This is a genomic window from Streptomyces sp. NPDC048255, assembly GCF_040652415.1.
Taxonomy (GTDB): Bacteria; Actinomycetota; Actinomycetes; order Streptomycetales; family Streptomycetaceae; genus Streptomyces.
On record NZ_JBEZMA010000056.1, the window covers coordinates 1 to 47840 of the forward strand.

Annotated in this window: 35 protein-coding genes and 1 riboswitch; of the genes, 13 read left to right on the top strand and 22 right to left on the bottom strand. The window is 69.6% G+C overall.

Annotated elements, in window-relative coordinates; all coding sequences use genetic code 11:
- Positions 1-88: 88 nt before the first annotated feature.
- A complete protein-coding gene (locus tag AB0D94_RS30565; RefSeq protein ID WP_362058347.1) occupies positions 89-709 on the bottom strand; it encodes a DJ-1/PfpI family protein in 621 nt (206 codons plus the stop codon).
- A gap of 129 nt (positions 710-838) precedes the next feature.
- On the bottom strand, positions 839-1567 hold the full coding sequence (locus AB0D94_RS30570; protein ID WP_362058350.1) for a DUF4232 domain-containing protein: 729 nt from the start codon (positions 1565-1567) through the stop codon (positions 839-841).
- A 1133-nt stretch (positions 1568-2700) separates the two neighbouring features.
- Between AB0D94_RS30570 and AB0D94_RS30575 the strand changes: the two genes are divergently transcribed.
- From AB0D94_RS30575 to AB0D94_RS30585, 3 genes are all read left to right on the top strand, one after another.
- The gene (locus AB0D94_RS30575; protein ID WP_362058353.1) at positions 2701-3174 is read left to right on the top strand and encodes a diadenosine tetraphosphate hydrolase; all 474 of its coding nucleotides are present in this window, start codon (positions 2701-2703) and stop codon (positions 3172-3174) included.
- A 340-nt stretch (positions 3175-3514) separates the two neighbouring features.
- Positions 3515-4522 (top strand): hypothetical protein, encoded by a 1008-nt coding sequence (locus AB0D94_RS30580; protein ID WP_362058356.1) that lies wholly within the window; start codon positions 3515-3517, stop codon positions 4520-4522.
- Between the two features lie 195 nt (positions 4523-4717).
- Positions 4718-5083, top strand: a complete 366-nt coding sequence (locus AB0D94_RS30585; RefSeq protein ID WP_362058359.1) for a hypothetical protein — start codon at positions 4718-4720, stop codon at positions 5081-5083.
- A gap of 103 nt (positions 5084-5186) precedes the next feature.
- Here the strand turns inward: AB0D94_RS30585 and AB0D94_RS30590 are convergent, their stop codons facing one another.
- The 7 genes from AB0D94_RS30590 to AB0D94_RS30620 form a co-directional block, all read right to left on the bottom strand.
- Positions 5187-6062 carry an ABC transporter ATP-binding protein gene (locus tag AB0D94_RS30590; protein ID WP_362058446.1) on the bottom strand — a complete coding sequence of 292 codons (876 nt, stop codon included), beginning with the start codon at positions 6060-6062 and terminating at the stop codon, positions 5187-5189.
- Positions 6032-7120 carry an iron ABC transporter permease gene (locus AB0D94_RS30595; protein ID WP_362058449.1) on the bottom strand — a complete coding sequence of 363 codons (1089 nt, stop codon included), beginning with the start codon at positions 7118-7120 and terminating at the stop codon, positions 6032-6034. The genes AB0D94_RS30590 and AB0D94_RS30595 overlap by 31 nt, the downstream gene beginning before the upstream one ends.
- A gap of 5 nt (positions 7121-7125) precedes the next feature.
- Entirely contained in the window at positions 7126-8115 is a 990-nt protein-coding gene (locus tag AB0D94_RS30600) for an ABC transporter substrate-binding protein (RefSeq protein WP_362058362.1), read from the bottom strand.
- 310 nt (positions 8116-8425) lie between these two features.
- Positions 8426-8869: an acyl-CoA thioesterase gene (locus AB0D94_RS30605; RefSeq protein WP_362058365.1), complete on the bottom strand. Its 444-nt coding sequence runs from the start codon at positions 8867-8869 to the stop codon at positions 8426-8428.
- A gap of 67 nt (positions 8870-8936) precedes the next feature.
- A riboswitch (cobalamin riboswitch) is annotated at positions 8937-9158 on the bottom strand.
- Positions 9159-9295: 137 nt separating this feature from the next.
- On the bottom strand, positions 9296-10273 hold the full coding sequence (locus AB0D94_RS30610) for a teichoic acid biosynthesis protein C (RefSeq protein ID WP_362058368.1): 978 nt from the start codon (positions 10271-10273) through the stop codon (positions 9296-9298).
- Positions 10274-10605: 332 nt separating this feature from the next.
- A complete protein-coding gene (locus AB0D94_RS30615) occupies positions 10606-11793 on the bottom strand; it encodes an ATP-binding protein (RefSeq protein ID WP_362058371.1) in 1188 nt (395 codons plus the stop codon).
- Between the two features lie 511 nt (positions 11794-12304).
- A complete protein-coding gene (locus tag AB0D94_RS30620) occupies positions 12305-13810 on the bottom strand; it encodes a hypothetical protein (protein WP_362058374.1) in 1506 nt (501 codons plus the stop codon).
- A 26-nt stretch (positions 13811-13836) separates the two neighbouring features.
- Here AB0D94_RS30620 and AB0D94_RS30625 point away from each other — a divergent pair, with 26 nt between their 5' ends.
- Positions 13837-16233: a tetratricopeptide repeat protein gene (locus AB0D94_RS30625; protein WP_362058377.1), complete on the top strand. Its 2397-nt coding sequence runs from the start codon at positions 13837-13839 to the stop codon at positions 16231-16233.
- A gap of 17 nt (positions 16234-16250) precedes the next feature.
- On the opposite strand, the gene AB0D94_RS30630 is transcribed toward AB0D94_RS30625, so the two are convergent.
- Together AB0D94_RS30630 and AB0D94_RS30635 are read right to left on the bottom strand one after the other, a co-directional pair.
- The gene (locus AB0D94_RS30630; RefSeq protein ID WP_362058380.1) at positions 16251-16898 is read right to left on the bottom strand and encodes a response regulator transcription factor; all 648 of its coding nucleotides are present in this window, start codon (positions 16896-16898) and stop codon (positions 16251-16253) included.
- Positions 16883-18103, bottom strand: a complete 1221-nt coding sequence (locus AB0D94_RS30635; protein WP_362058383.1) for a sensor domain-containing protein — start codon at positions 18101-18103, stop codon at positions 16883-16885. The genes AB0D94_RS30630 and AB0D94_RS30635 overlap by 16 nt, the downstream gene beginning before the upstream one ends.
- Positions 18104-18213: 110 nt before the next feature.
- Between AB0D94_RS30635 and AB0D94_RS30640 the strand changes: the two genes are divergently transcribed.
- From AB0D94_RS30640 to AB0D94_RS30650, 3 genes are all read left to right on the top strand, one after another.
- Positions 18214-18981, top strand: coding sequence for an ABC transporter ATP-binding protein (locus tag AB0D94_RS30640; protein WP_362058385.1), 768 nt, complete (start codon positions 18214-18216; stop codon positions 18979-18981).
- Positions 18981-21362 carry an ABC transporter permease gene (locus tag AB0D94_RS30645; RefSeq protein ID WP_362058388.1) on the top strand — a complete coding sequence of 794 codons (2382 nt, stop codon included), beginning with the start codon at positions 18981-18983 and terminating at the stop codon, positions 21360-21362. Before AB0D94_RS30640 ends, AB0D94_RS30645 begins: the two co-directional genes overlap by 1 nt.
- A 139-nt stretch (positions 21363-21501) precedes the next feature.
- A complete protein-coding gene (locus AB0D94_RS30650; RefSeq protein WP_362058391.1) occupies positions 21502-21966 on the top strand; it encodes a nuclear transport factor 2 family protein in 465 nt (154 codons plus the stop codon).
- Positions 21967-22037: 71 nt separating this feature from the next.
- Here AB0D94_RS30650 and thpD read toward each other — a convergent pair whose 3' ends face one another.
- The gene (thpD, locus tag AB0D94_RS30655; RefSeq protein WP_362058394.1) at positions 22038-22931 is read right to left on the bottom strand and encodes an ectoine hydroxylase; all 894 of its coding nucleotides are present in this window, start codon (positions 22929-22931) and stop codon (positions 22038-22040) included.
- A gap of 149 nt (positions 22932-23080) precedes the next feature.
- Positions 23081-23455 (bottom strand): ectoine synthase, encoded by a 375-nt coding sequence (locus AB0D94_RS30660; RefSeq protein ID WP_362058397.1) that lies wholly within the window; start codon positions 23453-23455, stop codon positions 23081-23083.
- Between the two features lie 386 nt (positions 23456-23841).
- On the opposite strand from AB0D94_RS30660, the gene AB0D94_RS30665 reads away from it, so the two are divergent.
- Positions 23842-25569: a BCCT family transporter gene (locus AB0D94_RS30665; protein WP_362058452.1), complete on the top strand. Its 1728-nt coding sequence runs from the start codon at positions 23842-23844 to the stop codon at positions 25567-25569.
- A 56-nt stretch (positions 25570-25625) separates the two neighbouring features.
- Here the strand turns inward: AB0D94_RS30665 and AB0D94_RS30670 are convergent, their stop codons facing one another.
- From AB0D94_RS30670 to AB0D94_RS30685, 4 genes are all read right to left on the bottom strand, one after another.
- A complete protein-coding gene (locus tag AB0D94_RS30670) occupies positions 25626-26924 on the bottom strand; it encodes an MFS transporter (protein WP_362058405.1) in 1299 nt (432 codons plus the stop codon).
- Complete coding sequence (locus tag AB0D94_RS30675; protein WP_362058456.1) at positions 26924-28072, bottom strand: PLP-dependent cysteine synthase family protein; 1149 nt, start codon at positions 28070-28072, stop codon at positions 26924-26926. The genes AB0D94_RS30670 and AB0D94_RS30675 overlap by 1 nt, the downstream gene beginning before the upstream one ends.
- 790 nt (positions 28073-28862) lie before the next feature.
- On the bottom strand, positions 28863-29285 hold the full coding sequence (locus AB0D94_RS30680) for a hypothetical protein (protein ID WP_362058408.1): 423 nt from the start codon (positions 29283-29285) through the stop codon (positions 28863-28865).
- Between the two features lie 438 nt (positions 29286-29723).
- Entirely contained in the window at positions 29724-30863 is a 1140-nt protein-coding gene (locus tag AB0D94_RS30685; protein WP_362058411.1) for a hypothetical protein, read from the bottom strand.
- 210 nt (positions 30864-31073) lie between these two features.
- Here AB0D94_RS30685 and AB0D94_RS30690 point away from each other — a divergent pair, with 210 nt between their 5' ends.
- Positions 31074-31280, top strand: coding sequence for a hypothetical protein (locus AB0D94_RS30690; protein WP_362058414.1), 207 nt, complete (start codon positions 31074-31076; stop codon positions 31278-31280).
- Positions 31281-31371: 91 nt separating this feature from the next.
- On the opposite strand, the gene AB0D94_RS30695 is transcribed toward AB0D94_RS30690, so the two are convergent.
- On the bottom strand, positions 31372-34233 hold the full coding sequence (locus tag AB0D94_RS30695) for a peroxidase family protein (protein WP_362058417.1): 2862 nt from the start codon (positions 34231-34233) through the stop codon (positions 31372-31374).
- 504 nt (positions 34234-34737) lie between these two features.
- Here AB0D94_RS30695 and AB0D94_RS30700 point away from each other — a divergent pair.
- Positions 34738-36444 (top strand): thiamine pyrophosphate-binding protein, encoded by a 1707-nt coding sequence (locus AB0D94_RS30700; protein WP_362058420.1) that lies wholly within the window; start codon positions 34738-34740, stop codon positions 36442-36444.
- Positions 36445-36560: 116 nt separating this feature from the next.
- Positions 36561-37952, top strand: a complete 1392-nt coding sequence (locus tag AB0D94_RS30705; protein WP_362058423.1) for a hypothetical protein — start codon at positions 36561-36563, stop codon at positions 37950-37952.
- A gap of 125 nt (positions 37953-38077) precedes the next feature.
- Here the strand turns inward: AB0D94_RS30705 and AB0D94_RS30710 are convergent, their stop codons facing one another.
- The 4 genes from AB0D94_RS30710 to AB0D94_RS30725 all read right to left on the bottom strand — a co-directional run bounded on the left by AB0D94_RS30710 (position 38078) and on the right by AB0D94_RS30725 (position 43485).
- A complete protein-coding gene (locus AB0D94_RS30710; RefSeq protein WP_362058426.1) occupies positions 38078-38566 on the bottom strand; it encodes a hypothetical protein in 489 nt (162 codons plus the stop codon).
- A 430-nt stretch (positions 38567-38996) separates the two neighbouring features.
- Positions 38997-39875 (bottom strand): DUF5995 family protein, encoded by an 879-nt coding sequence (locus tag AB0D94_RS30715; RefSeq protein ID WP_362058429.1) that lies wholly within the window; start codon positions 39873-39875, stop codon positions 38997-38999.
- Positions 39872-40447 carry a hypothetical protein gene (locus tag AB0D94_RS30720; RefSeq protein ID WP_362058432.1) on the bottom strand — a complete coding sequence of 192 codons (576 nt, stop codon included), beginning with the start codon at positions 40445-40447 and terminating at the stop codon, positions 39872-39874. The genes AB0D94_RS30715 and AB0D94_RS30720 overlap by 4 nt, the downstream gene beginning before the upstream one ends.
- Positions 40448-40503: 56 nt before the next feature.
- Positions 40504-43485 (bottom strand): hypothetical protein, encoded by a 2982-nt coding sequence (locus AB0D94_RS30725; protein ID WP_362058435.1) that lies wholly within the window; start codon positions 43483-43485, stop codon positions 40504-40506.
- 277 nt (positions 43486-43762) lie between these two features.
- Here AB0D94_RS30725 and AB0D94_RS30730 point away from each other — a divergent pair, with 277 nt between their 5' ends.
- Complete coding sequence (locus AB0D94_RS30730) at positions 43763-45688, top strand: M20/M25/M40 family metallo-hydrolase (protein WP_362058438.1); 1926 nt, start codon at positions 43763-43765, stop codon at positions 45686-45688.
- A 30-nt stretch (positions 45689-45718) separates the two neighbouring features.
- Positions 45719-47755, top strand: a complete 2037-nt coding sequence (locus AB0D94_RS30735) for a M36 family metallopeptidase (protein ID WP_362058443.1) — start codon at positions 45719-45721, stop codon at positions 47753-47755.
- Positions 47756-47840: the final 85 nt, after the last annotated feature.

Genomic DNA, 47840 nt, shown 5'->3' on the forward strand with positions numbered 1-47840 from the left:
AACGCGACTACATCTTCAACGGCACCCTGGCCACAGCAGCCATCGTGATCTGGCTCCGCGACCTCATCAAAGAGCCATCAGACACGGCCTAGCCCAGAGTGCGGGCCCGTTCGAGCACCTCGGCCGGGGCCTTGGCCAACGAGCCGGTGTCGAAGGGGGGTTGCGGGTCGTACTCGGTGTAGAGCTGGATCGCCTGGGCGGTCACCTCGTCGGTGAGCAGGGCGGCCAGCCGGATGGCCATGTCGATGCCGGAGGAGACCCCGGCCGAGGTGATCACCCGATCATGTCGGACCACCCGCTCGGGGGTGTAGACGGCGCCGTACGACTCCAGTTCGGCGGCCGCGTCCCAGTGGGTGGTGGCGGTCAGCCCGTCCAGCAGGCCGGCCGCGCCGAGCACCAGGGAACCGGTGCAGACCGAGGTGGTGAAGCGGGTGCCGGCGTGGATCCGGCGCACCCAGCCGAGGAAACCGGGGTCTTCCACCATGGTTCGGAAGCTGCCCCCGCCCGGGATCAGCAGGACGTCGCAGCGTTCGACCTCGGAGTAGCTGGTCGGGACGTGCACCGGCAGGGAGCCCAACACGTCCTGCACCAGGCCAGGTTCGGCTGCCACGAACCGCACGGTGGCGCCGGGCACATACGCGAGGATCTCGTACGGCCCGATCGCGTCGAGCGGCTCGAAGTGGTTGAAGAGCGGGATCACGATGTCCATGCGCCGCAGCATAGCCACCACCCGGTCAGGCCTTGCCGGGGCCGGCGAACTCCGACTCCGACCCCTGGCCGCCCCTCATGTGACGGCCCCTGTACCGAAGGCGGGTGCGGCCCCAGTCAGGCGGCCCCGTCAGTGGGCGAACAGCGGCGACACGGCAGCCTCCGAGCTGCTGTTCCAGTACGTCACACGCGCCTTGTCGTCCACGTGGACGCCGCCCTTCGGCATCTGCAGGAGCACACCCTCGCCCGTGTTGTGGTCGGGGCGCTGACCGTGCGGCGCGAGCGCCATGTTCTTCACGAGGGTGCTGACGTCCTTGTTGCTCTGACGCAGGAGCAGACCCGCGTACGCCTCCTTGCCGGGGGCGAGGGTCACCTCCGTCTGCGGCTTGGAGTTCTTGAACACACCCACGAGCCGGCCGTTGCCGTCCTCCAGCCGGAGTACCGGATGGGTCCGCAGCTTGCACGGCTTGGTGCTGGTGTTGGTGACGGTCAGCAGGAGCTTCGAGTCGTCCTTGGTGGGCGGCACTGCCCACTCCACCTTGACGTCGGTGTAATCGTCGGGGCAGTTGCCGTCGATGCCCTGGGGGTCGCCCTCGGCCTCGCCCGGACGGCCCGGCGCGGGGGAGGACGCGGAGGGCTTGGCGGGGGACGGCGCGGAGGTCGAGGGGACGGTCGGCGCGGATGCGGATGCGGAGACGGACGGCGATGCGGAAGGGGAGCCGGAGGACTTCGGCGGCGGGGTGGCGCCGGCCTTGTCGTCGCTCGGCTCGCAGGCCGTGGCGGCCAGGAGCGCGGCGGCGGCGAGGCCGAGGGCGCCGAGCGTCCGGGCGTGGGTGGTCTTGCGGAAGGTGCGCATCATGGGCCCCCGTGGCTGCTGACGTGCTGGGATCGGTCTGGACAGGATGCCCGCTCTGACTTCGGATTCACGCCCCCGCAAGGACCGTTACAGCTCTCGTATGCGGCGGTGACGGTTCCGTCGTGAGGCGACGTCAGACCCGGGTCCGGTAGGTGGCGCTCCAAGGACTGGGGATCGTCGCCAAGCAAGCGCGCGGTCTGCCCGTGACGCGGGGTCAGCGAACGGAGGGTACGACTCGAGCGCGACTCGTGGATCCTGATGCGGGCACTGGACCCGCATGTCATACCGCAGCGGATACGGGACAAGAACGCCGGCTTAGACGACCCCGAGACGACGCGCCTGTATCTCGCGTGTGATCGATCGGTCGACTGGGATCCGCACGATCCACGCCTGGACCAGCTCATCGACGACCTTGACGCATGGAAGATCAAACACGAAGGAGACAGCAAGCCGGCCGGGTACCTGAAGCTGGTCTCCTCCCGGATCTCCGAGGCGTCACCGGCATGGCAACGCATCCTCGATGCGCTCGCCCACCGGGCAAAGCTGCGTCGACCGGCCGCGCACGGCACGCGACGGCGCAGGCGTCGAGCGCCTGCACGACACCGTCGCAGAGTGGCTGGGCACAAACGAGCGATGGCACGCCACTCCAGAACGGGACCTCGACACCATCCAGTCTTCACCGCCACACCACTCCTGATCGGCCTCGCTGTGGGGGAGAATGCTGCGTATGACGACTTGAAGAGCGCCGGTCGGGAGATACCGTTGGGTCAAGGTCGCGACCTGGGAGACGGTCCAGGAAGGCGGCAGACGTTTCTGCGCCGCTTGCGGGGCGGACGTCCGCTCCTACCAGTTCCGTTTCCATCCGCCCGAGTCCTCGATGTTCCAGCGCTGCATCGGCCTGACTTGGTGTTCTGGATGCCGGATCTATTCCACAGCTCTGGTTCATGTGCCTCGAGCGCGAGTCCTTGTCGACGCCCTGGCCGCGCTTCCCGGGGACCAACGGGAGCGGCTGCTTCGTAAAGAGGCGGCGCTGATCGAATACCTCAACGCTTCATCTGTGGGCGGGGAGGTTGGGGATCGGAGAGCGAATGTGGAGAGCTGAGAGCCCGATGTGGGTCGCCGTGTAGGTTCCCGGCATGACTGATGACTGGCGGATGGACCGGATCGGGAGTGCGCTCAGGGGCGAAAACCCTTCCGTGCTACGGCGTTTGGACGCGGGGTTCGCGGTGGTCGGGGACGTGCAGTTCCTGCCGGGATACTCGGTCCTCTTGGTGGATGAACCGGATGTGCAGCGACTGTCCGACCTTCCGAGGGCCAAGCGGCACCGCTTCCTGTCGGACATGGACAAGCTGGGAGAGGCGGTCGAGCGAGCTTGCCGTCGTTTGGACCCGGCTTTCCGGCGGGTGAATCTGGAGATCCTCGGCAACACCGACGGGTTCCTGCACGCGCATGTGTGGCCGCGGTTCGAGTGGGAGCCGGCCGATCTGGTCGGTATGCCGGTCTGGCTCTACCCGCGCGAGCGTTGGAGCGAGGAACAGTTCAAACTCGGCCCGCAGCATGACCCTGTGCGGGAGGCGATCAGCTGCGAACTGGACAGCTTGCAGTCCTGAGTCGATGGGGTGGCCCGGTGACCGCCGGGTCGGCGCCCAGCGATCAGTGACAGGGGGAGCGAGCTTCGGCGCCGGCGGCGGCAGTTCGGGCAGCGTGGGCGGGGCGACCGGTGCTGCGGCGAACCGTGACATGAAGCTCAGCGTGGCCGGCGGATCCCGATTGTGCCTCCTCCGCCCGCATGACGACGGCCTTGCCGCCCACCGTCAGGCTCCCTCGGCCGTGAGCCGGCCGATGGCCCGGATGAGGCGAACCCGGCGTTGTCGATCACGCTGTGCAGGCGGTGTCAGTTCCGGGTGGTAGACAAAGGCTTGCCGGCCAGCACCGATATGGGGGAGAGGCGTGACGTCCGAGGAGCTTGTGTTCGATGTCGAGCAGGTACGCATACACGGACTCGAGGTGTACGAGGGAACCCCGCTCGACGTGCGTGCTGTGGTCGCGGGGATGCCACAGGACGTCAAAGGCGGGTTCCGGACCGAAGAGGTGCCCTTCAGCCGCTTCAGGTACGCCCACGGCGGCCCGGCGCACGACGTACCTGAGTTGCTGACCCGATTGGGTCGCGCGGACGCCGACGTGTCCGGGCGGGCGCTGGCGGAACTCTGGAACAGCCTGGTTCACCAGGGAACGGTCGGCTCCGTCGGCCCGCTGACCGTGCCGTTCCTTCTGCGCATCGCAGCCGACCCGTCAGCCCATCACCGGTCGAGCATCATCCGTCTTGCCACTGCTGTGGCAAGAGAACAGCACTGGGGGTACGGCACTCGCGACACCTTCCTCCAAGTGGCCACGCAGCGCTGGACATGCGACTGCAACGGCTACGCGATGAACTGGTCCATCGAGGCAGCACGCAACGCCCTTACCTCCGATGCCGACCTGCTCCTCCCACATCTTCACGACGCGGACCCCGACGTCCGCACCTCCACCTGCTATGCCCTGGCCACCGTCTCGGGCAAGGCCCACCGCATCACAGAAGCCCTCCGGGCCCGCCTGGCCACCGAGCAGATCCCCGCAGTCCGCGCGAGTCTCGTCCTGGCCATCGCGGAAGTCGCCTTCCAGAACGCCGACCCCCGCGCCGCCGCATGGGCTCACGCCCTCTGGCCTGATCCCGCACAGCCCGCGGACGTCCGCGTGCCCGCCGCGCTCGCCTGGCTCTGCCTGGTGAACGACCCTGTCCCGGACGAACTGCGCTCGACGTTCGACGCCCTTGTCACCGGTGATCTGACCGACGTCCTGGATGGTGTTCCCTGGATCGCGCACGTCGACGAGAAGGGCCTCGCCCGCACCATCGACCAGATGCTGAACAACGCGAAACCGGGTGTCATCGACCCCTGGGACGACGACCCCTGGGCCTGATACCCGATGCAGTTCGTGACCTTCTGTGCACACGACATCGTGATCAAGGGCATGAACACCTTCAACTGCCTCGGTCCACCAGTAGCCCTGGCCCCAAGTACGGCGGGGGTTCGGTGCCCGTCTTGTGGTGGGAGGGTCGGCGACAGGGCTGACCAGTGAGCCGTGACCCGGCCCCGCGAGAGAAGGGACGTGCCCGTGGGCATTTACGTGTCGGTCAGAGGATGGCTGGAGTGCGACGAGAGGCAACTCGTCGCCGTCCAGGAGATCATCTCGTCGCACGAAGACGATCATTACTCCAACGGCTGGGGCACACCTCGCCAGCACGTCAACTGGACGCACTACATCTTCTACGGCGCCGACATCCGCCAATCGGCTGTGGACTGGCTCGTCGACCAGATCAGAGCGATCGCACGGATCCCGGCTTCCGACGAGGACGGGGACCGCATCAGGGGGTTGTTCCTCGCGAGCCACGAGGCCGACGGCACAGTTGAATGGCAGGTCCGCGATGGCCAACTCTTCATCTCGTCAGGCGACATCAGACACCGCTACCTCGACGGCTAGCCCGACCGACCCACGATGAGGGTTCGGCAGCCCCAGCACTGCGTACGTGCCTCACCCGGCCATAGGGACACCCGATGACCCCTGATTGCCGACTTACGCTGCCTCAGTTCTTGCGAACGGCTCGTTCTCCCTCCTGCAGCGCCTCGCCGGCCGGCCGTTCGCAGCCGGGTAGGACGCTGACGAAGGGCACCCCGGTACGGGGATGCTCGATGACCTCGGCCTCGACCTCGTACACGTCGGACAGGAGCGGGGCGGTGAGGACCTCCTCGGGCTTGCCGGTGGCGACGACGCGGCCGCCGGCCATGACGCAGATCCGGTCGCAGAAGGCCGCGGCGAGATTCAGGTCGTGCAGCGCGACCACGGCGGTGACGCCGAGTCTTCGCACGAGCCGGAGGGCGTCGAGCTGGTGCCGTAGGTCCAGGTGGTTGGTCGGCTCGTCCAGGACCATGGTTCCGGTGCGCTGCGCGAGGGCGCGGGCGATCAGGACCCGCTGTTTCTCCCCGCCCGACAAGCGGTCGAAGGGCGCGTGCGCGAGGGCGTCGACGTGGAGCTCCGCCAGTGAGCGCGTGATGATGTCGCGGTCGTCCGTACTGTCGCCCGCGAAGGCCCGCTTGTGAGGGGTGCGGCCCATGGCGACCACGTCGTACACGGTCAGCTCGAAGTCCCCGGACGTCTCCTGAAGGACGGCCGCGAGCCGCTGGGCGAGCCGCTTGCCGGGCATCCGCCAGACGTCCTCGCCGTCGAGCAGGACCCGGCCCGAGGTGGGGCGCAGCGCCCGGTAGAAGGTGCGCAACAGGGTGGACTTGCCGGCGCCGTTGGGGCCGACCAGGCCCATCACCTCGCCGGGTGCCACGTGCAGCGATACCTGGTGGACCAGCGCCTTGCCGTTCATGACGACGCTGACGCCCTCGGCGTCAAGACAACCGGGCCCGCCGGTCGGTGGGTTCGTCACCGCGCCGCCTTTCGTCGCATCAGCCAGAGGAAGAAGGGACCGCCGACCAGGGCGGTGAGAATGCCGACGGGTATCTCTTCGGGGCTCATGAACGTACGCGCGGCCAGGTCGGCGGAGATCAGGAAGGCCGCCCCGAGGAGCGCTGCGGCGGGCAGCGCGCGACGGTGGTCGGCCCCGACGAGCAGCCGCACCACGTGCGGCATGATCAGCCCGACGAACCCGATCTGCCCGCTGACCGCGACGATCGTGCCGATCATCAGGGCCACCAGCGTGAACAGGGCGCCGCGGAACCGGTGGACGTCCAGACCGAGGGCCGAGGCGGCCTCCTCCCCGGCGAGCAGGAGGTTGAGCGGACGGCAGACGCCCAGGAGGACGGCCGTACCGAGCAGGACCGCACCGACGGGGACCCACACCGTCGTCCAGGTGGTCCCGGCCAGTCCGCCGAGCATCCAGCGCAGCGCGGACTGCGTCTTGTGCGGATCGTTCGAGGTGACGATCAGGAAGCTGGCCAGCGCCGACAGCACTTCGGCCATGGCCACCCCGGCCAGGACCAGCCGTACCGTCGTCATCCTCCCGCCGGAGCGGGCCAGGAAGTAGACGGCGACCAAGGCCGCCAAGGCGCCGCAGAACGCCGCCACCGGCAGCGTGAACAGCCCGAACATTGTCAGGTTCAGGACCAGGACGAGCACCGCGCCGACCGACGCACCGGACGAGACACCCAGCAGCATCGGGTCAGCCAGCGGATTGCGGACCAGCGCCTGCAACGCCATCCCGGCCACCGACAGACCTGCGCCCACCACACCGGCCAGCAGCACCCGTGGCAGCCGGACGTCCACGACGATCGTCTCGCGCACCGGGGTCCACGTCGGCTCCGCGAGGGCCGGGTGCACGCGGTGCAGCAGGATGTTCCACACCTGGTCGGCCGGCACGCTGATCGATCCCGCCGCGATCCCGGCCGTGGCCGCGCAGGCCACCAGCAGGCCCAGAAAGGTCAGCACCAGGCCGTACGGGAGCCCGGGGCGCCGCGCGGGGACGGGCCGGCCCTCCTCGCGGAGGCCGGCCCCCTCGGCCGCCGGGGCCTTCACAACCGTCACTGGACGCGGCCCGGGTGGAGCTGCTTCGCCAGCGACTCGACGGCAGACGGCATCCGGACGCCGAGCACCGTGGAGGACAGCGGCAGGACCGCGAACCTCTGGTTCTTGATCGCGGGCACGTCCTGCAGCGCCGGGTGGGCGAGCAGGAACTTCTTCTTGTCCTCGACGGACTGGTCGCCGTAGTCGTAGATGACGACGGCCTCGGGGGCACGCTGCGCCACCTGCTCGAACGAGACGTCGCCGAAGGCCTTGTCCAGGTCGGAGAAGAGGTTCACCCCGCCGGCCCGCCGGATCATCTCATTGCCGATGCCCTTGCCGCCCGCGGTGAAGGCCGTCTTGTCCCCGCTGTCGTACACGAAGAGCTTGACCGGGGTGACACCGGCGAGCCCGGTCTCCACCTTGTCGAGGGTGGCGTGCAGTGTCGTCAGCCGTTCCTCGGCCCGCTCGGGCACACCGAAGATCTTGCCGAGGGTGCGGATCTCCTCGTCCATGGAGGCCACGTTCACCGGACCCGTCGGGCACTCCTCGCTGTTGAGGTGGGTATTGATCCCGGCCTTGGTGAAGGCGGCCCGGCTGCGTCCCTCCTTCTCGTCGAACGTGGAGGTCCACCCGCCGTAGACGAAGTCGGGCTCGGCCTCCAGGAGCGCCTCGAAGGAGGGGTACTCCTTGGAGAGGACCTTTACGCCGTCGTAGGCGGCCTGGTACTCGGGGAGGATCTTGTCGTCGAGATAGCCCGTGCCCACCATCGACTTCTCCAGGCCGAGCGAGAGCATGACCTCGGTCGCGTGCTGGTTCAGCGAGACGGCGCGCTGCGGCGGACGCTGATAGGTCGTGGTGATGCCGCAGTTGTTCACTGTGATCGGAAACCCCTTGGCGGGAGCACCCGCAGAGGGGCCGGCCGTGGATGTAGTGCCTCCTCCGCAGCCGGATATCAACAGGGCCACAGCGAGTGCGGACAGGACGGACTTCGGGTGGTTGCGGAGCATGGGAGTTCCTCTCAACGCAGGTGGATCGGAAGGTCCTCGCGCCTCGTCGGCAGACGGACCGAGTGAGGGCGTGCGGCCAGGGCCCGTAGGAATCCGTCCAGTCCCGCCCGCCATCCCGCGACCGCTGATGCACGCTAGGGGCAACTGCGGAACTCTCGCAATAAGGCGACTGGAACGGGAAGGGCTCACAGGGGCGCGCAGCGTCGCGCGCCGCGGATCGCGCTACGGCCGACGGGACAGCACGGCGAACTCCGGCCACAGCACTAGGGGCGGGCCGGAAGACTGCTGGCTGGCGTCGGAGCCAACTCGCCTACGCGGTGGCCGGGTCCAAGGCGTCGAGAGCCGGGACGGGGCGCGGCCTGCCGTCGGCGTCTATCGCGACGAAGGTGAGCTGGGCGGTGGCCACCTCGGTCGTGGGTCCCGAGGCGTTCCATCGCTCGGCCCGCACACTGACGGTGACGGTCATCGAGGTTCGGCCGGCCCGTTCCAGTTCGGCGTCGACGCTGAGCAGGTCACCGGCGCGCACCGGCGCCAGGAAGGACATCCGGTCCACGGCCACGGTGACGGCGGGACCGCCGGCGTGCCGCCCCGCAGCTGCGGCGGCCGCGTCGTCGATGAGCTTCATCACCACGCCGCCGTGGATGGTGCCGTAGAGGTTGGTGTCGTGCTCGCTCATGATGTGGGCGAGCGTGACCCGGGACTCGCCCGGGCCCTTGGAAACGCACCTCACCGTGATGGCGGTCTGGTCGGCCACGTCAACTCTCCTTCGCGAGTCGCGCCAGAGGGTCCCGGAGGGTGTTCTTCGGGACCACCGCATGACGAGTCGGCATGCGGACAGCGGCAGGTCTTCGGACTCGCGGGCACGTCGCCCGACCGGGCTGACACCTACTGGCCGTCGCTTCCCGGACCCGTTCGGGTCCAGTGCTCTATGACGGCGGTCGTTCCCACTCACCGCTGCGGGGCAGTCCCGGAATCTCACCGGGTTCCCTCTTACGACGCGTCCTGCCTGGTGGCAGGGGCGAACCAGCTGTACCCACAGCCTACCCGTGACGGCACGATGCCAAGTCCCTCCCCGGCCCGGCCTGCTGACCGGACGGAACACCCCTGCTGCCTACGCGGCCGGGACCCGACCCGGTCGAGGTTCAGCCGGTCCGCCGCCCGGCCGCCGGGAGGACATGGCTCAGATCAGCGCGTTCTTGTAGAAGATGCTGGAGCGCCGGTCGCCCTCCACGCCGGTGGCGAAGCCGATGAAGAGGCGGGCCTCGCCGGCGTCGGTGCGGTAGATCGCCAGGCCCTCGGGCTCGCGGTGGTGGAGGGTGGAGCCGGCCTTGGTAAGGACGGGGCCCTGCGCCACGGTGCCCGTGTTGATGTCGATACTGGTGACGTAGGAGTTGCCGTCGCCGGTGGGGGTGCCGTCGCCGGGGTACGCGTCACCCGTCAGGTAGTACATATACGAGCCGTAGAGCGTGTAGCCCTGCGGAGTGCCGGAGATCGTCGGCTGCTTGAAGTCGACCAGAGGCGAGCCGAAGCTGCGCGTCTCGAAGGCGGAGAGGGGATACACGGCGATGCGCTTGCCGGCGCTGGTGTGGTAGCGCACGATCATGCGCTGGTAGACCGGGTCGACGGAGCAGGTGTACTCGGTGGCCCCGGAGATCGGCTGGTAGGCGGCCGAGGCAGCCGGCGAGCTCAGGGTGGTGTCGGCGGTGAAACGGATGGGGGCGAGCGCGGTGCCGTACCCCTTGCTGTTCGCGTCGCACTCGATCCACAGCTCGGTGTCGGAACCGCTCGGCAGCGCGGCGAAGGCGACGCCGTGGCCGAAGCCGTTGAGGTGCATGTACGAGATGTAGTTCCCGTCGAAGTCCATCTTGTTGATGCACAGGTCACCATCGGACTCGGCGCTTCCACTCCGCTTGGTTGCCACGAACAGGAACTTGTTCACCCAGTCGAAGGCGAAGCTCTGCTGGACCCGCGCACCGTGCGTGTCCTTGGACCGGAACAGGTCGTGCGACGGCTGCGCGAGGTCGAACCGCTTGGTCGCGGTCACATCAGCCGAAGCGGTCTGCGCGCCGGCGGCGAGCCCGAGAGCGGCGAGCGAGGCGCCAACACCGGTGCGTATGAGGCCGCGGCGGGAGAGGGGGAGGCCAGGGATGTGGTTCATGGGGGGACTCCGAGGCATGGGTGGAGGGCAGGGACACGTGATGCTATCCATCACAGGGGTGGTGTGACATGTCGGGTCCGGTGGGCAGTTGGGTGTCCGGTTGATCTCGATGGGAGGCAGCAGGGTGGCCCCTGGGACGGCGGGGGCCGGCGGTGCGAGAGCCGCCGATGTGGAACGCCAGGCAGGGCGCCCCGGTCTCGGCCGACCTGTCTCGAAACGGAATGGATCACCGCCGCCTCTGTCGCGTTTCCGTCGCTGGTGCTCCTCACAGCCGCCGGGGTGCACCGCTCAGCCGGGAGGACGTGAGTCCCTGTGAACCGGCATCTTCGTCACTACCTCGCGCGTCCGGTAGAGGCATTGAAGATGTGGCGGATGATGGACGCGGCCTCGTTCGGGTTGTGGTCCAGCCAGTCGGTGAGGTGTTCGCGGACGACCTCCTGGACGTAGGCGCCCGCTTCGGGATTCCTGAGCTTGGTCTTGGTGGCGCCCTCGAAGACTGGATGGGCGAGTTTTACGGAGACGACCGCGGTCAGGCCCTCGTGGACGGCTCCGGCCGTGATGTCCTCGTCGTCTGCGGACAGCTGCCCCTGCCGGCGCGCGTAGTCGTTCACGAGGTCCGTGAGCGCGGTACGGAAGCCCACTTCGTGGGCCCCGCCCTCGAGGGTGCGGGTGCTGTTCGCGAAGGAGTGGAGCTCTCCCGGGGACCAGGTGTTCCACTGCATGGCGACCTGCACGAAGACCGTCTGGTCCTCGTTCTCAGACTCGAAGCTGATGGCGGGGGAGTGGACGAGACTCACGGGGTGGGGGTTGAGGCGGGTGACGAAGGCCCGGAGGCCGTCCGCGTGGTGGTGGCGAACAGGCCGCTCCGGCCGCTCATCGGTGAGCGAGATGGCCAGGCCCCCGTTGAGGAAGGCCAGTTCCTGGAAGCGCTCCGACAGCGTGGCGAACGAGTACCGGGTGATCTCGAAGATGTCGGCGTCGGGCAGGAATGTGATCGTGGTGCCGTGCTCGCTCGTCTCCTCGTTCCTCGTCAACGGGGTGACCGGGGCGCCCTTCTCGTACTCCTGGGTCCAACGGCGGCCGTCTCGGTGGACCTCGACCATGAGACGGCTCGACAGCGCGTTGACCACGGACAGGCCCAGGCCGCTGAGGCCGCCGGAGACCCCGTAGCGGGTGTGGGGCCTGGAGCCGAAGGACAGCTCCGTCAGTTCGAGTTCGACGGCCGACTTGCCGGTGGGCTCCTCCACCTCGACGGGCAGGCCCCGCCCGTTGTCGGCGACGCGAATGCCGCCGTCCGCGGTGATCGTGACGTCAATGGCGTCGGCGTGGCCGGCCTGGTGCTCGTCGACGGCGTACGAGACGACCTCGTACACCAGGTGGTGCAGGCCGCGTTCGCCGGTCGAGCCGACGTACATGCCGGGGCGCCTGCGTATCGCCTCGTGGCCTTCGAGTACCTGGATGTGGCTGCCGGTGTACTCGTTCACGTTCGCGGGCTGACTGGGGTTGCCGAACTCGGTCATGAAGCACCCTCCCTGGGCCGTCCTGAGCAGGTTTGCGGGCGGAGCCAGCCGAAGCAGCCGACGCTGCGTCCATGTCGTCGCCCGTGCGTGCCCATCTTAGGTATCTGGAGGTAAAAGTGCAGGTCAGGCTATGGATGGCGAGGTCCCAGGTGGCCGCGTCCACGGCATTGCCGAAGCCGCCGTTCCGTGGGGTGGCCGCAGGGAGCGGAGCAGCGTGAAGGCCCCGCCGAAGGCGCCCGAGGGGGCGTTCTCGACGCAGCCCGAGGGCGTTTTCCCCGCGCATCGAGGATGCCTCCTCCGGCGGACAGCCTGCACAGGCCCAGTACGCGGATCGGGCCGAACGCGTGACGGCGGGCCGCCGCGGCGGCGGGGCACGCACCCGTCCGAGCCGCCGCCGAGCTCCGCCGCGTGAACGCCGACTTCTCCAGCCGCGCTGGGGACCAGCGCCCAAGAGGAGAGGCCTCCAGGGAGGACATCCCTGGAGGCCCCTTCACATGCCGCGGGTGGTTGCTCAGGCCGTCGTACGGCGACGGCGGCCGGTGCCGGCCACCAGGGCCGCGCCCATGGCCAGTGCCACGCCGGCGCCCCCGAGCGCCCAGCTGGTGGCCGCGTCGGCGCCGGTGGCGGCGAGCTCGCCGCCGGTCTGGGTGGTGGTGCCGGTGGTGTTGGTGTTGCCGGTGTTGCTGATCGGCGTGGTGGTGCTGCCGCCGTTCGGGTTGGGCTGGTTGCCGGTGTTCGGGTCGGCGGCCAGGATCTTCACCAGGACCGGGCGGCTTTCGCTCCGGATGTTCGAGCCGATCTCAAGGACCGTGCCGGAGGCGCGGAACTGCGCGTAGCCGAGCTGGGCATCGGCGGTGAACCGGATGCGCAGCTTGACGTCGAAGGTCTTGCCCGCGGGGATGGCGCCGCCGGCGAGGTGGTTGACGACGTAGTAGCCGTCGCTGTAGCCGAGTTCCGCGCGCTCCCAGCCGTTCTTGCCGTAGACCTCGACCTCCAGCTGCTCGCCGTCCATCGGGACCCAGTCGGGTCGGGCGAGGCTGAAGTACAGGTGGAAGTCGTCCAGGGCCGGCTTGCCGGAGTTGTCGACGTGGATGGTGAGGTCCTGCCAGGCCCCGCCCGCCGCCAGGCCGTTCGGCAGGCCGTCGATGGTGAGCTTGGGGCCTTCGGTCACGACGGGCTGGTCGTTGTCGGGGGTCGCGCCCGTGATGCTGGTGTTGTACCAGGTCGTGGGGGAGGCGCTGATCTTGTCACCGGTGCGGCTCGTGCCGTCGGAGGTGAGGTCGAAGGGGACGACCGGGGTGTCCGCGGCGAAGCTGATCCGCACGTCGATGCTGTGGACGGCGTCGACGGCCACGGAGGCGGTCGTGCCGAGCTTGTAGACGAGCCCGGGGCCGTACTGCGGGCCGTGGACCAGCTTCGCGGGCTGCCAGGAGACGGATCCGTTCCCGGCGGTGACCCGCTGCTCGACCTTGACCTGCGAGGCCTTGATCTTCCCGTCCCACTGCATGACGGTGATCTCGGGGGTGTAGTTCGGAACCGCGACGTGACCCGAGTTGTCGACCTGTACGGTCAGCTGGGTCCAGCTGCCGTCGGCCTTGAAACCGGTCTTCGGGATCCCCTGCACGGTGACGTCGGGCCCTATGAGGATCCCGGTGGGCGGCTCTTCGTCGGGGTCCTCGGCCGGAGTGTCCGCGACGTCCTTCGCCGGCGTCCCGGCGGCCGGAGGTACGGGCGTATTGGCGGCCGGGGGTGCGGGCGTCCCGGCGGCCGGCGGCTGCGGGACGGCCGGCGGTGTCACCGCGGGCTCGCCGGCCGGCAGCCCGGCCGGAGTGCCGGTGGCGGCGGGCTTCTGCGCCTCCGCCGTTCCCCCGGCGGCCGGTGCCTTGTCGTCCTGCGGCTCGGCGTCCGGCACGGTCACGGCCGGCTGCTTCTGCTCCTCGGCCATCGCGGGCGTGGTCAGCAGGACCGGACCGACGACGGCGGCGGCCGCGACGGCGGCGATACGCTTGATCTTCACTTCTGGATTCCCCTCCATTTTTGAACATGCTCAGATTAGAGGGGTCGGTGGGGCTCGGGTCCGAAAAACGGATCACGGGTCGGACAAGATTCCGGACGCCCCTGCTCCGTGCCGGGGCGGGGGTCGGCAAGACCCGGCTGGCACTGGAGGTCGCCGCGCGTCGGGCCGGGGACCTCCCGGACGGCGCCTGGCTGGTGGAGCTCGCCGCAGCACGCACCGGCGCCGACATACGAGAGGCGGTCGCGGCGGTGCTCGAACTGCGGGACGACGTCCACGCCGCGGCCCGGTCCCTGGCAGCCCGGCTCACCGACGCCGTCGCGGGTCGGCACATGCTGCTCCTGCTCGACAACTGCGAACACGTCGTGGAGCCGGTCGCCGAGCTGGCCGCGCTGCTGCTCCGCGCCGCGCCTGGACTGCGCATCTTGGCCACCAGCCAGGAACCGCTGGCGGTCACCGGTGAACACTCCTGGCCCGTCCCTCCACTGGACCTGCCCGAACCGGGCGCCGACCGGCCGGAAGAGTCGAACGCCGTGCGGCTGTTCGTGGCCCGTGCAGTAGCCGCCGTACCCGGCTTCGCCCTGGAGCCCGACAACGCGGAAGCCGTCGCCGCGATCTGCCGCTGCCTGGACGGAATCCCGCTCGCGCTGGAGATGGCCGCCGCCCGGGTACGCGTCATGCACGTGGGAGAACTCGCCGACCGCCTCGACGACCGCTTCCGGGTTCTCGCGGCGGACCTGCGCGGGGTACCGGCGCGGCAGCGCACACTGCGCGCGATGATCGACTGGAGCTGGGGGCTGCTCACCGAGAACGAGCAGGTGGTGTTGCGCCGCCTGGCCGTGCCCGCGGACGGCTGCGATCTGCCGGCCGCCGAGGCGGTGTGTGCGGGCGAGGGCGTGCGGACCGAGGAGGTCCTCGGTCTGCTCGGGCGGCTGGTCGACCGTTCCCTGGTCGTCCACCGGAGCGGCCGGTACCGGCTGCTGGAGTCCGTCGCGGCCTACTGCCTGGAGCGGCTCGTCGAGTCCGGGGACGAACAGCGCGTGCGCGACCGCCACCTCACCTGCTACGTCGACTTCGTCGAACACGCCGATCCCCGGCTGCGGGGCCACCAGCAGCGGCTCTGGCTGGATCGCATGGACGCCGAGGCCGCCAATCTGCGCGCCGCCCTCGGACACGCCGTCCGCAGGGACGGGGCGGACACGGCACTTCGGCTGGCGAACGCGACTGCCTGGTTCTGGTTCCTGCGCGGCCGCTTCGCCGAAGCCAGACGCTCGCTCGACCTCGCGCTGTCGGCCGGGGGCGACCCCGGGCTGAGGACATCGGCTCGCGCGTGGCGGGCGGGAATGGCGCTGTTGCTCCTCGACGCTCCCGACACCGAGAGCCAACCCGTGCTCAGGCTCTACGAGATGGGTGATGATCCCGCCGGACGGGCCCGGGCCCGGTGGTTCGTCGCGTTGGGCAAGGCCGGGTTCGGCGACGCGGAGGCGACGTTCGACCTCGCCGACCAGGCCCATGCCGAGTTCCGGACCCTGGACGACCGTTGGGGAACCGCCGCCGCGCTTTCCGTCCGGGCCGAGGTCGCCCTGTACCAGGGGAAGCCGGACAGAGCGCGCGCCGACGCGGAGCACGCGGCCACGCTGTTTCGGGAACTCGGCGACAGCTGGGGCGAGTTGCAGGCGAATGTCACTCTAGGTGACCTGTCCGAATTCGCCGGAGACTACGACGCGGCAGGACACCTGCGCCGGGAAGGGCTCCGGCTGGCCGAGCAGCTGAAGCTGTGGAACGAGGCGTCCAAGATGCTGGCGCGGCTGGGACGTACCGCGCTGCTCACCGGCGACCTCGACCGCGCCGAAATCCTCCACAGACGTGCCAAGGACCTCGCGGCCGCGCATGCCTACCAGCGCGGCGAGGAATTCGCCGAAGTCGGCCTGGCCCTGGTGGCGCGGCGCCAAGGCAGGCTGGACGACGCCGAAACCCACCTGCGCGCGTGGCTCGACTGGTGCCGCCGGTGGGACGGCGATCTCGGAGTCGCGTTCATCCTGGCCGAACTGGGCTTCATCGCCGAACAGCGGGGCGACGCCGACGCCGCGCTGACGTTGCACGAGGAAGGGCTGGACTACGCCCGGCGCACCGGCAACCGGCGGGCGCTCGCACGGGCCTTCGAAGGCCTCGCCGGCGCCCACGCCCTCGCAGGTGACCACCGAGCAGCCGCCCGGCTGCTCGCTACGGCGGCCGCGACGCGCGAGGCCGTCGGCATACCGCTTCCCGCCGCGGAGCGCGGCGACGTCGATCGCATCACCACGGCCGTCCGCCAGGCCCTGAATCCGGCTGCCTTGGACGATGCATTCGGGCAAGACGTCGACCCCACACGGACGTCAGAGGAGGACGGCCCGATCCCCTGCCCGATACCCGCCAAGGCCCCCTGAACGGGGAGGGCACGGCATCAGGCTCTGAGGAACGCCAGTACCGCCAGGACCCGGCGGTGTCCGTCCGTGTACACCGGCAGATCGAGTTTGTTGAAGATGCTGCCGATGTGTTTGTTGATGGCGGCTTCGCTGAGGAACAAGTGCGCCGCCAGGTTCGCGTTGGACCGTCCTTCCGCCATCAGGCTCAGCACCTCCTTCTCGCGGGCGCTGAGCCGCCCCAGCGGATCGGGGTGGAGCTTGACGAGCTGGTGGATCACCTCAGGGTCCACCACGGTCCCGCCGGCGGCGACGCGGTCGAGCGCCGCCATGAAGTCGGCGACCGCACCGACTCGTTCCTTCAGCAGGTAGCCCACCGCGGCGCCGTTGCACGAATCGAGCAGCTGCAGGGCGTACGACCGCTCGACGTACTGACTCAGGACGAGCACCGGCAGCCCTGCGTACGTCTCCCGCAGGGCGACGGCCGCACGCAGCCCGTCGTCCCCGTTCGAGGGCGGCATCCGTACGTCCGTGATCACCAGGTCCGGCCTGTCCCGGTGGACGGCCTCGACGAGTGCGTCCGCGTCGCCGACCACGGCGAGCGTCTCGTGGCCGAACCGCTGCAACAGGCCGACCAGCCCTTCGCGCAACAGGACCGCGTCTTCTGCGAGGATCACGCGAAGTGGCACGGGATCTCCACGTGGAGAAGAGTCGGACCGCCGGTCGGACTCGATACGCGCATGCGGCCGTCCAAGGCGGTGAGCCGGTCGGCGAGCCCGGTCAGACCGGTTCCGGCGGCCGGATCGGCGCCGCCGTGTCCGTCGTCCGTGATCTCGAGGACCAACAGGTCGGAGTGGTGGCGGCCGTGCACTTTTGCGCTCCGGGCGCCGCTGTGTCGCGCGATGTTCGTCATTGCCTCGTTGATCAGGTAGTACACGCTGGTCTCCAGCTGCCGGGGGAGCCTTCCCGGCAGCTGGAGATCGACGGTGACCGGGACGGGGAAACGGCTCGCATGGTCCTGGACCGCGGCGACCAGGCCGTGGTCCGCGAGCACCGGGGGATTGAGCCCTCGGATCAGACTCCGTAGTTCCTGGTGAGCGGTCGCGAGCTGGGTCTCGGCCTCGGTGAGCCGGTCGGCGAGCGGGGACCCTTCGGGGATGTCCAGACGCATCAGGCCGAGCGCCATCCCGAGCGAGACCAACCGCTGTTGCGCGCCGTCGTGCAGGTCGCGCTCGATGCGTACGCGCTCTGCGTCGAAGGAGTCGATGAGCCGTACCCGCGACGCGTGCACCTCGTGCAGCGACTCCCCGAGCTCCTCGTCACGTGGGGCGAGCAAGGTCCGGGCGAGCGCGGCGCGCGCACCGGCCCACGAGGTCACGGTGTACGGCGAGGCCAGCAGGACGATGGCGCCGAAGACCGCCCAAGGCCAGGTGGTGCTGTCGACCGCCTCGAAGGTCAGCGCGGGCAAACCGAAGGAGAAGGCGAGCACCAGCAGGTCCAGCCACCACAACGCCGCCGCGGAGATGAGCGTGAAGAGCAGTTCCCGCCAAGTGACCTGTTCGGTCAGGCGGGTCGACACCCAAGCCCGGAAACCGGGCTCCTCCGGCCGCCGGTGCGGGTCCGGCATCTCGTCGAGGTCTACGAGACGCAGTCGGCGCCGCTCGACTGTCGCCACGGTGATCGAGGACAGGACGACGCCGACGAGGGGTGCCACGCCGAGCAGGACCACCAGCAGGATCAGCCCGGCCACGAGCCCGGTCACGAACACCGCCACGGCGGCCGCGCCGACCACGACACCGGTGGCCAGGTACGCCAGTGACCGCCATGGCCACGTGGAGGTCAAGAAGCTCAGCGGACGCTGAGCCATCGCCTGCCAAGCCGTTCTGGGAAGCATGGGGCAACGGTATGTCAGGCGACTGCTTCACCGCAGTAGAGCTAGCTCTACCAGCGAAGTAGAGCGCAGATCAATGTGGGACACCGGGTCACTCAGCTGAGATCGACCCCATGACCACTACAAGGCAGTCACCCGCATCGGATGCGGTTCAGTTGCAGACGGTCCGGAAGACCTACGGGGCCGGCGACCGCTCGGTCGCCGCGCTGGACGGCGTTTCCATCGGCTTTCCCCGCGGGACGTTCACCGCCATCATGGGGCCGTCCGGCTCCGGGAAATCCACGCTGCTGCAGTGTGCGGCCGGCCTGGACCGGCCCACCGAGGGGCGGGTGGTGCTGGCCGGCGTCGACATCGGCCGGCAGAACGAGAGGGAGCGCACCAAACTGCGGCGCGACCGGATCGGCTTCGTGTTCCAGGCCTTCAACCTCGTCGAATCGCTGACCGCGGCGCAGAACGTGGAGCTCCCGTCGCGTTTCGCCGGGCGCCGGGTCAGCCGGGAGCAGGTCGACGCCGCGCTCGCCGCCGTCGGGCTGGCGGAGCGGGCCGGGCATCGGCCCAGCGAGCTGTCCGGTGGCCAGCAGCAGCGCGTCGCGCTCGCCCGCGCCCTGGTGACCCGGCCCGACGTGCTGTTCGCGGACGAGCCCACCGGTGCCCTGGACACGACCACCTCGCGTGAGGTGCTGCAGATGATGCGCCTGCTGGTCGAGAAGGAGGGGCAGACCACCCTCATGGTCACTCACGACCCGGTGGCCGCCGCGGTCGCCGATGTGGTCGTGTTCCTCAAGGACGGCCGCATCGCGGACCGGATCGGTCTCAGCCGCGACTCCGACGGCCGCAACGCGGCCTCGATCGCGGCGCACATGGCGAGCCTGGAGGCGTGATGCTGGTCTTCGCGAACGTCCGTGAACGCTGGACCAGCTTTCTTGCGGCCTTCGTCGCGGTACTGGTCGGCGTGGCGCTCATCACCACCACCTTGATCATTTACGACTCCTCCCGCCCCGAGGTCCAGTCCCGGCTGTCGGCCGCGTCCGCGATCGCCCTCCCCGACCAGGCGGCCGACCAGGACAAGACCCCGGAAGACAGGGTGCCGTGGAGCCGCGACGAGGCCCAGCCGCTCATCGACAAGCTGGGCGCGGTACCGGGCGTGGCCTCCGTGGTGCTGGACCGCTCGTTCTACGCGCAGGCGTTCCTCGACGGCAAGCCGGTCGAGGACGAAGGAGCCCTGGTGGCGGGGCACGGCTGGTCGAGCGCACGGCTCGCGCCGTACGAGCTCGTCACCGGACGGGCACCGGCCGCGGCCGACGAGGTCGTGGTGGACCGGGCGCTCGGAGTGCCTGCGGGCACGACCCTCACGGTGAACATCACTGCCGGACGTACCGAGTTCCGCGTGGTCGGCACCGTGGACGGACCGGGCTACTACTTCACTGACGACTTCGCCACGCGGCAGCAGCCGGGCATCGGTGCCATCGCGATCCTCGCCGACAAGGGCGCGTCCCCCGGCGACATCAAGAAAGCGGCCGAGAGAGTCGTCGGCGACGAAGGCACCGTGGTCTCCGGCGACGGCCGGTCCACGCTCCAGCCGGCGTACGTGGAACACAAGCGGTTCCTCGGTACGCAGCTCATCGGAGCCATGGCGACGCTCGGCCTGTTCACGACCGTCTTCGTGGTCGCGTCCATGCTGGTCCTGGCGACCGGGCTGCGACGGCGGGAGATCGGCCTGCTGAGGATGATCGGTGCGTCTCCGCGTCAGGTGCGCCGGATCGTTCTGGGCGAGGCGGGCCTCATCGGCCTGCTGGGCTCGCTGGCAGGCTGCCTGGTGGGCATCGGGGCCGCGCCGCTGCTGCGCGACATCCTGCAAGGGCTCGAGGTGACGCCGCCGGAACTCGACGTGCGGGTGGCGATGTGGCCGCTGTTCACGGCCGCCGCGATCGGTGTCGGCGTCAGCGTCCTGGGGGCGTGGTCGGCCGGCCGGATGGCCGCCCGGGTGGCGCCGGTCGAGGCACTGCTGGACAGCAGGGCGAACAGCCGGGTGATGAGCCGCGCCCGTTGGGCCGGCGGCCTGACCGTGCTCGGCCTCGGTGTGGTGCTCGCGATCGCCACCGCCACTGTCGGTGCCGACACGCGGATCAACATGGCGATCTTCGCGACGATGGTGCTCATCGTGGCGGCGGCGCTACTCGCCCCGGTGTGCGTCGGCCCCGTCGGACGGGCGCTCACCTCGCCCTTCAAGCGTCTCGGTTCGGCCGCCCCGCTCCTCGTACGGGCGGAGCTGCGCGCCGACTCGCGCCGGGCAGCGTCACTCGCGGCCCCGGTGATCGCGGCTGTCGGATTCGCCGTCCTGCTCAGCGGCATGGTGGAGACGATGCGTGTGGCGTACCCGGCGGGCGACGCGCTCGAGCTCACGGGACAGGTGATCGTGACGCCGGACAAGACCCCGGGGAACACCGACGAGGTGGTCGCCGCCAACCCGGTGGGCAAGGCCTCGCTGCCGACGCGGGCCTTCGTCCGCGACAAGGACGGCACGCTCACCGTCATCGACGCGCTCGGTTCGCGCGATGAGCGCTGGAACAAGCCGGGCCAGGCGGTGCTCGGCGAGAACATGGCGGACCTCCTCGGCGTGAAGGCCGGTGACGAGTACGCGGTGAGGTTCGCCGACGGTGCCACGGTGAAGCTGCGCATCGCCCAGGTCCTGCCGAACGACCCGGCCCGGGGCGACTTCGTGATGTCCCGTGGGCTGGTGCGCGAACACGACCCGGCCGCGCTCACCGACGACATCTTCGTCCCGGCGGAGTCGCAACCCACCTCGGTCGTTCCCGGCACGGCCGTGCACGACGCAGTGCAGTACGCGCTCGACGACTACGCCACCGACTCGAAGCTGACGGACAGCCTCGCGGTCATGCTGATCGTCATCGCCGTCGGCTACAGCGGGATCGCCGTGGCCAACAGCATGGCCATGACCGCGCACGGCCGGCGCCGCGACTTCGCCGTGATGAAGTCGGCCGGCGGCACGACACGGCAGCTACTTCTGTTCTCCGCTGCCGAGACCACCCTCGTCGTGGCCGTCGGCGCGGCACTCGGCCTCCTGGTGACCTTGGGCCCGCTGGCCGGCATGGCGTCCGGACTGTCCCAGGCGACCTCCACGGACATCGGCCTGCACCTGAACCTGTCCACCATCGCCGCGGTGATCCTCGGCTCCCTCGTGCTGGCAGTTGCGGAGAGCGTGGTCGTCACCTGGCGGACCATGCAGCGGGAGGCAGCGTAGGAGGGCAGCCTGCGCCACACAGCCAGGGGTCGGGGACATTACTCCTGGGGTAATCGACCGTTCTGCCCTTCTCCGGCAGCATCAAGCACATCGACGAACACCACGCCGGGATCCGACCGCAACCACGAGGAGAGCGAACATGTCCGCCAAGTCACCTGTCATCACGGCAAGTTCAGCCACCACCGCGAGTTCCGTCGCCGAGGCCGAGGCCACCCGGAACGTCGTGCAGGAGTTCCTTGCCGCCCGGATGGCCGGGGACACCGGGCGGCTCGTCGCGCTCTTCGCGGACGAGGTCGACTGGCTGCTCGCCGAGAACCCCGCCGTCCCGTGGATCCGCCCGCGGTCCACCGCCGCCGAATGCGCGGCCCAGTTCACGGAGCTGATGGAGTACACCGTGCCCGAGGACGCGCACGCCTCCGTCGACACCTTTCTCGTCGACGGCACCGACGCCGTCCTGATGGGGCACGTGTCGGGGACCGTACGCGCGACGGGAAAGACCTTCGCGGGCCCATTCGCCCTGCGCCTCACCGTCGAGAACGGCCGGATCACCCGGCACCACCTCTACGAGAACAGCCTGTCGATCGCCGAGGCCTGCGCTCCGTGAGGGGTGAGGGCGGCGCGGCCGGCGGACCTCGAAGGGAGCCTCCTGTCGCGGAGGGGCGGACGCGGGCCCAGTCAGGGGTACGGCAGGGGGGTGAAGTCGTGTGCGGCGAGGAAGGTGGGGCGACGGGCGGGGGCGGCGAAGGGTTCGGTGAGGGTGTTGTCGATGCTGTTGTAGACGATGAAGACGTTGCTTCTGGGGGAGGGGGTGATGTTGTCGCCGCTGCCATGCATGGTGTTGCAGTCGAAGAGGATCGCGGAGCCGGCTCTGCCGGTGCACAGGTGGATGGCGCGGCTGTCGCAGAGGCGGGTCAGGGCTCCTTCGGAGGGTGTTCCGGCTTCCTGCATCTGCAGTGAGGTGCGGTAGTTGTCGTTCGGGGTGGCTCCCGCGCAGCCCACGAACGTCTGGTGCGATCCGGGGACGAGCATCAGCGAGCCGTTGGTCGCGTCGTTGTCGGTGAGCGCGATCGAGAAGGAAACGGTGCGCATGGCGGGCAGGCCGTCCTCTGCGTGCCAGGTCTCGAAATCGGAGTGCCAGTAGAAGCCGCTGGCGCCGAAGCCGCGTTTGACGTTGATGCGCGACTGGTGGATGTAGACGTCCGTACCGAGGATCTGGCATGCCCGTCCGACCAGGCGGGGGTCGGCGGCCAGACGGGCGAACACCTCGCTGATCTTGTGGACCTCGAACACGCTCTTGACGTCCTGCGACCCCGGTTCGGTGATCCACCGCTCGTCGGCACCGGGGCGGTGTGAGGTGAGCCGGTGCAGTTCGCTGCGGTAGTGGCCGACCTCGCCGGCGGTCAGGAGGTCGTCGTACGCCAGGAAGCCGTCGCGCTCGAACGCGGTGATCTCCGTGGCGTCCAGCGGACCGGCCGCTGCGGTCTCGGCCCACACCACGGGATCGGCCCGCGGAATGACTGTCTCCGCTCGACCGCGGGTCGGATACCTGTCAATGCCCGTGGCTGTCATCGTGCCGTCCACCTGTCGACCTCTCCACCTGTCCACCTGTCCACCTCTCCACCTGTCCACCTTTCCTCCTGCTCCTTCGATTCGGTGCCGTCACAACGCTCCGACCCAGCCCGGTATCAAAGCGCGATGGCACTTGTACCCCGGCCCGTTCAGTAGGAAGAGGCGGCGTCCGGGTCCAGGCGGTGTGCCTCATCGCCGTGCAGCGCCGGCACGAAGACACACACGAGCCTGAGGTCCTCGTGGGGCGAGGCCACCAGGTAGTGCGCCTCGTGCTGGTCCAGGCAGTACAGGCGGCCGGGCGTGAGGGGGTGGGCGGTTCCGTCCGCCTCGATCACCTCGCCGGAGCCCGCGATGCAGTAGCAGGTCTCCACATGGTTGCGGTACTCCAGACGTGACTTCGTGCCCGCCCGGACGATGGTGTCGGTGACGCTGTAGCCCAGACCGTCCATGGCGACCAAGAACCGCCGGCTCATGCCGTTGCCCCAGTCCACGGCCGGCACGCCATCCAGGTCACGAATGATCACTTCGACCTCCTGCGGTGACTTGCGCCCGGTCCCGCGTCGCCCTGGGCGCACCTGTTGACCATCAGATGTACGCGCCGCGCGGGCCGGCGCCAACCGACCCCGATGAGCTCCGCCCGTACGGCCTCACGGAAGAACCTGTTCGCCCCGCGCCCCACCGGGGGTCCGGGCCTTCGTAGCGCGGCGGCAGTTGCAGCGAGCTCTCGTGCCGCTGCTCCTCGACACCCGTGCGGCCTATCACGTCACAGGGGGGCGCCCGATCGATGCCTGTTGATACCGGGAGAGGCGTGCGCGCCGTGGTACGGCATATCAGGAGCCAAATCGGGCCATGATCGCGAAAGGTGCCGCCTGTGTCTCAGGAGCAACGTAAACGGGGGCAAAGGCTGCGGCTGCCCGTGAAGGCGGCCCTGCCCGGCCGCCACCCGCACGAGGACAAGGCGCCCGTCACCGACCGGGTCGTCTTCGGCGTGACGGCCGTGCTGACCCTGGGCTTCGTGATCTGGGGCGCCACGGCCACCAGCGCGCTGGAGAGCGTCTCCGACACGATGCTGAACGGCCTGATGCACAACGGCGGCTGGGCGTTCGTCCTGGTCGCCTCGGGTTTCGTCGTCTTCGCGCTCTGGCTCGCCATCAGCCGGTACGGACGGATCGAGCTGGGTCAGGAGCACGAGAAGCCGGAGTTCAGCACCGTCTCCTGGGTCGCCATGATGTTCAGCGCCGGCATGGGCATCGGCCTGATGTTCTACGGCGTCAGCGAACCCCTCGCGCACTACACCACTCCGCCGCCGGGCACCGACCCCGCCGACTCGGCGGACGCCATGCAGACGGCGCTCGCCACCACGCTCTTCCACTGGACGCTGCACCCGTGGGCCATCTACGCGGTGGTCGGCCTGGCCATCGCGTACAGCACCTTCCGGCGCCGCAGGCGGCAGACGATCAGCGCCGTCTTCGTCCCGCTCCTTGGGAAGAAGCGCGCCGAGGGCGCACCCGGCCGGGTGATCGACATCCTGGCGATCTTCGCGACGCTGTTCGGCTCCGCCACGTCCCTGGGACTCGGCGCGCTCCAGATCGGCAGCGGCATGCACGAGGTGGGCTGGCTGAGCAAGGCCGGGACGGGGCTGCTCGTCGCCATCATCGGCGTGCTGACCGTCTGCTTCGTCTTCTCCGCCGTCTCCGGCGTGGAGAAGGGCATCCAGTGGCTCTCCAACATCAACATGGTGCTGGCCATCATCCTCGCGGCCTTCGTGTTCGTCGTCGGCCCCACCATCCTGGTCCTCGACCTGATCCCCACCTCTCTCGCCGCGTACTTCGACGAGCTGCCCCAGCTGATCGGTCGCACCGAGGCGTCCACCGGCGGCAGCGGTGACGTCGCCGACTGGCTGAGCAGCTGGACGGTCTTCTACTGGGCCTGGTGGATCTCCTGGACGCCGTTCGTCGGCATGTTCATCGCCCGCATCAGCCGGGGCCGCACGATCCGTCAGTTCGTCGGCGGCGTCATCCTGGTGCCCAGCACCGTGAGCCTGGTCTGGTTCGCCGTCTTCGGCGGTACGGCCATGCGCCTGAAGGAGCAGGGAAGACTCGGCGACGCGACCACCCCCGAGGCGCAGCTCTTCGGCGTGCTCCAGGAGTTCCCGATCGCCGGCGTGATGAGCCTGCTCGTGATGGTCCTGGTCGGCATCTTCTTCGTATCCGGCGCCGACGCGGCGTCGATCGTGATGGGCACCCTCTCCCAGAGGGGCACCTTCGAACCCGCCCGGTTCATCGTCGTCTTCTGGGGCGTGGTGACCGGTGGCGTGGCGGCCGTGATGCTGCTCGTCGGCGAGGGCAAGGGCGACGCCCTCGCGGGCCTGCAACACTTGACGATCCTCGTCGCGGCCCCGTTCGTCCTGGTGATGATCGGCATGTGCTGGGCCCTCTTGCGGGACCTCCGCCAGGACCCGCTGATCGTCCGCGGCGAACTCGCCGAGGAGGCGATGGAGGAAGCCGTGATCGCGGGCCACGAGAAGTACGCGGGCGAGTTCGAGATCCGCATCGGCCCGGCGAAGGGCGAGGCACCCGGGGAAACGAAGGACGACCGCGACCGCAAAGACCCGGGAGCCCCGCCCCCGGCCTCCTGACGGGCACAGGGTGCGGGGGCGGACGCCGGCCGCCCCCGCACCTGTCGGTTCGTGTGTCAGGTAGTGGCGGGCACGGGCTGTGTCGGGGTGGTGAGGCGGCCGGTGCGGTCAAGCCGGTGGAGGGCTGCGGCGCAGGCCAGGCCCAGGAGTGTCAGGGCGATCCACGGCAGGGCGGACACCCCGGCCGCGCGGGCGGCGTCCAGTGCGGCGCCGGTGAGGAGGTTGCCCAGCGTGATGCCGATGCCGCAGATGGTGTTGTACAGGCCGTAGTGCGTGGCGACGAGCCGGTCGCCGGAGAGGCGGACGATGGTGTCCATCTCGAAGGGGTAGGCGATCATCGTGCCCAGGGCCAGGAGCAGCGCGGACAGCGCAGGCGGTACGGCCGCGAGCAGCCACAGCCCGATCCCGCCCCCAGGTACGGGTACCGCGGTGGCGAGCAGTAGGGGCAGGAACGCGGCTCCCATGATCAGCAGGCCCCAGGTCAGCGCGCGGCCGGGCCGCATGCGGCGGCCCTTGCACCAGGTGGTGATCTTGGTCTGGCCGAGGATGGTACTCAGTCCGGACACGACGAACAGCAGTGCCACCGCCGTGGTGGCGAAGTCGCCTTCGCCGCCCATGCGCCGTACTTCCAGCGGCAGGGCGAGGTACACCTGGAACGACATGACGTACGAGCCGATCATGGCGAACGAGAACAGCAGGAACGGCCGATTGGCCAGGATGCCGCGCCATTGGCTGAGCACCCGCTCCGGCCTGCCGCTCTCCTGGCCCTTCGCGTCGTCGCCCCGGCGGGAGGGCAGGGCCCGGATCTGCACGATGCTCAGGAGGGCGAAGATCCCGGCTGCCGCCAGGCAGGTCACGCGGAAGCCGATGCCGGTCAGCACCATGCCCACCAGCGGGCCGAGCAGGATGCCGGCCTGGTAGAAGACGTTGAACAGGGCGAAGGCCTCCACCCGGCGTTCACCGGCGTCCGCGGCCAGGTAGGCACGGGTGGCCGGGTTGAACAGGGCCCCGGCCAGCCCTGTCGCGGCGGAGGCGGCGATCAGTGCGGGCACGGAGTCGACCAGCCCGAGGGTCGCGAAGCCTGCGATGCGCAGCACCAGCCCGGCGGTGATCATGGGCTTGTAGCCGAACCGGTCGGCAAGCGCCCCGCCGATCAGGAACATGCCCTGCTGGCTGAAGTTGCGTACGCCGAGGATGAGCCCGACCGTCCATCCGGCCAGGCCGAGGGGTCCGGCCAGGTGCGTGGCCAGGTACGGCATCAGCATGTAGAAGCCGAGGTTGATGGTGAACTGGTTCACCATCAACAGCTGGACGCTGACCGGGTACGAACGGACCTGCGCGAGAGTGTCCTTCATCAGACCCGCCCCTTGGAGTCTGCCTCCACAGGCGGCTCGGCTGCTTTCGTGTGCTGGGCATCGGCGCCCAGGGTGAGCGGGTCGGTCACGGCAGTACAGCGTGTCCAGTGGGTGACTTCCTTCTCGTCCAGGCGGCCGATCACCTCGGGTTCGGGAGCGGGCGGGGAGCCGAGCAGCCCGTGGGCGGCGCAGTAGTCGTCGTCGTAGACCGTGCCGAGGTAGCGTTGGGGCCCGTCGGGGAAGACCGCCGCGATCCGGGTGTCTGCGGGCAGGGTACGGGCGACCCATCCGGCGACCAGGGCGACCGCGCCGACGCTCCACCCGCCGGTGGCGTAGTGGGAGGTGGCCAGCTGCCGGCAGGCCCACACCGCCTCTGCGGGGGCGACCCAGTGCACCTCGGCGAAGTTGTCGTAGGCGACGTTGCGCGGGTAGATGCTGGAGCCGAGCCCGCGCATCAGGCGGGGCCGGGCGGGCTGGCCGAAGATGGTGGAGCCGATGGTGTCCACGCCCACGAGCCTGAGTTCGGGGTAGAGCTGTTGGAGGACTCGGGAGATCCCGGCCGAGTGCCCGCCGGTGCCGACGCTGCACACCAGGACGTCGATGTGGCCGAGGTCGGCGGCCAGTTCCAGGGCGAGCGGGGTGTACGCCGAGGTGTTGTCGGGGTTGTTGTACTGGTCGGGGCACCACGCATCGGGGTGCTGGTCCATCAGCCGGGTGACGCGGTCACGGCGGGCCTGCTGCCAGCCACCCGTGGGGTGGGGCTCGGACACGACGTTGACCTGCGCGCCGTAGGCGGTCAACAGGCGGGTCATGGACGTCTCCAGGCCCGGGTCGGTGACCAAGGTGACGGGATGGCCGTGGACCATGCCGGCGAGAGCCAGGCCGAGGCCCAGGGTGCCGCTGGTGGATTCGATGATCCGCGCGCCAGGCTTCAGGTCGCCCCGTGCGCGGGCGCGTTCGACCATGTGCAGGCCGGGCCGGTCCTTGATGCCGCCAGGGTTGAAGCCTTCCAGCTTCGCCCAGAAGCCCCGCCCTGCCGGGGCGAACGGCTCACTCACGTGCAGGAGGGGGGTGTTGCCGACCAGTTGGGACAAGGCGGCGTGGCCGGGCTTGGTCCCTCGGGTGGTGTGCGTACGGGGAGAGTGCATCAGATCGGCTCTCATCTTTTCGGTGGATGGCGCGTCGGGTGCTGATCTCTCGCACGCCGCCCATCCCCTCCAGCCTGATTGCTGGGTGAGGTAGGAGCGGCGGCCGCGGCATGCTGCGGCTCGGGGGCACGGCCTACGTCCGCCACCGGCACGTGATGCACAACGTGAAACGGCTCGGGCCGGATCTTCGGGCCCTGGAGGCAGCGGGCCGGAGGACCACATCAGTCGCGGTAGGGCGCGTCGCCGTCTCAGTGGCACGCGGCGCGCCTGACGGCGCAGCGCTACGCGACTGCTGCCGCTGGGCGGCGAGTTCGGTGGTGTCCCCGGCCGGCGAGCAGGAGTGGCCGACGGGCGGGAAGGCAGCCCGCTCGGCCGCAGCTGCTGTGGGAACGCCGCTGCCCGAGCGGGCCTGGGCAGTGGCCGCGTGGGCGCCCTCGTGCAGCCACAGGGTGCATCCGAGTGCGCCGACCAGCAACAGTGCGCCCAGGACCACAGCGAGCAGGCGGCGCTGCGCCGGCGCGCCGGCGAGGGCCGGGCGAATAAGGGAAGGCGAGGGCAAGAGTTCCTCCGCAGGCGGCCGTCGTGTCACCACGAGGCACACGAACGACGAGCAGGGCAGCCGGGCTCAGGGGGGTGTGGCCGCGGGCATCGCTCGGCGCGCCTGAGGGGCGACTGCGCGAGGGGGACGACGGCGGCGACGCGACGGCCTTCGAACCCTCACAGCCGCATGCGACTGCCCCGCAAGTGTCAGGCGGGAGGGGCGAGATGGCCGACGACGAGTCGCCGGGTCCTAGATCTGCAGAACTGTCGCTCTCGCCGAAGCAGCCGGCAGCGACGCAACGGGCGCGGCATCCCAGAAGCCGACCGCGGTCAGCGCAACGGTGGAAGTGCGCTCGTGGACGATCACGCACACTGCGGGTGCGTCCACGGTGGGGCTTTGCTGCGGCTGGCCCGGCACGCACTGCTCAGCGGGGTGCGAGGTGCCGTGACCGCCGTGGTGCTGGAGATCCAGCGGCGCGTCGTCCGCCACATGAGCATGTGCCACGGCTACCGGGGAGGCGGCGGTGGCGTTGATGTGGCCGGTCACACCTTCGGTGCTGGCGCCGTGCGTGTACAGGAAGGTGAACACCAGCATGGCCACCCACAGCACGCGCAGCGAACCCGCCGACGAGCGGGTTCGCAGCATGCCGGAAGACGACCAGGCCGTGACCATGCCGTGATCCTAACGGCACCCCGTGCCCGCGCCATGCAGCACCCGCCGCCAACACCACGCCCATGGGCATTCCCTACGGCGAGGGAACCACCACCGACCAGCCAGCCGAAACGGCAGGTCCTGCACCGATGCACCAGGAGCGAAGGATCCAGGCTGAAACCAGACCTCGACAGAAGTGACGCACCTCACGCCGATCCGGGACTCGCACGGCCGCATGGCTCGTCACCTGTGCGCCCGCCGGTCGTGAGGCGTCACTGGTCGAGCAGGTCGAACTGCAAGCCTCGGCCTCAGGACCCGGTTCCATCGGCACCGGCCTCGTAGGGTGTGTGTACGGGGAACTCGCTGCGCCGCCGTCGATGCCGGTCCCCGCGGAGTACCACGATCCGTTGAGCACGCACCCGCAGCGGAACCGCCGCGGCCCGGCCAGCCGAGCCCAGCTCAGATCGCTGTGCCGGCCAGGGCGAGAAAGGTACGGGCGGGTGGCGGCAGAAACCCGGGCGTCTGTGTGAGGTCCCATTGGCAGCCGGGCTGGCGCCGGTCGATCTCGGCGAATTGCTCGCGCTGGAACAGCAGTCCCAGGGCCGACCGAGCCGTACCGGCCGGGCTTTCCCGCCGGGTGCGCAGTTCCTCAAGGAGCGACATGCCGGCCGGCAGCTGCCTGCTGACCCACCATTCCATGGTGGCGTCGCCGGGCGCCTGGGCGGCGAGCTCCTCCTCCGCCCGGGTGCACAGGTCCAACGCCCAGGACCGCACGTCCTGGGCGGCTCGCCAGGCGGCGGCGAGATCGACCGGCGAAGCGGTCGCCGCCAGCTCGTGCAGGGTGCGGCGGACATCGCCGGTCAACGTGGCCAAGCTCTCGTCGGGGCCGAGGACGGGGGAGTCCGGGACGTCGCGCACGGTGGTCTCCACGAGGGACGCGATCGGGTTCACGTCCAGGCCTGGCGTCATCCCCCGCAACAGGGCGGCGATCCGCGGCAGGGGCGCGCTGCCCGTGAGCAGGGCGTCGGCGGCGAACAGCGTGGCGCCCTGCGGCGTCATGCGCTCAGGGCCGGGATTCTCGTCCCACTGGGCGAGTTCCGCAGGAGGCCAGGGAACGCCGGCGGACTGGAAGAACGCGGCGATCTGCTCGTCCACCCGACGCGCCCGCGTGGGCACCATGACCGCAGCCTGGCCGCCGGACGCGATGTAGGTGTCGACGGCGTCCAGCTGCTCCTCGAGGTCCTGGCCCGACTCCGCACCGCCGGGGAGGACGATGGCGTCGACGGCGGCGTGGAAGGCGGCGCGGACCGTCGGCACCGGCACCGGCAGGCCCTCGCCGAACAGGAGCAGGGCCAGGTCCGCCGGCCGCTTCCCACGACCCGACAGCCGGGCGAGAGCGAGCACCAGGGCGAAGCTGGCAGCCACCGGCTGTGAGGTGCTCCCCAGACCACGGCCGAGACCCCCGCCGTGCGCGTTCGCAAGGAGCAGTCCGTGATGCCGCCACCCGGACAACTGCTGTCCTGTCACCTCGAAACCGTGTTCGCGGGCATGGTCGATGAGCTGCTGGTCCGCCCGGCTGGGCACATTCGCGCTGTTCACCCCGGCACCGTATCGGCGCACACCGACACTGCCCGGCCTCTTTTGGAGACCCCCGACCTTTGTCCGGTCGCTGTGCTATCGGTCCGCTGCAATGGGCGAAGAACCGGATCGCACACGGCAGATGACGCCGGACCGGTCATCGCACCGACGGCCCGTCCCCACCCGGGGCCCGGGCCGTGCGTGCCCGAACCGAAGGAAAAGGACTCTCTCATGACCAGGAACGACGACCACCGCGAGCTGCGCACACTCCTGCTCCTGCTGGCCTTGGCAGTGGGCCTGCTGATCACCGGCGCGGCCGTCTGCCTCGCAGTCGTCCACCCGTGGCTGGCCGGCCCCCTTGCCGTGGGCGCCGCGGTGCTGACCTGTCTGGCGGGCCTCGCACGGACGGTGGCCAAAGCGGCCCGGGAACATAGCTGATCCGGGGGCGGGCGGACCCGGTTCGGATCGACCGGGCGGCGGGCCGGAGCCCGGGACAAGGCCCTCGGCCCTCCTTGGCATCTCCGTCCTCTCAGCCGCGACCGCCTTCGGCTCCTTTTGCCGTAGCCAGGCGCCAAGGCGCGAAAGCGCTGGCTGTGCGTGGCAGGAGGCTCGCCAGCTCGGGGCAGTGCCGCACCACGACGCTGGTCATGCCATTGCGTTCGATCCAGTCGATGCCCAAGGGGGTGTACACCTCGGGCCGGTAGTCGACCGTGAGGAAGCGATCGCTCTGCAGACGGCGCGTCGCCATCAGGATGAAGATGCGGAAGGCGGTGTCGCTGAAGCCGAAACCGTGGGGTGGGTTCTCGGCGAAGAGACCGACCATGGTGTCGATCTCGTCGACATCGCGGTAGACCTCCTTCAAGCGGGCGACCGTCTCCGCATCGGAAGACACATCCTCGAACCGCCGCACGCGCGGCTTGTGCAGACCCGCCCGGAAGTCGTTGTAGCGCGGTACACCGCGGCGCCGGGTGCGCGCCAGGTCGACCACGGACAGGTCGATGATCTCGCCGTCCCGCTCGAACGCCTGAAGGGCGCGGGGGTAGTTGTGCAGGGTGATCGCGCCGGGATGGGCGATGCCGAGTGAGTACAGCGAATTGGCCAGACCGGTCTTGCGGATGAGGGTTTCCGCAGCAGGGCCCTGGACGTCGTTGAAGCCGAGGGTGTCCAGACTCCGGCCGAGCCGGTGGTCCACGATCTCGAAGTCGTCGGGGAGCAGCGGGTGCATGCGGTAGACGGTGACGAAGTCCTCGGTGAGCGAGTACGGAGCGGCATGGTGATCCGGCAGAGTCTTGGGGATGCCGGTCAGTGAATGCGCCTCGAAGAGCCACAGTCCCAGCTGTTCGAGCCACTTCTTCGGTGGCCCCTGCCAGTTGGTCTTCAGCCCGATGTCGATCACTTCGGTGGCGAGGATCGCGGGAGTCCACTCCACGGTGTGGATCTTCGCGATGAGAGCCGAGACCACCAGTCGCGCCGTGTGGTAGACACGGTCCTCGCTCAACCTCGGGTACTCCTGCCGCAGCGCTGCGCACACGGCGTTGTGCTCGCGGGCGAAGAGCGTCTGCATGGCGCTCAGGCCGTACCACCAGCTCTCCGCGAAGCCGGTGAGCGGGAGGCCGTCCGGCCCGGCCGGCAGGTGGCCGTCCTCCAGCCGCAGCGCGGCACCGCCGCCCGGCTCGCGGAGCGACTTTCCGGTGTCCTCGTTGCCGCCGTAGATCTCGGAGCCGTCCCACCAGTGGGACGCCGCATTGGCGAAGAGCGTCGGCGGACCCTTGCCGTCGGCCGGTTGCAGACCCTCGTTCTCGGCGAAGCGCATGACCTTTTCGGGACGTCCGCCCGGAGTGTTCGTCCACGTGACACCGGGAGGGAGCGGCACCTCGACGGACTTCGTACCGGTGGGGTAGCGCTTGTGGTTGACCCAGTCGTGCACCTGGAACTGGATCCAGGCGGCGGCCAGGATGTTGAGGGAGCGTGCCGGGATGAAGGCGTCGCGCTGCAGCAGCTCCCGACTGACGGTGACCGGGTTGGGTACGTCGAACAGCTCTGGTTGGTAGACGGGTGCGAGGTTGCGGCCGAAGGCGGACCCGACCGCGCCCATCTTCGGCGCCGACAGGTCGTTGTAGCTGCCGTCGTAGCTCCGCGCGAGCCGCATGTCCTCGTCGATGGGCTCGGGTACGGGCTGGACTCTGGGCGGAGCCTCGCGGACCTCGGTGTCGATCAGGTTGTCCTGGCGCAGCTTCTGCCGAAAGGCCACGAGGTTCAGCAGACCGAGGCGTGTGGGCAGCCGGTGCCAGGGGACGAAACGGTTGAGGCCGCGGAAGGCGGCGCGCAACGGCACGCCCAGTACGGCGTTGCGCCGGGGCTCGACGCCGGCGAACCGGTGGCCCAGGCGGTGGGCGCTGCTGGCCTCGTAGGCGACCTTGCGCGCACGGTTGAGGTTTCCGAGGGGCCGGAACTCCTCCGTCGTGTTCCACGGGTTGAAGGCGAGCTGATCAACCCGTGCCGCTGCGGCGCGAGCCTCGGCGGAGCCGATGTCTTGGCGCGGGATCGTCAGCGTCGCCACCCGCACGAGAGGACTGTCCCCCTCCTTCCACTCGGCTGCGCCGTCCTCGATGGGTGTTCTGCGGGCATCGAGGTAGCGCTGGACGTACAGGTCGAAGACGACATCTGCCTTCTCCAGCCGCTGTGCGAGCTCGTGGTGCAGGTAATCGGGATCAGTGCCGGAGGGGTCCGGGGCCGGCGGAGCGCCGTCCGTGGGGCCCAGCTGATAGCGCACCGGCCCCGCGTCACCCCACAGGATGGCGCCGCGGCTCCAGTAGGTCTCCAGCGCCAGGCTGGGCACCGTGCGGCTCGTACCCGCACGCACGTTGCGCCGCATGCGTGCGGCCGTGGACCATCCGACCGCGAGCGGCAGGGTGACGAACAGCGCGAGAGCCTTCCGCGGTGTCGAGTCGGCGCCCGCCATGGCCTTCGCGAATTCGACGAACTCGCGCGCGTTCCTGGCATGCGAGACCGGATGGCTCGTCATGAGCAGGTCGTGCGCCTCGTCGGCGCCCGCCGCGATGCGCAAGGCCGCGCCGCGCAGATCGGGCGCGTGGTCGGGCTGCCGCGCGCCGTTCGCATTGGAGAGCCGCACGGTGACGGGGTACTCGGCGCCGGGCTGGGCGAAGCCGGTCCGCAGGTCCGGGGGCAGGTCGCCGACGAAGGTCAGCCGCGCGTTCTCCACGCCGAGGACATCCTTGGCGTGGAACGTCCGTGCGATGTCGGGCGCGCCACTGCGTTTCCTGGACTTGAGCTGGACCTGCATGAGCTCGCGGGCGAGCCGCTCGAAGACGAGCCGTTCCGCTTCCGGGTTGCCGCCCACGTAGTGCTCGTACTGCCTGATCTCGTCCATGTGTGCCTCTTCACCAAGGCGCACCCTGCTGTCCGGATGCGATGCTGCCGGACGACGAGGCGACGCTGCGCGGCTGCCCGAGACTGCGTCCGCGGGCATCTTGGTTACACACGGCAACCCTGACGCAGTGGTACGGCCGCGTCGCGCGGAACAACGCAGACGGGTGGAATCCGGCTCGCGCCCACGTAGGGGCCCACCGCAGGGATCTCCGCGGGCGCCGGGAGAAGCGCCGCCGGCCGTGTCACCCGTACGGCGCACTTCATGTGCGGGAGCGGGATGCGTCGAGTACTGGCAAACTGGTTTCCGGAAGACCGCACAGCAGAGCTGTCCGGCGCGTGCCCGTACTTCTTCACACAGCTCCTCGCCTGACGCGTCATACCCGGCATCCGGGGACGTTCAAGGGAACTCCGTCATGAGTGACTGCGCCGACACGGCCTTACCGTGTGCCGCGTCGACACCGCACTCGCCGACACAAAACGCGGGGGAGTGGACGAGGGAACGGCGATGAGGGTCTACGAAGCCATAGTCAAAGGGCTGGAAGGCATCGGAGTGCGCGCCGCTTTCGGCGGTGCCGGAGAAAACGCCGCCGGCCTGATGCTGGCGCTGAAGCATTCGCAGCAGATCCGGCCGATCATTACGCGGAACGAGCAGGGCGCGTCCTTCATGGCGTGCGGCCACGCGATGTACACGAACCAATTGGGCTTCTGTTTCGCGACGGCCGGGCCCGGTGCGTTCAACCTGTTCTCCGGCCTGGCCGTGGCGATGTCCGACTCCTACCCCGTCCTGGCGGTCTCGGGATACGCCTCCAGGGAGTGGCAGGGATGGGGCTCCCTCAACGAGACCTCGGGCCTCAACGGGACGCCTGACTCCCGGGCCATGTTCGCCGCCACGACGAAGAAGTCCTTCCTGCTCACCGACGCCGCCGACACGTGCGACGTGCTCGAGGAAGCCGTCAACATCGCCTTCGAAGGGCGGCCCGGGCCGGTGCACATCCACGTTCCCGAGGACCTCACCCACCGCGGTGTCGAGGTGACAGACTTCCGGCACATCCGGCTCGACGTAGCACCGGTCGTCCCGGACCCGGCACGCGTGGAGGAGATCGCCTCGATGCTGGCCGACGCCCTCACACGGCGCAAACGCATCGTGGCGCTCGTCGGATTCGGCGCGATCCGCAGCGGAGCGGGAGCGGAGGTCCGGCGCTTCATCGAACGGTTCCAGATTCCCCTGCTCACCACGTTGGACGGCAAGGGCATCGTCTCCGAGGGGCACCCGCTGTCGGTCGGCGTCTTTGCGGACAGCGGACACTCCAGCGCGTGGAAGGCGTTCCGCGAGGCCGACGTCGTGCTGTGCGTCGGCAACTCCCTGAATCAGCACGCCACGTTCAACTACCGCGAAGACCTCTTCGAGAACAAGGTGCTCGTCCATGTGAACATCTCGGAGACCGAGTTCCGCAAGGCGTACCGGCCCGACTACGCGCTGCTCTCCGATGCGCGCCTCGGGGTGGCGGCTCTCCACGAGGCGCTGGACGAAAGGGTCGGTGACGTTCCGGCGGTGGCCGTGGACGGACGCGACTACGAAGCCCGGCACATCACGCACCTGACCGGAAAGATCCACCCGGGGGAGCTGGCCCAGGCGATCGGCCGGATGCTGCCCCCACGAGCTGTTCTGCTCGCCGACGCGGGAGCACACCTCGCCTGGCTCAGCTACTACGTCGAGCTGGAGGAGGGGCAGAACTTCCGCAAGGTCGGCTCCTTCGGGCCGATGGCCGGCCACGTCAACGGCGCGATCGGCATGAAGGTCGCACACCCGGACCGGACCGTCGTCGTCGGGTGCGGTGACGGGTGCTACTCGTTGTCCGGTTTCGAGCTGATGACCGCCGTCGAGAACGACATCCCCGTCATCTGGATCATCTTCGACGACCAGGAGTTCAAGCTGATCAAACTCTTCCAGCTCGTCACCTACGGGGAGACGGCGCTCGTCGAGTTCCAGAACCCCGACTTCGCCGCGTACGCGCAGGCGTGCGGCGCCGACGGCTACCGCGTAGAGACGCTGGAGGAGTTCGAGAAGGCGTTCCGTGAAGCGCTCGCCTCCGGCCGGCCCTCCCTCATCGACGCCAGGATCACCCGATGGGCCGTCCCCCACTACAGCCCCTCGCCCGACGGCGTCATCGCCGGCCTCGTCGAAACCATCGAGGCACGCCTGCGCGGCTGACAGCGTCCGTGTCCGCTCCTTCCCCGGCGAGCGGCACGCCACGGCGAACGGCACGGTGCGGGCACGGAGGCCGGGGCAGAGCGGCTCGCTCGGCCGCGCCGTGAAGGGACAGCAGTATGAAAGACCCGCTGAACGCCCACAGCCGTGCCGGGTTCGAGGTCCTGGTGAATCGTCCGCTGCTCACCTCGATCTGGCATCGCCGCACCCACCGTGTCAGCCGTGGCAGCTCGGTCGAGGCCGGTTCGATGAGCTGGACCTCCACCGAACCACGGGCCCCGCTGACGGAGCTCGAAGAGGCCGTACTCATCGCCATCACGGGCTGCTCCGGCCTCACCATGCCGGACCGCCCTTTCGCCGACCCGCGCGACGGCAAGCCCATCATGGCCAAGCCGAACCTCCACATGGCGGGCCGGACCGCGGGCAGTCCCGACAACGCCCAGGGCACGCACTTCTTCCTGATCAACGACACCGGCACCTATTTCCTGCGCAACCTGCCCCCTCCACCCGACGGGCGGGTGGCGGCGTTCGACGCGGAGACCCTCTGCTCACGTGCCGCCGAGGCGAAGGTGCAACTGCTCGACCACCGCATCGACGTACCGGAAGGGAAGAGGGACTTCCCGGCCTACCTCGACTCGAACCGGTTCCTGTCGAACCTGCCGGGCACCACGATCCTCTTTCCTGTAGTGGACCTGTCACGGCAGTACATCAACGGGCTGATGTACCTGCTGACCCAGCCCGAAGGGGCACGCCCGGCGATCGTCGACGACCGGAACCTCTACCGCTCGGCGGGCGTGCGCAAATGGGTCAAGTCAGGATTCCTGAACAAGGACATCAAGCTGCCTCTGGGCTTCATCTGGGCCATGCGTACGCAGATCGAGGCCGACCTGCTGCTGCAGAACCTCATGCTCACCGCCGAGGCCATGGGTCTCGGCGCATGGATCCACGCCTCGATCGCCCCGTCGATCATGCTGGGCGACCCGAAGTTCCGTCCCACCTACGGACCCATGCTCGATTTCGACTGGACCACCCCAAGGTGGAGACCGGCGGACCTGCTGCGTTGGCAGGTGCCGCTCCCGCGCTACGCAACCCTGCGGGCGACCACCGTCGGCCTGCGGCACAACGGTGAACACCTCATCAAGGCGATGTGTCCGCCCAACTACGGCAGCATGGGCGAGGCGGTCGACGCCGTCGTGGCGGGCAAGTTCGGGCCGACGGGCATCTACTCCGACGAGGGGTTGTTCGCGCGCATCTACCGGGGGGACTTCGGCAGCAAGTACCTGCACGAGGCCAGCGACTACTCCGCCGACGTCATTGCGTGTACGCGGGACATCTGCACCTACATCTACGAGACTCACGGGCGGTTTCCCGCACACTGCGACACCATCCACGTGCCGGGCGTGTGGCTGCAGGCCCATCACCTCGAGAACGCCTACTACGAGCGGTACTTCCGCGACGGTCTGACCGAGGCGCACCGGACGCACGACGAGTACTGGCACGGGGCGGGGTGACAGCCCGAGCGGCGAGTTGGGGTCGAGGCCTTCCGGGGCATCTCCGGACGCGAAAACGAATCCGTCCGGGACGGTCACCGTCCCGGACGGATTCTGGGATCGCTTGCGGTGTGGCGCCGTCAACCTCAGTCGATCCGTTGGCAGATCGCCACCGGCAGTTTGGGCGACCACGTCCCGGTGCTGTGGTCGTAGGCCCGGGCATAGCCGTTGTTCCCGGGGGCGCAGGGAGCGGAGATGTTCGTCTCCAGATAGACGGCCCCGCCGGGGACGCCCGAATTCGTCTTCGCGGTCACCGTGCCGTCGTATCTGATCCGGCCCGAGTTGAACTTGACGACCACGTAGACCCTGCCGCCGAGGGTGAAGTTGCCGCCGCCGATCTTGAGATGGTTCCGGTAGGTGTACTGGAACAGATAGAGGCCTGCAGGTGCCTTGTCCAGACTGGCCGGGGTCGACGGGACCTGTGTGGATGGGACCTGTGTGGGTACGCCGGCGGGTGCCGCGTCTGCCGTCGCCGTTGCCGACGGTGCGACGCCGAGGCCCACCACGGCCAGCGCTGTCGCGGTCACCGTGAAGCGACGCGCCCAGCGAGATGCCGAGCGTGGGAACGTGTGCATGACTGCTCCTTAGGGCAGTTCGGAACCATCAGTCCTACGGGGCGCTGGTTCAGATAGGCCTGCGGAGACCACCGGGTGCAGGAAGAACCGGTCAGCGCACCGTGGTTGTAGGCCTGGACGACGAAGTCGTGGTCACCGGACGGGCAGTGACGGTCCGAAGCAGGCATCGACCGCGTCGCCACACGCGTCGACCCGGGGGCACTCGTACGGTTTCGCTGCGGCAGGAACCCGACGACCCTTGACGTCGGCGGCGTCCACGCTCTGCTGCCTGGCGCAATGCCCGCACTCCCCGGGCGACAATGGTTCAAGCATATGCCGAACGGGTGGACTTCGCCTGGTGGGCCCAGGTTCCGGATGGCAACGGAGCGCCGGGCGACGGAGGCGACGACGGGGCCCCGAAGGAGCGGTAGCGCGGCGGGAAGCGTCCGGCTCAGCCGGGCAATCGGCTCATTCCGACGAGCGTCCCCGGCGGCGGCCACTGCCGACGGGACGGGACCAGTGCCCGCAGGACCCTGAAGGCCTGGCGGCGCTTCCAGCCGTCCGGGGAGCGGAACTCGGCGATGAACGCGGCCGTGGATCTGCTGATGGAGCCCATCGCCGCGGCGCTCGCACCCGGATCCAGAAGCCTGTCGCAATTGAACCAGGCCAGGCCCCGGGCGACCCGGATCCCGTAGCTGGTGAAGAGTTCGTCGTCGCGGATGAACAAGCGGTCCAGTGACTGGAGGCGACGGCAGTAGCGGGCGGCGATCTCGTCCTGGACCACGTCGACGGAGGAGGCCAGCAGGTCGTTCATGCGGTGGAAGTCGGCGATGCGGTGGTGGACGTCCCCGCGCGCGGCCAGGGCCCGCAGCGCCAGCGGCAGGTCGTAGGACATGTGCGCCATCATCGAGAAGAGCACCTCCTCCAGGACGTAGGAGTGCCGCACGGTCGAGGCGGCGTAGACGTCCCGCCAAGGTTTCGGAATGGTCTCCGGAAGATCGACGGAGAGGACTTCGCCGCCGGGGCGGGCATCGGAGACGGGGCCCAGCCAGGTGTCGATGGCGTCCATCGCCGTGAAATAGGCCGCGGCGAGGGAGACGGACAGGTCGGCTACCCACTCCGGCGCCCTGAACGACAGGCTGTCCGTACGCAGGCTCGAGGCGAGGTCGGAGGTGAGCCGGAAGTAGGTGTAGGCGAACACCGCGCGGGGGTCCCGCAGGGCGTCGTACTGCTCGACGCGGGCGGCGAGCTCGCCGACGACCCCGGCGACCTTCTCGGCGGCAGCGGCAGCGGCAGCGGCAGCGGCAGCGGCAGCGGCGTCCCCGGTCATGAGACCCGGCGGGCGTTCTCCGTCGCCTTCGCCCAGTCGCAGACGAGTTCCCCCGCCAGGCTCTGCCGGTCGGCTCCCACCTGGTACGTCGCTGTCCATGGGCTCCCCAGCAGTGGCATGTGGTAGGTGGACCCCATGCCCGAGGGCTGGATCTCCGCGGGGTAGGTGAACTTCCGCGTCAGGATGCCCGGCACGGGGCTGAACTGCTCGTCTGCCTCCACGGTGACGCCCCTGCCGTCAGGGGCGAGCAGGTACCGCTCCTTCAACAGGTACAGGGTCACGCCGAACTTGGAGACCCTGACCACGTTGTCGGCCACGCCGAAGGCGCCCGCGGACGGGGTCGCCACGATCGTCGACTCCAGCCGGGACGCGCCGGTCAGCCGCTGGGTGAGGGCCATCGCGACGACGAGCGCCCGGTTCCGCAGCCCGATGCCGCGGGCGCTCCGGAGGCGTTGCCACGAGGTGACCCGGAAGGTGAACTCCCCCTGCCAGTCCCCGGCCCCCACGTCGAAGTAGTAGATGTGACTGGGGGCGTCTGAGCGGGACGGCGTACTGCCGGCATTGTTCGTCACCCTGTGTAGTTTACCGTCGGCCGTGTGTACGGAACGCAAGCAGGGGGCGTGTCTCTTCAGCGCACCTTCGCGGCCTTGGTGCCGAGGTGATGTCCGAGCGCCCGGTAGGCGTCGAACTGGGCATGGTCGAACCACTGGTCGAAGGTGGCCTGACGGGGGAAGGCCTTCTCCCGAAGGGCGTAACTGAGCAGCTCGTACGGCATGTCGGGGGTCAGGCTGGCCTTCACGTAGATGATCGTCCCCTTCGTGTCGGCCGGCGTCCCGGACGAGAACGTGACCGGCTCCGGGTACTCGATCGTGCCGCGCACCACGCAGGTGGCGGAGAACCGGGCGTTCAGCGAAGCCATCGGCGCCTCGGGCGGGAGCGGTTCCGCGCTGCCGGGTACCAGGTCCAGCAGATTCTGTTCCTCCTCGTCGAAGGTGATCGTCACTCCAAGGTCCTCGTAGGCGAGCGTCATCGCCTGCGCGAGAGTGGTGGCCAGCGGCGGCGTGTCCCCGGAGGCGTCGATGACGTAGACGGTCCTGCAGCGGAGCCGGAGCATCTCGACCAGGCCCAGATTGTCGAAGTGTCCGCCGTCGGTGCACAGCAGCAGGGGAGTGGTGTCCGAGTACCGGCCCACCAGCTCCTGGAGTTGGTACCGGAGCCGCCGGACCCGCGGCAGCCGCGGCATGATCCGGTTGGGCCCGTACGTGGCCAGTTCCGCGAGATACAGGGGGTTTGGCACCCAGGTGCCCAGCCGCACGTTGGACAGTGCGAGCAGCCGCTCCATGAACATGGTCTGGGAACCCATCGCAGAGGCGAAGGCCGCTCCGGACACGGCGACGGCGGACTGTACGGTCAGGTCGCGCCCGATCAGAGCCGGGGCCGTCTTCTGCAGAGTGCTGGTGCGCACCCAGCCCGTGTCAGGTCCGCCGCAGTAATCGGAGGCGAAGGTGAAGGGCACGGCAGGGCGGCCGGGCGCGGTGCGGTTGCGCAGCGAAACGGCTGCCGAGGCGGCGAAGATGACCTGAGGAAAGCCCTCCACCCGCTCTGCGTAGGGGGTCAGCGGGGTCGGCTCGTTGTTGTAGTCGTACGGCAGGGCCCCGACAGAGCCGTCCTTCAGCACAGCGCGGCGCACGGCGAAGGCGCCGGCCAACCGCTGCCGGTAGAAGGGGTGCAGGCTGAACGTGGTCTGGTCGATCACGAACGCCAGCACGACCAGGGCGATCGGCACCCCCCACCTCCACCCGGCGTGCCAGCTGCCCGCGTAGACGGCCGCCCATGACATGAGGGCGAGGCCGAAGAACGCGACCAGGAGCAGCACCAGCCAGCACACCAAGGCCTTCACCCAGCTGCCGCCGACCTGCATGACGAGGGACGCGTCGCCCCTTGCGCGCGGACCTGCCTGCTCACCGTCCGGCCTCAGCTTCTTCACCGTCTTGTGGACCGAGGTGAACCACGTACCCGCCGCGGTCGCCGCCGCGGTGATCACGCCGAGCAAGGCCACCCCCGTCCCACTGCCGTCGAAACTTCCCCACCTGCCCACGTTGTGGGCCAGCGAGGCGAAGAACCAGATCACGGAAGGAAGGACGATGGAGTACGCGGCGACCGCCAGCGCCAGGCCCGTGACCGTGTTCACCGTGCTGCGCAGCCATGCGGGGCGGGACTTGTCACTGCCCGCTCGTGCGAAGGCGTACCCGATGGACATCAGGCCGGCCAGGCCGAACAGAGCGAGGACGGGGTGCCAGACGTCCGGGTACAACTCGAGGGACGACTCGAACGTCTTCCCCTCCGCTGTGAAGGGGCGGAGTTCGGTCAGCGGAACGTGCGAGTAGAACTGGTGGAGGAACTGGCCCGCCACGGCGAAGACCAGCGCCAGCATGCCGAAGGAAACGGCCATCCCACGCAGCACCGCCCCCGCGGCGTACAGCTTCTCCTTGGGTGCGTCGGCCAGGTACTTCGCGTGCCGGCGGATGTGGTCCTCCTCCGGGCTGCCCGGTGCGAACACATCCGCGGGCTTCGCGAGACCGGGCCGCACCGATGGGCTCCCGTCCGGCCCCCGGAGCCGGGCATCGGTCAGCGCCAGTTGGAAGGCCCCGGTGGTGTACCCGCCACCGGACACCGACACCAGATACGTCGCCTTGAGCAGTTGCCCGCGCAGTGCCTGCAGTGCGCCGAGGGCGATCGAGGCCGACCGGATGCCGCCGCCGGAGACGCAGAAGCCGAGCTCCGCGGGCTGCCGGCCGGGCGGCTGGTACGCGCGGGTGCGCCAGCGGGTGACCGCGTCGCCCTCGGGGTCCTGGGCCTCGGCTTCGGGTGGTTGCGCCAGGTCGGGGGCGGTCCACTCGGGCCGGGGCTCCCAGTCGTGGGGCGCGGCGGGCGGGAGGACCACGTCCGGGTCGCTCGACTGGCTTTCCGTCCCGCCCGCGAGCCTATGGGCGTGGGCCACGACGGGACGGGGACGGTCCTCCCGCGCACTCTGTACGGAGGAGGGGTCCAGCACACGGCGGCAGTAGAGGGTGACGACGATCAGGATGGCCGCTGCCACCAGCGGGACGGCGAGCGCCCATTTCACCTGGGCGAAATAGGTAGCCCACTTCAGGTCCGGTACCGGGTCGGTGCCGAGCCGGTTCAGAGCCCTCCAGAGGAAGACGCCCTCCACGCCGTCCGCCAGCACCAGCAGGGGGGTGAGGATGAGGGCGCGTCGGGCCCACAGCCGTGAGGCCTCCCGGTAGAGCAGAAGGTGCCCGAGCCCGAAGGCCCCGGCCAGGGCAGCCGAGTACCCGGGAATGAACATGCGCCAGTCGAGCACGAGGCCGTCCTGGAACAGCCTGGCCCCGTCCCCGCCCTCGACGCCGTTCACGATGGCACGGGCCCTTTCGGCCGTAGCCGCGAACTGCAGGAGCAGTTCTCTGTTCCCCGGAGGCTTGTCCAGGAACGGCGGATCCGCCGCGTACCAGATGATCATGCAGAGACCGGCGGCGAGCCCGAACGCACACAGCCCCACCGCCCGGCCCGGAATCTCTCGCAGCTTCAACTGCGTCGGAGCATTCGGCATGTACGCAGAGTAGTCAGCCGAACGTCATTCGTGTCGATGCGCGCCGTGCGCAGGCAAGCACAGGCCCCACTCGGCGCGCTCCGGGAGCTCTGCGGCGCAGGCGTGCTGCGGATGCGGTATCCCGCCGACCCGGGAGAATGGGAGGTACCGGAAGCCTGAGCGACGAGTGCGGTCGACGGAGCCTGACGCCAACGCGCGGGCGCGACACGGTCGGGGGCGGTCCGGCCCGGGGGCTCGGGGTGCCGGTCAGACCGATGATCTCTCGGAAGGATCCGAGATGTCCGTTCTGTTCTTCGACATCGGGGCAACGCTCGCCGACGTGACCTTCGAGGACGACGGCTCGTTGAGCTTCCGCCCCCGTCCGCGCGTCATCGAAGTACTGGATTCCCTTGTATCGGTGCGCAAGGGCATCATTTCCAACCCCGGCGCCGGCGATGGCGCGAGGGCCCGTGCGGAGGCAGCGCTCGACGCGGCCTTCGAGGGCCGGTTCCCCGATGCCGGGCTCAGGCACTGGGGGGCGAAGTCCAGCCGCGGGATCTTCGACGACGCGGTGGAGAGCGCCGGCGAGGCGGCGGACGACTGCGTCTTCGTGGGTGAGAACCCCGAGGAGCGGGCCGTGGCGCGCACAGCGGGCCTGCGTACGGCGGCCCATCCGGTCTTCGCGAGGGCCGCGGTCGAGGGCCGCACCGTCTTCTGGACGAGGGTCGGTCTGCCGGACGGCAGGAGCCTGGCCGAGCTCGACGCGGTCGCGAACACCTCCGAGGTCGTCCCCGTGCACGTCGCCTCCGACCGGCTCGTTCTCGCCATGGCGAGCGGGCAGGGCGTCAGCTCGCTGGAACAGGCCGGGTTCACCACCGATGTCCGGGGTCCGGTGGAGGAGACGGTGGCCTTTCTGCTGCGGGACGACCGTCCGGTGGCCGCCCCGGCGGCGTTCGCGGCGGGTCCCGCCGAGGACCGGGCCGCGGTGGTGGCGGGCATGCGTGCCTCTGCCGCGTTCACCTTCGTGGCGGGCGAGCTCGCCTCCTCGGGAGCGTCCGTCGTGTCGCTCGGTCCGGCTTCCGGCGGTGTCTACCTCGCGGCGGCCGCCGACGCCCCGGTCGAAGGGGTCCACGTCCCCGGTGCCCAGCCCGGGCACACCGAACGGCTGCTGCCCGACCCCGCCCTGCTGTCCCGGCCCGGCGAGGCGCAGGCCGCGGGGTTCGTCGCCGGGTTCGCCCCCGCGATGCCGTCCCCGCAGACCGTCGAGGCGGTGCGCGCGGCCGTCACCTCGACGGTGATCCGCTCCTACGTCTCCCGTGTCTCGGGCGCCGAACCGCTCGTCGAGGGAGCCCCGCTGAAGGTGCGCAGCCGCGACGCGGCGAGCGGGGACAATCCGCTCGTGGTCGACGCGCTGGCCCGACGGCTGCGCGAGCTCGGCCTGACGGTCCGGCTGGGCAGTTTCACCTGGCGTGGCCACCGGATCGCGAACGTGGAGGCCGAGCACCACGTCGAGGGGTCGGACGGGGCCGTCCTGATCACGGCCCATCTGGATTCGACCGCCGAACAGGGCGAGTTCCTCGACGCCGACGGCCTGCCGCGCCGCTACGATCCCGCGGTCGATCCGGCGCCCGGCGCCGACGACGACGGGAGCGGTGTCGCGGCGGTCCTGGCCTCGGCCGAATGCCTGGCCGCGATCGTCGCAGCCGGCCGGACCCCGACACACACGGTGCGCTTCGTCCTGTTCAATGCAGAGGAACAGGGGCTCGTCGGCAGCAAGGTGTACGCTCGCGCGGCCGCCTCCGCCGGGGACACCATCACAGGTGTCCTCCAGATGGACATGATCGCGGGCCGTCAGAACGGCGTACGCACGATGGAGATCCACGCGGGCTCGGCGGTGCCGGGGCCGGCCGGGGACGCTTCGGATGCACTCGGCGACTGCCTGGAACGCGCCACCTCGGCGGTGTCGTCCGGCCTCACGCTCGACCGGCTCAGCGGAGCCGACGACCCCGCCGCGGGCCGGAGCGACCATGCGAGCTTCCACGAGCGCGGCTGGGCGGCCGTCGCCGTGTGCGAGAACTTCTTCGACGGGAGCGGGCCCGCGACCGGTACGCGGCAGTACCACAAGCCAAGCGACACCCTCGACGACCAGGACCACGACACGGAGTACGCGACGGACATCGCACGGGGCGTCACGGTGGCCGCTCTCACGCTTGCAGGCCTTTGAGAACTCAATGGTAGGAAGCAGGTGGTGAGCATGACCACGTTCATTGACAAGCGGGACATGACCTACGACCGTTTCGAAGAGGTCGCCGGGTCCGACGAATTCCTTGCCGACACCGAACGGGTGGCGGAAGAGGTCAGCCATTCCCTCATCGCCGATCCCAACAAGGTGAACAGGTTCACAGGGCACTTGGGTGAGCTGAGGGCCGACGGCGCCCCGGCCTTCGAAAGCGGGCGCTCGGCCGCACCGGAGGACACACCCGACAGCTTCTACATCAACCAGGCCAAGGAATACGTCGATTCCGTCTCCGAGGCGATCGGGTTCGCGGCCGACGAGCCGGCGGAGTTCCAGGCCGACCCTTCGGTGACGACGACCAGTGCGGGCATGCGCGTCGTGAGCCTTCAGCAGATGCTCAACGGCATCGAGGTGTGGGGCATGTCGCCGAAGGTGTGGCTGCTGGAGGACGGCACGGTCGAGCGGGTCGTCGGCGACACGGCGAGCGTCTCGGCGGACCTCCCGGTGACGCCCGTGGTCTCCCCGGAGACGGCCCTGACCGTGGCGGCGGCGAAGGCCGCTGAGCGGGTCGTTCTCGAAGGGCCCTTCGGGACGGACGAACTCCCGGCCCTCGACATGTCCCAGGGCTTCCGGCGCCTGTCGTCCCAAGCCGGGAACAACCAGCCACTGACCTTCTCCAACGGCCCGTTCGAGGAAGCCGTTCCCGCCCGGCTCGTGTACCTCTACATGGGCAGGGATGCCCGGCTCGCCTGGTTCTTCACCTTCTCGCGGAAGAACCTGGTCGTCCAGTACCACGCCTTCGTCGAAGCCGCCGGGCAGGATGTCGACGCCGAGGCTCCGGAAATCCTCTACTTCTACGACGCGGCCAACCACGTGGTCGCCGGCACCGTGTTCAAACACAACCCGAACGAGGGCGCCCTCGCCGAGGTCACCTTCCCGCCACCGCTGACCGACTATCCGACGCTGGTGCCCGCCGGCCTGCCCGAGGGCTTCCCGGACGCCTGGACCAACCCGACCAACGGGCGGGTGGCGACCGAGGGGAACAACGTGCGCGCCTTCGGCGGGAACGATCTGCCGTTCGAGGTCCAGGTCGGTCTGGGCGGCAACACTGTCTTCGACCCGTTGGAGAACAGTCCCGAGCACCTGGTCACCAGCATCTTCTACTTCTGCAACTACATGCACGACTTCTTCATGATGCTCGGCTTCACGGAGGAGTTCGGCAACTTCCAGAAGGTGAACGTCACGGGCCGCGGCAAGGGCGCGGACCCGGTCAACGCCTTCGCGCGTCCGGGCGAGATACCTGGCACGGCGACGATGGCCACCCGGGCCGACGGCCTGGCCGCCGAGATGAACATGGGCCTGGTCGAGGGGCCGAACCGGCACACGGCGCTCGACGCGGACGTCGTCTACCACGAGTTCGTCCACGGGGTGAGCAACCGCCTCGTCGGCGGCATGGCCGACGCGAACGGCCTGCGGGAACAGCAGTCGGGGTCGATGGGTGAAGGCTGGGGCGACTTCTTCGCGCTCAGCATCATCAACTTCTCGCGCGCCGAGGAACGTACGGTCCTGGGCAACTGGGTGGTCGACGACCCCCGCGGCATCCGGAACCGGCCCTACGACAGCCAGTACCCCGGCACGTTCGCGCACATCGGCCTGCGCAGGGGCCAGGTCCCCGGCAACCCGGACCTGAGCTACCGGGAGGTCCACAACGTGGGCGAGATCTGGTGCGCCACGCTCATGGAACTGATCCGCAAGACCTCTGCCGCGCTCGGCAGCAAGGAACGGGGGTACCGGGTGACCTGGCAGGCCGTTGTCGACGGCATGAAGCTCACCCCGCGCAACCCGTCGTTCCTCACCGCCCGCGACGCGATCCTGAGCGCCCTGAGGGCGATGGAGGGCGGGGCGCTGACCAGCGCCGAGTACGCGGCCGTCCGCACCGGGGCCTGGGAGGCCTTCGCACGGTTCGCCATGGGCTTCGACGCCGTGAGCACCAACGCGTCGTACGACGGCGCCCGGGGCGGCGTGGCCATGCCCCCGCCGGGATCCCAGGACTAGCAGGATCCCAGGACCAGCAGACCAGCATCGGTCCCGTCCTCCTCGCGAGGAGGACGGGACCGATGCTGGTGGTCAGGTGCCGATG

What these genes read in the sequence shown, in the direction of transcription:
- AB0D94_RS30615 (WP_362058371.1), bottom strand. Translation starts at nt 11,793, where the DNA reads ATGACCGAGTTCGGCAACCCCAGTCAGCCCGCGAACGTGAACGAGTAC.
- AB0D94_RS30610 (WP_362058368.1), bottom strand. Translation starts at nt 10,273, where the DNA reads ATGAACCACATCCCTGGCCTCCCCCTCTCCCGCCGCGGCCTCATACGC.
- AB0D94_RS30635 (WP_362058383.1), bottom strand. Translation starts at nt 18,103, where the DNA reads ATGCTTCCCAGAACGGCTTGGCAGGCGATGGCTCAGCGTCCGCTGAGC.
- AB0D94_RS30570 (WP_362058350.1), bottom strand. Translation starts at nt 1,567, where the DNA reads ATGATGCGCACCTTCCGCAAGACCACCCACGCCCGGACGCTCGGCGCC.
- thpD (WP_362058394.1), bottom strand. Translation starts at nt 22,931, where the DNA reads ATGACAGCCACGGGCATTGACAGGTATCCGACCCGCGGTCGAGCGGAG.
- AB0D94_RS30730 (WP_362058438.1), top strand. Translation starts at nt 43,763, where the DNA reads ATGTCCGTTCTGTTCTTCGACATCGGGGCAACGCTCGCCGACGTGACC.
- AB0D94_RS30565 (WP_362058347.1), bottom strand. Translation starts at nt 709, where the DNA reads ATGGACATCGTGATCCCGCTCTTCAACCACTTCGAGCCGCTCGACGCG.
- AB0D94_RS30700 (WP_362058420.1), top strand. Translation starts at nt 34,738, where the DNA reads ATGAGGGTCTACGAAGCCATAGTCAAAGGGCTGGAAGGCATCGGAGTG.
- AB0D94_RS30670 (WP_362058405.1), bottom strand. Translation starts at nt 26,924, where the DNA reads ATGAAGGACACTCTCGCGCAGGTCCGTTCGTACCCGGTCAGCGTCCAG.
- AB0D94_RS30695 (WP_362058417.1), bottom strand. Translation starts at nt 34,233, where the DNA reads ATGGACGAGATCAGGCAGTACGAGCACTACGTGGGCGGCAACCCGGAA.
- AB0D94_RS30705 (WP_362058423.1), top strand. Translation starts at nt 36,561, where the DNA reads ATGAAAGACCCGCTGAACGCCCACAGCCGTGCCGGGTTCGAGGTCCTG.
- AB0D94_RS30625 (WP_362058377.1), top strand. Translation starts at nt 13,837, where the DNA reads ATGCTCAGATTAGAGGGGTCGGTGGGGCTCGGGTCCGAAAAACGGATC.
- AB0D94_RS30575 (WP_362058353.1), top strand. Translation starts at nt 2,701, where the DNA reads ATGACTGATGACTGGCGGATGGACCGGATCGGGAGTGCGCTCAGGGGC.
- AB0D94_RS30650 (WP_362058391.1), top strand. Translation starts at nt 21,502, where the DNA reads ATGTCCGCCAAGTCACCTGTCATCACGGCAAGTTCAGCCACCACCGCG.
- AB0D94_RS30600 (WP_362058362.1), bottom strand. Translation starts at nt 8,115, where the DNA reads ATGCTCCGCAACCACCCGAAGTCCGTCCTGTCCGCACTCGCTGTGGCC.
- AB0D94_RS30690 (WP_362058414.1), top strand. Translation starts at nt 31,074, where the DNA reads ATGACCAGGAACGACGACCACCGCGAGCTGCGCACACTCCTGCTCCTG.
- AB0D94_RS30640 (WP_362058385.1), top strand. Translation starts at nt 18,214, where the DNA reads ATGACCACTACAAGGCAGTCACCCGCATCGGATGCGGTTCAGTTGCAG.
- AB0D94_RS30645 (WP_362058388.1), top strand. Translation starts at nt 18,981, where the DNA reads ATGCTGGTCTTCGCGAACGTCCGTGAACGCTGGACCAGCTTTCTTGCG.
- AB0D94_RS30680 (WP_362058408.1), bottom strand. Translation starts at nt 29,285, where the DNA reads ATGGTCACGGCCTGGTCGTCTTCCGGCATGCTGCGAACCCGCTCGTCG.
- AB0D94_RS30675 (WP_362058456.1), bottom strand. Translation starts at nt 28,072, where the DNA reads ATGCACTCTCCCCGTACGCACACCACCCGAGGGACCAAGCCCGGCCAC.
- AB0D94_RS30715 (WP_362058429.1), bottom strand. Translation starts at nt 39,875, where the DNA reads ATGACCGGGGACGCCGCTGCCGCTGCCGCTGCCGCTGCCGCTGCCGCT.
- AB0D94_RS30725 (WP_362058435.1), bottom strand. Translation starts at nt 43,485, where the DNA reads ATGCCGAATGCTCCGACGCAGTTGAAGCTGCGAGAGATTCCGGGCCGG.
- AB0D94_RS30735 (WP_362058443.1), top strand. Translation starts at nt 45,719, where the DNA reads ATGACCACGTTCATTGACAAGCGGGACATGACCTACGACCGTTTCGAA.
- AB0D94_RS30710 (WP_362058426.1), bottom strand. Translation starts at nt 38,566, where the DNA reads ATGCACACGTTCCCACGCTCGGCATCTCGCTGGGCGCGTCGCTTCACG.